The organism is Bacteroides sp. ZJ-18 (genome assembly GCF_011038705.2).
Lineage (GTDB): Bacteria > Bacteroidota > Bacteroidia > Bacteroidales > Bacteroidaceae > Bacteroides > Bacteroides hominis.
Map to the genome: position 1 here is coordinate 3,806,322 of NZ_CP072198.1, position 57,671 is coordinate 3,863,992.

Below are 57,671 nucleotides of genomic sequence, written 5' to 3' on the forward strand. Positions count from 1 at the left end.
CCGTTACAGGAGACAAATATATGACATTTTTTTAAGTAGCACTAATTTTTGTTTAAAAATTTGCGATTTATTATTTATCGGGATAATGCTCTTCCACCTTGCCACTATGCTTCAAGACTTTAGCATCTATGAAAAAGACAATTTCCTCGGCAATATTCGTTATATGGTCGCCAGAACGCTCCAGCTTACGGAATACCCCTACCAGATTCAGGCAAGACAGCGTGCTTTCGGGATGCTCTCTGATATAATCAGCCAATATCGCTGTAGCTTCGGCATTAATCTCGTCCAATAAATTATCTTTAGCGAATACGGAAGTTGCCAGTTCGAGACTTTCTTCGTTCAGCGCACGTTTGGCCACCTCGAGCATAGAAAGCACCTGTCTCTGCATCTCTTCCAGACGAAGGCGTTTCAGTAAGTCTCCATCCAGAATAGGCTCCTCACTTTTCAGCACAAAACGTGCGATTCCCTCGGCAAAGTCGCCCAAACGTTCCAGATTCGTATTGATTTTCAACATAGCCAACACAAAGCGAAGATCGATAGCGACCGGATTATACAAGGCAATCACATCCTCCACATCACTGTCTATCTTCAACTCAAAAGCATTCACTCTGCGCTCACGGACAATTACCTGCTGAGCCAGTTCCTTATCCAGTGTCAGTACAGCCTCTCCTGCTCTATCCAGCTGATTGTAAACCAATGTCCACATCTCGTCTATTTCCTTTTTCAGCAGAACAAGTTCTGATTCTATAAACTTCACCATACTCTATGTATTAAATTAATCATTAAGCAAATATACAATATAAAACCATGTTTCGACGATCTGCGCCGAAAAATCACAGGTTACCCGAATCGTCCGGTAATATAATTCTGGGTGGCTTCTTTCTCCGGATTCGTAAAGATCTTCTTTGTATCGCCAAACTCCACCATCTGCCCCATATAGAAAAATGCCGTCTTATCACTGACACGGGCGGCCTGCTGCATGTTGTGCGTCACAATCACAATGGTATACCGTTCTTTCAGTTCATGAATCAATTCTTCCACCTTTGCCGTCGAAATAGGGTCGAGTGCCGAAGCCGGCTCGTCCATCAGCAGCACCGAAGGAGATACAGCCATCGCACGGGCGATACAAAGGCGTTGCTGTTGTCCGCCGGATAAAGCATAAGCCGATTCCTTCAGTTTGTCCTTCACTTCATCCCAAAGGGCGGCACCCTTCAGGGTCTCCTCCACCCGCTGCCGGATAAAAGCATTATCTTTCACTCCGTTCACCCTCAATCCGTAAGCTACATTCTCAAAAATGCTTTTCGGAAAAGGGTTAGGACGCTGGAACACCATGCCTACGTTTTTACGAAGTTCGTCTACCTGCACTCCTTTGTCATAGATATTTTCACCATCTATACGGATTTCCCCCGTCAGGCGAATGGCAGGGATCAAATCGTTCATACGATTGAAAAGACGCAGAAAAGTAGATTTTCCACATCCGGAAGGACCTATAAACGCGACTACAGATTTTTCTTCAATCTGCATACTGATTCCCTTCAGTGCATGGAAGTCACCATACCAGAAATTCACGTCACGCGCATCAATTTTCACTGTTGTATCCATATTTTTTGTTGTACTCCGTCACTAATTCATTTTTACTTTCTTTTCAAAATACTTCCGTAAAGCATTGGCCAGCAGGTTCACCAGGAGTATGATCGCAATCAATACCAAAGCCGTCCCGTAAGCCAAAGGCAACTGTGCCTCCATATCCGTGCCACTGGTCGATATCACATACAAATGATAGGGCAGCGCCATACACTGGTCTAAAATGCTTGTCGGCAACTGCGGAAGAAAATATGCCGCACACGTGAACAGGATCGGGGCCGTTTCTCCCGACACACGTCCCAAGGCAAGGATCAGTCCGGTTATGATATTCGGCATCCCCATAGGCAGAATCACGTGCCAGATGGTCTGTAACTTGGTAGCTCCCAATGCACGGCTTCCCTCACGCATGCTGTCCGGTATCGCCTTCAGCGCCTCTTCCGTGGTACGGATCACCAAAGGTACACAAAGCAGGCCCAATGTCAATGAACCGGCCAGAATACTATCTCCGAAGTCCATATAATTAACGAACAAAGCCATACCAAAGAGACCGAAAACAATCGACGGAATGCCGCTCAGGTTATTGGTCATCACACGGATAAACCTCACCAGTTTTCCTTTCGGCGCATACTCGTTCATGTAAATTCCACTCATCACTCCCACCGGAAATGCAAAGAGCGCACTGCCTGTCATCAGATAGAATGTGCCCACGATAGCCGGCCAGATACCTCCTCCCGTCATCCCGTCGGTAGGTGCCGATGTAAGGAAATCCCAACTGATGACACCGATACCCTTGTAAATGATGAACCCTAAAATCGCAAACAGAATCAGCACAATGCATAAACTCAGCAACCGGAATATGCCGAAAGCGATGCCCTGCGAACGCCTTTTAGCTTTTGTATTATTCAGTATTTCCATATTACTTACTACGTTTTACGCCCTTAGATGAAATATACTCCACGCTAAAGTTGATGATTAATGTAATGAAGAACAGCACGACTCCTAAAAGGAAAAGAGCCTGATAGTGTGGTCCCCCTGCCGGTGCCTCTCCAAGTTCGGCCGCAATGGTGGCGGGGATCGTACGCAAAGGTTCGAGAATCGTAGTCGGAATCACGGCCGCATTTCCGGTTACCATCAGAACAGCCATCGTCTCGCCGATGGCACGTCCGATGCCGAGCACCACCCCCGAAGTAATGCCTGAAATAGAATAAGGGATCACCACTTTATAAATGGTCTGCCACTGTGAAGCCCCGAGTGCCAGACTCGCTTCACGCATCGCACGGGGACAATTACGCATCGCGTCTTCAGTCACCGTTATAATCGTGGGCAATGCCATGATGGCAAGCACTATACTTCCGGCGAGTCCACTCTCACCTACCGGCAAATCGAATACCTTCTGAATCAGAGGCACAATCACGATCAACCCGAAAAAACCATATACAACCGAAGGAATACCACTCAACAACTCGATGACCGGCTTCAGCCAACCGCGCACTTTCGGGTTGGCGACCTCGGACATATAGATCGACACCGACAGCCCGAACGGCAAAGCAATCAATATGGCAAACAGGCTCACCCAAAGCGTACCGGTAATCAGCGGCAGAAAGCCGAACAGGGGTGCCGGTGTTGCCGTGGGAAACCATTCCGCTCCGGCAAACACATCTTTCACGGAAATGGTATTATCCTTTATAAAATGCACCGCATCCGGCTGAGTTACAAACTTCTGAGGAATAAAAGCTACGATCCCGGGCGTCTTCTGAATCAACTCCATAATCTTTGCCCCGGCATTTTCGTATGCCTCTCCCAGTTCTTCTTCCGAGTAGTAATGCGTGATGTCTTCCAGACGGAACACCCGGATCGGCAGATCTTCACCTCCCAGTTCTTTCCAGTTGGTGATCTCTTCGTCAAAAACATCTTTAATCTGCATCGGTGTCAGTTCACTGACCTTGTTATCTTTGTTCAGTGCCAGCACATACCCTTCTTCGATAACCTTACTGCTGAACAGCCCGAATGCCTCTGTAAAAAGGAAAAGCACAATCAGCAGGATCGTAATACTCGTTACAAATCCGCTACAGGTCAAAATTCCTTCTATAATCCTTTCAAAAACCTTTTTCATACCATCTGATTTTCATGATGCAAAGAAACAGAGTAAGTATTAAGGATGTGTGAATACCGTTTGAAGGAAGTGTTTCAAAGGTGTTACATTTATGTTACAAGGCGGAATATCGAACGTTTTGAAACAAGAATGTAATACACTATTGCTTTATTTGCACATAAAATAAAGTTCACCACAGAGTACACAGAGTACACAGAGAAATTCGTTTTCTCTAAAATACTGTAACAAGAGATTAAAGACCTGTGAGACTCTGTGTACTCCGTGTACTCTGTGGTGAGTCAAAATTCAAAACTCAATCATATGAAAGTTAGAACTATCTTATTCGCCGCCCTCTCCCTCGCAGCACTGAATGCCAATGCCCAACGCATTAAAGGCAGTGACACCGTATTGCCCGTAGCCCAGCAAACAGCCGAACGCTTCATGAACCGGGAACCCGATGCCCGTGTCACCGTCACCGGAGGTGGTACAGGAGTGGGTATCTCCGCCCTGTTGGATAATACCACTGACATCGCCATGGCTTCACGCCCCATTAAGTTCAGCGAAAAGATGAAAGCCAAAGCTGCCAAACGGGACATAGACGAAGTGATCGTTGCCTATGACGCGCTTGCCGTTGTTGTCCACCCGTCCAATCCGGTGAAGCAACTCACCCGCCGGCAACTTGAAGACATCTTCCGCGGCAAGATAACCAACTGGAAACAGGTGGGAGGCGATGACCGCAAAATAGTGGTTTACTCCCGCGAAACCTCTTCCGGTACCTACGAATTCTTTAAGGAGAGCGTCCTCAAAAACAAAAACTATATGAGCAGCAGCCTTTCCATGCCTGCCACCGGAGCCATTATCCAGTCGGTCAGCCAGACCAAAGGTGCCATTGGTTACGTAGGACTCGCCTATGTGTCTCCACGCATCAAAACCCTGTCCGTTTCATATGACGGAGAACACTATGCCGGCCCCACCGTAGAGAACGCCACCAACAAGACATATCCCATTGTCCGCCCCCTCTATTATTATTATGACGTAAAGAACAAAGCACAAATCGCTCCCCTGCTCGAGTTTATTCTTTCTCCCGAGGGACAGGATATTATAAAAAAGAGTGGATATATACCCGTGAAATAAGGTTATACAAAAAAAATATCCTACTTTTGCAGCAACTTATTAGCTACGAGCTTTTATAATAATGACAGATATGACAGATATAAAAAACGAAGAGGCAGGCGAAAAGAAAAGCCTTAATTTCATTGAACAGGCAGTAGAAAATGATTTGAAAGCAGGAAAGAACGGAGGAAGAGTACAAACACGTTTCCCGCCGGAACCCAACGGTTACCTGCACATCGGGCACGCCAAAGCTATTTGCCTCGACTTCGGCATCGCTGCTGCACATGGTGGTGTGTGCAACCTTCGTTTCGACGACACTAACCCGACGAAAGAGGATATGGAATATGTAGAAGCCATACAGGAAGACATCCAATGGTTAGGCTTCCAGTGGGGCAACGTATATTATGCCTCGGATTATTTCCAGCAGTTATGGGACTTTGCCGTCACTCTGATTAAAGAAGGCAAAGCCTACGTAGACGAACAGACCTCAGAACAGATTGCCCAACAAAAAGGGACTCCCACCCAACCCGGTGTCGAGAGTCCGTACCGCAACCGTCCGATCGAAGAGAGCCTTGCCCTGTTCGAAAAGATGAATAGCGACGAAGCCAAGGAAGGCTCCATGGTGCTTCGTGCCAAAATCGACATGGCCAGCCCCAATATGCACTTCCGCGACCCGATCATGTACCGCATTCTGCATGTGGCACACCATCGCACCGGAACCCAATGGAAAGCCTATCCGATGTACGACTTCGCACACGGTCAGAGCGACTATTTCGAAGGAGTCACCCACTCACTCTGTACGCTCGAGTTCGTACCTCACCGCCCTCTTTACGATCTGTTCATCGACTGGTTGAAAGAAGGCAAGGATCTGGACGACAACCGCCCCCGCCAGACAGAGTTCAACAAACTGAACCTCAATTATACCCTGATGAGTAAGCGTAACCTGCTTATCCTCGTCAAAGAAGGCCTGGTCAACGATTGGGACGATCCCCGTATGCCGACCCTCTGCGGATTCCGCCGTCGCGGCTACTCTCCCGAATCCATCCGTAAGTTCATCGACAAAATCGGCTACACCACTTACGACGCCCTCAATGATTTCGCCCTGCTCGAAAGCGCTGTACGCGAAGACCTGAATGCCCGCGCCACGCGTGTATCTGCCGTGCTCAATCCGGTGAAACTGATCATTACCAACTATCCCGAAGGACAAGTTGAGGAACTGGATGCCATTAACAACCCCGAAGATCCCACTGCCGGAAGCCATACCATCGAGTTCAGCCGCGAGCTGTGGATGGAGCGCGAAGACTTCATGGAAGACGCGCCGAAAAAATATTTCCGCATGACTCCGGGACAGGAAGTGCGCCTGAAGAACGCCTACATCGTGAAATGTACAGGCTGCAAGAAAGATGAAAACGGTACGGTGACCGAAGTCTACTGCGAATATGACCCGAATACCAAAAGCGGTATGCCGGATGCCAACCGCAAAGTGAAAGGTACGCTCCATTGGGTCAGCTGCGCACACTGCCTGCCGGCAGAAGTACGCTTGTACGACCGCCTTTGGAAAGTAGAAAACCCGCGTGACGAGATGGCTGCCATCCGTGAGGCGAAAGGTTGTGATGCTCTCGAAGCCATGAAGGAAATGATCAACCCGGACTCACTGACCACTCTGACCCGTTGCTACATAGAAAAATACGTGGCCGACCTGCCCGTACTTTCCTATCTGCAATTCCAACGTATCGGCTATTTCAATGTAGACAAAGATTCTACGCCCGGTCATCTGGTATTCAACCGCACCGTGGGACTGAAAGATACCTGGGGAAAAATCAATAAATAGCTTTTTGGCAAGAGAGTGTGTGTCGAAACTCACCACAGAGGACACAGAGTTCACAGAGGAAAAATTTATTTTCCCCGGAACCGGTTTTTAAATTAAAACTCTGTGTCCTCCGTGTCCTCCGTGGTGAGTTTCGACACACCTTCTCCCGCCGAATCAAATTATTATTAACTGTATAATTGCTAATTAAATTGGGTAGAAAGAACTCCCCGTCCGAAAGAGAGCGGGAATTACATAATATGATCGTGCAATACGAAACATTAAAAGCCAACAACCAATCTCCCTATATGGATGGTGACCAATTGGCCGATATTGCCGATCAATACGCCTCCGAACGCAGGTTCAAGGAAGCCCAGGAAGTCATTTCGTACGGACTCGGACTTCATCCGGGGCATACCGACCTCATGGTAGAACAAGCTTACCTGTTTCTGGATCTCAACCAACCCCGGAAAGCCCGGGAAGTGGCCGACCTTATCACCGACACCTACTCCGCGAACGTAAAACTACTTTTAGCCGAACTGTTGCTGAACGAAGGCAAGCTGGACGATGCCGACCAAATACTCGACAGCATAGAAGAGGAAGAGAAAAACGAACTCGGCATCCTGGTCGATGTTGTCTACCTGTATACCGATTTAGGCTATCCGGAAAAAGGCATACAGTGGCTTACGCGGGGGATAGAACTGTATAAGGACGACGAAGATTTTCTGGCAGCCACCGCCGATTGTTATGGAGCAGCCGGAGCGGCACATATAGAAAAAGCCACCTTCTTCTACAACAAGCTGATCGACAAGAACCCATACAACCCGGCTTACTGGGTGGGGCTGGCCAAATGTCAGTTCGCCACCAAAGATTTTGATAAGGCCGTAGAATCCTGCGACTTCGCTATCGCAGCCGATGAAGAATTCGGCGAAGCCCATATCATCAAAGCACACAGCCTGTTTCACCTTGAAAATATCGAAGGAGCCATCGCAGAGTATCAGAAAGCACTGGAATATAAAACGCTCTCTCCCGAATTCACCTACATGTTCATCGGATTGGCTTATGCCCATCAGGAGAACTGGGCAGAAGCCGCCGAGAGCTACCGCCTGGCCCTTCAGGCAATCGAAGAAAGCGGCAACGGCTCTTCTCCGTTACTGTCCGATATCTATTCAAACAAAGCGGTCTGTGCCTCCCATCTGGGTGACTCGGCAGAAGCCCACCGCCTTTGCCGGCTGGCCAAAGAGCTGGCTCCACAGGATGCAGAGCCCTATCTGCTTGAGGGACGCATTTACATGGAAGAGGGCAACTTCGATCAGGCCCGTGCAGAATGGGCACTGGCTCTCCGTTATGCCCCCGAAGCCGATACATGGATGGAAATCGGTAATTACAGCCTCGAATACCGTATGCTCGAGAATGCCCGTTTTTGCTTCGAGCAAGTATTGGAGGAAGATCCCGAATATCCCAAAGTCTGCGAACAACTGGCTTCTGTATGCCTTGTACTTCAGGACCACGAAGGATTCAAGAAATACAACGAGATGTGTGGCAACTCCATCAATCTCGAATCGCTTCGGAATATGATCCTGGAAATGGGAACGGATGGAGAACAGATGCTCCGTGAACTGGATGATTTCTTAAAAGACGAAAAATAATCAAGTTCACCACAGAGGACACAGAGGGCACAGAGTTTTTATTATCTTAGTTTATTAAGAAAAAAGATTTCTCTGTGTCCTCTGCGTCCTCTGTGGTAAATCAAAAACCAAAACTATATTAAATTCAATCTAAATTAAACAAATGGAATCTGTAGCCTTCATTCAGTGGTGTTTAGACCACCTCAATTACTGGACCATTACACTCTTAATGGCCATTGAAAGTTCTTTTATTCCTTTTCCATCCGAAGTGGTAGTTCCTCCGGCAGCTTACAAAGCAGCAGTCAACGAAGAATTGAACATCTACCTGGTAGTGCTTTTTGCCACCATAGGAGCCAATATCGGCGCTATTATCAATTACTATCTGGCCCGCTGGCTGGGACGTCCCATCGTCTACAAATTCGCCAACAGCCGTTTCGGGCACATGTGCCTGATCGATGAAGCCAAAGTGCAACATGCCGAAGAATACTTTGACAAACACGGAGCACTGTCCACTTTCATCGGCCGTCTGATCCCTGCAGTCCGCCAACTGATTTCCATCCCTGCCGGACTTGCCCGCATGAAATTGCACACCTTCCTTATCTACACCACCTTAGGCGCAGGATTATGGAACACCATCCTTGCCGCCATCGGATACTATCTGTCCACCGTCCCCGGCATTGAAAGCGAAGAGCAACTGCTTGCCAAAGTTACCGAATACAGCCACGAACTGGGCTATTGCTTCATTGCCATCGGAGTCTTCATCGTCGGCTTCCTTATCTACAAAGGAATGAAGAAAAAGAAATAGTGCCTCCACAGCAAGAATCAGCATTCACCACAGAGTAACACAGAGCAATACAGAGTGAACTTAATCTATCGATAACGAATGGTAATGAACTCTAAGAACTTTGTATTACTCTGTATTACTCTGTATCACTCTCTACTCTCTATTACTCTGTATTATTCCGTATTACTCCGTGAGACTCTGTGGTACTCCGTGGTAAAACTCCGCCTTCATCCCTCCCTCAAAAAAAAATCTTTCTTTTTTTCCTCTTCCATGCAGTATCTTTATATTCCCTGCATTTACTTATTGTACGTACACCAAACCAGTTAATCAACAATTCATCAAAAAACAAATCCTAGGCCTTACAGTTGGTTGATGAACGACTGATTTATGTAACAAATTTAATGTTTAAGAAAATGAAAAAAGAATTTAATCTATCCAAGCTTTTTTATGCTTTTGCGATTGCTTTTTCAGTGGTAACCTTGTCTTCTTGTGACAACGATGACAACTCTCCGCTCCCTCCTCCGTCGACCGGTGACGTGGCAGGCGCCTATAACGGAAAAGTACTGATCACCCAAGTTACTCCGCTTGCAGGCAGAGAGAATGCCGGTGAAGGTGAAACTCCCAAGGGACAGGATGTCAATGCGACAGTAAAGAATGATACCGTTTTCTTCGACAAATTGCCGGTTGACGACCTTATCATCTCTATTATCGGTGACAAAGACAAAGCAGAAGCCATTATCAAAGCTATCGGTGATGTGAAATACAAAGTAGGTTACAGGCCGGCTCTCAATACAGAGAAAGACAGTATCTACCTTGCATTCGAACCGAAACCGCTGATCCTCCAGTTGCCCTCTGCTGCAGAAGGTGAAAAGGGTCAGACCGTAACCGTAACCATTTCTTCTCCGGAAAAAGGCAGCTTCGCTTACAAAAACAATCAGTTGAAGATGAAGCTCAATGCCGACGAGATTAAACTGGCAGATGTGGTTGTACCGACTTCTAAAGTACAGTTCGACTTTGATATGACTAAAAAGAAGTAACAATTCCACATGAAAAAGTCCGTGTTCCCACCTCCTTGGAGTGAACACGGACTTTATTTTTTCCTAAATCTTCTCCTACACAGATTACTTCACGGCAGCCAGTGCCTTTTCATAATCAGGTTCCTGAGTAATCTCCGGAACAAGTTCCGTATAAGCCACTTTCCCGTCTTTTCCGATCACCACCACCGCACGTGCCAGCAATCCGGCAAGCGGTCCGTCGGCCATTCTCACTCCATAGCTTTCGTCAAAGTCCGAAAAACGGAAATCGGACAATGGAATCACGTTTTCAATGCCTTCCGTCGTGCAGAAACGTCCCTGAGCGAACGGCAAGTCTTTCGAAATGGCCAATACCACCGTGTCCTTTAATCCCGCTGCCATCTTATTGAATTTACGCACCGAAGTAGCACAGACACCGGTATCCATACTTGGGAAAATATTCAGAACTATATTTTTACCTTTCAAATCTTTTAGTGAGAAAGAAGATAAATCACTTTTCACCAGCTCAAAATCGGGAGCCACCTTTCCAACCTGTATAAATTCGCCAATCAGCTTTACCGGTTGTCCTTTGAAATTTGTTGTTGCCATAATTGTTATCTCTAAGTTTTATTTACTATATTCTAAACAATCGGTACGCTTACTTTGTTCACGTGGGACAATAATCTAAAAATAGAATTGATATGAAAACTTTATTCGACGAGATGGAACACGCAGTCAAAAACTGGTGGTTATCTCTTATCTTAGGTATTCTGTACATCATCGTGGCTCTCTGCCTGCTGTTTGCACCGGGAAGCAGTTACATTGCCCTCAGCGTTATCTTCAGCATCTCCATGCTGATCAGTGGTATTATCGAAATCATCTTTTCCATCAGCAACCGGCGAAGCATCTCGTCCTGGGGATGGTATCTCGCAGGAGGTATTATCGACCTGATCTTAGGTATTTACCTGGTAGCCTACCCATTGCTCAGCATGGAAGTCATACCGTTCATTGTCGCTTTCTGGATGATGTTCCGCGGTTTCTCTGCCACAGGCTATTCCATGGACCTGAAACGTTATGGAACCCGTGAGTGGGGATGGTATATGGGCTTCGGTATCCTTGCCATCATTTGTTCGCTGATCATACTCTGGCAACCGGCCGTGGGTGCACTTTACGTTATATACATGTTGGCATTCACCTTCCTGATCATCGGTTTCTTCCGGGTCATGCTCTCCTTCGAACTGAAAAGCCTTCATAAACGATCATCGACGATGAACGATAAATGATAAACAGTGAATGAACTCATATTCACCACAGATTACACAGATTAACACAGATATTTTAATTTAACTCTCAGTAAAATAAATTATTAATCTGTGAGAATCCGTGTAATCTGTGGTGAATCATGGCTCCCCTAATCGTTCATCATTCACTAATACATCGTTTTCATGAACCGGAACAATGTTGTTCTGGACACCCCCATTTTTTCCGCCAGTTCCGAGTAAGTAGTTCCTTTGTCAAGTTCTCTGGTTAGTACCCGCTTGTTGGCACTCAGCAATTTAATTTTAGGCGTATCCCCCTTTCTTCTGCCTAAAGTCATTCCTTCCTGTTTTCTACGTGCAAGTGCTTCTTTGGTACGCATCGAAATCAGGTTCCTTTCGATTTCCGCCATCAGCCCGAATGCAAATCCCAGCACCTTACTGTTGATGTCGTCCTGAAACACATAGCCTTCTTTGGTGCTATAAAGCACCACCTGCTTCTTGATACAGAAATTCAGGATAGTCATAATTTCGAGCAATGTACGGCTCAGCCTCGAAATCTCCGTTACAATCAGTGTATCCCCCGGGTGCATCCTTTTCAGTAACTCTGATAATTTCCTGTCTTTTGTGCTTACGCTTCCACTGATAGTCTCTGTGTACCACTTGTCGATCGACAATCCATTTTTCTCTGCAAATCGCAAAATCTCTTCTTTCTGATTAGCTAAAAACTGTTTTTCCGTACTTACTCTCAAATAAGCTATTACCATAATTTCATGTTTTTAATTGATTAATACACCACGAAAGAACGGCTATTCATCCAAATTCGGGACACTTTTTCACTCTCCTTTTTCATCGGACCATTTGGGTATTTATGATACTTTCATTCGTCTATACTTTATGGCTATTGATTTTTTACTAATTTCCTGCAAATTTTCTGCCTTACCGCTCAAAATCTTTTTTATTAGAATTATTGTTGTTGAACACACTAAAAAAAACAAGAAAATGGAAATTGAAAAGTTCATTAAATCTTTAGCCAAGAAGGCTAAGTTAGGTGGTCGTTACAGTACAGCCAACACTTACATTTACACCCTGCACAGTTATCAGAAGTTTGCAGGAAAAGATTCGCTTACTTTTGAAGAGATCACTCCCGAGAGCATCAAGGAGTACGAACAGTATTTGCTTTTGAGTGGGAAAAGGCATAATACGATCTCACTCTATATGCGCATGTTACGCTCCATTTGCAATCAGGCCATCGAGCAAAACCTGGCCTCACTCAATACGCGGGAGTTATTCGAGAATGTTTTCATCGGCAACGAGCCTACCGCCAAACGGGCTATTTCGCCTTCCATCATCTCCCGTCTGCTGGAGGCCGATCTGGGTAAGAACAGTAAGCTCGATTTTGCCCGCGACCTCTTCTTGCTGAGCTTCTATCTGCGTGGCATCCCATTTGTCGACCTGGTGCACCTCCGCAAAACGGACGTGAGAGGGAAAACACTGGTTTACTTCCGTCAGAAAACGGGTCAGCAGCTTACGGTCATCATAGAAAGCTGTGCCAAAGCGATTCTGAGGAAATATGCGGCACTCTGTGCAGACTCCATCTATCTGCTGCCGGTCATCAGCGCAGCCGGTGAAGAAGGGCATAAGCAATACCGGAGTGCGCTGAGGGTGTATAACAAGCGACTCAACCGGATATCTGAAATGCTTAAGCTGAAGACTCCGCTCACTTCTTATGTAGCACGCCATAGCTGGGCCACCACAGCCCTGCAAAAGGGGGTTCCGGTTTCAGTAATCAGTGCCGGCATGGGGCATGCTTCGGAAAAGGTGACATACATTTATCTGGCTTCTTTTGATAATAAAACACTGAGTAATGCGAATAAAAAAGTAATTGCTGCCGTGAGACTAAAGAAGGAAGAAGAAGAGTGATATAAATGGTTCTCTTACTTATTAGGTAATAGAACAGATTTGTTTGTTTTATCGCTGCAAAAGTAGAGATAAAAATTGAAATATCACAAACAAAATGATAATTTCTTTTCTAATAAAGTGGATAATAATCAGTTTAAATATCAGTTTGAAATAATTTATTCATTTAATAGAAAGATTAGTCATAATTCCTGTTTGATGTAATTACTCAAACAGGAGTTACCAAATTGCGATAATTTTACATCGTAGTTATATAAGCTACCCCCTCTTTTATGTTTAGTTAACCTCTCCAAGCCATATTTTATATCTTTTCGTTATTCTGCATTCTATTACCTAATAAGTAAGGGAACAAATTGTAATGCACACAGCAAGATGATAGTGGATCAAGCACTGACAACTATTACATACACTCCTATAGATACATTATGAAACAGGTATTGCGGTTTAATAAAGTTATAAAAAGGATAGTATTCGCCGGAGATTTAACTCTCTTGAATGGTATCTTTCTATCTCTGTACGCACTCTTAGGAAGTAAATTCTTTGCAGATCCATTTACCCACTCACTTCCACAGGTTTTAGTATTACTCAACTTATGCTATCTGGTTAGCAACATGTCATCGGGCGTCATACTGCATCGCCGCGTAGTACGTCCCGAACAAATTGTATGGCGCGCCATACGCAACAGCGCCGGACACGCCCTATTCTTCTCCTGCGCCCTCACCTTTGGAAACTTCGGTATCCTCTCCGCACGTTTCTTCCTGATATTCTATCTCACGTTCACCACGCTGTTAGTCTGCTACCGTCTGTTGTTTCGCAGACTCCTGAAATGCTACCGCAAGCATGGAGGAAACTCCCGCAGCATCATTCTCGTGGGCAGCAACAGCAATATCATCGAACTGTATCATCAAATGACGGACGATGTCACTTCCGGATTTCGTGTCATCGGTTATTTCGACGACCAGCCCGGCAGCCGCTTTCCCGAAAAAGTGAAATACCTGGGACAACCCGGCAAGATTGTGGATTATCTGAAACGGGGAGGAATCGAACAAGTCTATTGCTGCCTGTCATCCGCCCGCAGCGAGGAGATACTCCCCATCATCGATTATTGTGAGAATCACCTGATACGCTTCTTCAGCGTCCCCAACGTACGCAGTTATCTTAAACGCCGGATGTACTTCGAGCTTCTGGGCAACGTGCCCGTACTCTGCATCCGTCAGGAGCCTCTCAGTTTCACCGAAAACCGCTTCAGGAAGCGTACGTTCGATATCGTTTTCTCCCTGCTGTTCCTGTGCACGCTCTTCCCCGTTATCTATATCATCGTCGGACTGACCATCAAAATCACCTCACCGGGCCCCATCTTCTTCAAGCAGAAGCGAAGCGGAGAAGACGGACGCGAGTTCTGGTGCTACAAGTTCCGCTCCATGAAAGTAAACGCACAGAGCGACACCCTGCAAGCCACCTTGCACGATCCGCGTAAAACCCGATTCGGCAACTTCCTGCGTAAAAGCAGCATCGATGAACTGCCGCAGTTCATCAACGTACTGTTGGGCGACATGTCGGTAGTGGGCCCCCGCCCTCACATGCTGAAACATACGGAGCAATACTCACAACTGATCAACAAATACATGGTCCGCCATTTTGTGAAGCCGGGTGTCACCGGCTGGGCGCAAGTCACCGGCTTTCGTGGAGAAACCCACGAGCTGTGGCAAATGGAAGGCCGCGTGCAACGAGACATCTGGTATATAGAGCACTGGACCTTCATGCTCGATTTATATATAATATATAAAACTGTAAGAAATGCGTTAGAAGGAGAAAAAGAAGCTTATTAAAACAAAGGGTTCACCACAGAGGACACAGAGTTCACAGAGGAAGAATTTAAGATCTTTCTATAAACCTGGAAAATAAAAACTCCGTGTCCTCTGTGTCCTCTGTGGTGAACCCCATATAGTAATATTCTAAAATTAAGATAAATGACAAAAAGACTACTTTTTTTTACGTTAACCTGTATCCTGCTGGCTTCCTGCCAGTCCTACAAGAAAGTGCCTTATTTACAAGACTCGGGAGAGGTGCAGCGTGCCGTTGCGGAAGCCAAGCTTTATGATGCACGCATCATGCCGAAGGATCTGCTCACCATCGTCGTGTCCTGCACCGACCCCGAACTGGCTGAACCGTTCAACCTCACCGTAGCGACTCCCATCAGCGCCGCGCAGAGCAGCCTGACCAGCCAGCCGGCACTCCAGCAATACCTGGTAGACAACCGGGGCAATATCGAATTCCCGATACTGGGCACCCTGCACATCGGCGGGCTGACCAAAAGCGAGGCAGAAACACTGATCAAAGGGAAGTTAAGCGACTATATCAAAGAATCGCCCATCGTCACCGTCCGTATGGCCAATTATAAGATCTCTGTCATCGGCGAAGTAAACGCTCCCGGAACTTTCACCATCAGCAACGAAAAGGTCAACCTCTTCGAAGCCCTTGCCATGGCAGGCGACATGACCGTGTACGGATTGCGCGACAACGTCCGCCTGATCCGCGAGGACGCCGACGGACACCAGCACATCATCACGCTGGACATGAACCGGGCAGATATCGTCCAATCGCCCTACTACTACCTGCAACAGAACGACATCCTGTATGTCACACCCAATAAGACCAAGGCAAAAACAGCCGACATCAGCACCAGCACCACCATCTGGTTCTCTGTGGTAGGCACGCTTGTGTCGCTTGCCAGTTTAATCATTACAATCGCCAAATAAAGAAACCCCGAAAATGAAAGAAGACTTATACGACGATCTATACGAAGAGAAAGAAGAGAAAATAGACTTCCACGCCATGCTGTTCCGCTACATCATCCGGTGGCCCTGGTTCGTGGCTTCGATCATCCTCTGCCTTGCGGGAGCATGGTTATACCTCCGGCAGACCACTCCGGTCTACAACATCTCGGCCTCCGTAGTCATCAAGGACGATAAGAAAGGGGGCAACAGTGGAGGAAACCTCACCGCGCTCGAAGGCCTGGGTCTGGTCAGCTCGGTATCGAACATCGACAACGAGATTGAAATACTACGTTCCAAAACGCTGGTCAAGCATGTGGTCAGCGAACTGAACCTATACACCACCTATACAGCCAAAGGCAGTTTCAACGAAATAGAACTTTATAAAAATTCGCCGGTACTGGTGGGACTCACTCCGCAAGAAGCGGACAAGTTAGCAGCGCCGGCCGTGTTCGAACTCACCCTGTCGCCCGGCAACCGGCTCGACGTGAAAGCCACCATCGGAGAGAGCTCCTACAGTAAAAAGTTCTCCAAGCTGCCGGCCCTGCTCACTACTCCCGCAGGCACGTTCACGTTTACGCTTGCCCACGACTCCGTCACCGTCAAAGAACCGCAGACGCTCACCGCCGTTGTCAGCAATCCCCTGTGGACAGCCAAAGGCTATGCGGGAGCACTCAGTGTAGAACCGACGTCCAAAACCACCTCTATCGTCATCGTCTCTTTAAAGAACACCAACAAGCGCCGTGGCGAGGACTTCATCAACCGGCTGATCGAAGTCTACAACCGGAACACCAACAACGACAAGAACGAGGTGGCGGAGAAAACGGAAGAGTTCATCGCCGGACGTATCCGCATCATCAACGACGAGCTGTTCAATACCGAAAAGGAATTGGAAAACTTCAAACGGGATGCCGGACTGACGGACCTGGCAAGCGATGCCCAACTGGCCGTCAGCGAAAACTCCGCCTACGAGAAACAACGGGTGGAGAACGGCACCCAGCTCAACCTGGTACGCTACTTAGCCGAATATATCTCCGCTCCGGACAAGCTCAACACCGTGTTGCCCGTCAACGTCGGCCTGACCGACCAGTCCCTGTCCACCCTTATCAGCCAGTATAACGAAATGGTGCTCCAACGCAACCGCCTGCTGCTCAATTCTTCGGAAACCAACCCGGTGATCGTGAATCTGGATACCAGCATCCGTGCCATGCGCGAAAACATCCTGACCACCATCCACAGCGTTCAGAAAGGTTTGCTGATCACCAAAGCCGACCTCGACCGGCAGGCCAACAAGTTCAACCGCCGCATCAGCAATGCTCCCGCCCAGGAACGCCAGCTTGTCAGTATCTCGCGCCAGCAGGAAATCAAAGCCGGACTCTACCTGATGCTGCTCCAGAAACGGGAAGAAAACTCCATCGCGCTGGCCGCCACTGCCAACAATGCCAAAATCGTAGACGAAGCCATGGCCGACAACGGTCCCGTCTCACCCAAGACAAAGACGGTCTACATGATCGCGCTCCTGATGGGGATAGGCATCCCCGTAGCCGTCATCTACGTCATGGGCCTGCTCCAGTTCCGCATAGAAGGACGGGCGGACGTGGAGAAACTGACTTCCGTCCCTATCATCGGAGACATCCCCCTGGCGGAAGAGGGAGAAGGGAAGCAGGGAAGCATCGCCGTCCGCGAAAACGAAAACGACCTGATGGCGGAAACCTTCCGGGGCATCCGCACCAACCTGCAATTCATGCTGGGCGAAGAGAACAAAGTGGTCCTGGTCACCTCCACCATCAGCGGCGAAGGAAAAACATTCGTAGCCACCAACCTTGCCATCAGCCTCTCGCTGCTCGGCAAGAAAGTAGTCATCGTGGGACTCGACATCCGCAAGCCGGGACTGAACAAAGTATTCTCCCTTTCGCACAAAGAGAAAGGAATCACTCAATACCTGGCCAATCCGCAGCATACCGACCTGCTGTCTATGGTGCAGCCCTCGGAGATATCACCCAACCTGAGTATCCTCCCCGGTGGAACAGTCCCGCCCAACCCCACCGAGCTGCTGGCACGCCAGGCTTTGGTGCAGGCCATCGATATTCTGAAAAGGCACTTCGACTACGTGATACTCGACACCGCCCCCATCGGGCTGGTCACCGACACACAGATCATCGCACGGGTAGCCGACCTCTCCGTTTACGTATGCCGTGCCGACTATACGCATAAAGCCGACTATACCCTGCTCGAGGATCTTCGTCTGGGCAACAAACTTCCGAACCTGTGTACCGTCATCAACGGGCTCGACATGAAAAAACGGAAATACGGTTATTACTATGGATACGGAAAATACGGACGCTACTACGGGTACGGCAAAAAGTACGGCTATGGATATGGTTACGGCCAAAAACACACTTAGACATCTCTATGATTTTATAAAATATGAAGAATTAATTATTTGTTACACTTATGCCATGAAAGCCAAACCGCTACAAAGGTTAATTTAATTAACTATTGTAGCGGTTCAATTTCCATTTTAAAACATCAATGTAATTTTTTATCATCAATCACATTAAAACACGGACACTGCTTTATCCATTCCTCGGGCTCGATCTCCCCATTGGCGTTCAAGTCCGGACTCAGATCCCGGTGGCCACACACACGGCTGCCGGGATACTGTTTTAGCAGAGTCTTCACCAACACCCGCATCGAATGCACCTGCCACTCCGTCCGGGTATCCTTGGGACGTCCCCTCGCATCCAACCCTCCTTCATAACAGATACCGATACTCGTCGCATTGTGCCCTTTGGCATGCGCCCCTATTTTCTCTACCGGACGAGTGGACACAATCCGCCCGTCCTTGCGGATATAGAAGTGATACCCCGGCCCGTTGAAGCCACGCCTGCGATGGCAGACATCCAGATCGAACTCCGTAAAGCACCGGTCTTCCCTCGTTGCGGAGCAATGAATCACGATTAAGTCGATTTTCCTCATACCCCCTCCTTCACTTTTCGACATTCCTCCCGCTGAGAAACATCAGGAACGCGATCACCCATTCCAAGATTCTTTGTAACTTCTTCATCGTTGCTTTGCTATATTAAGTTGTTTTACGTTTTCACCACAGATTTCACCACAGAGTACACAGAGGACACAGAGTTTTTAATTTTCCAAGCTTCTGTTTCACCACTCTGTTTCACCACAGAGTAACACAGAGTTTTAATTCCTCCTCTGTGTCCTCTGCGTCCTCTGTGGTGAAAATCATGCCGTCGGGTCATCCACAATCCCCCCGTCGCCGTCGCCCTTTTGCGCCGCCCGGGTGCTCACCTTGCTGAAGCTGAGTGTCTTCATCGCATCCGCCAGCACAGGCCCCGGACGGAAGTTCACCCTCGCCTTGCTGATATTCGCCGCTTTGAAATCCTCCGGCTTTTCAGCTCCCTTGCTTCTCAGGCCCACCTGAAACGTGCCGATATTGCCCAGCCGTACAATCTCTCCCCTCGACAGCCCGTCTACCATTTCATCCTCCAGCGCCTTCAGCACCGCCACCACATCCGCCGAGTGCACCGTACAGGCCTTTTCCACCCGGGTCGAGATCTCGTCCAGACCCACATCGCCACTCGCCTGTGCCTGGGCATAATACTTGGCGGGATCACCCTTCTTCTGCATGTTCTTGCGCGCTACTACCGAATACGTAACTTCTTTACTCATAATCGTACTTTTTTTTAGAGTTAAACATCTGTTTTTCAATCACATTTCAAAGATACGACAACCTCGATGCGCCAATGACAAGGAAAGAGCGCCGATGACAAAGTTTGACGAAAAAAGAGTATAAAAACACGCTGCATTCCGGGTATTTTTTCGTATATTTACGGCAGATAACAATCAGATAATCAAAGCCATGAACCAAAGAAAAGAAGAAGACACAACCGAAGCCGATTTCATTATCCGCTCGTACACCAAAGCCGAACTTGCACAACTTTACTGCCCGGGCCTCGACCCGGTGCTCGCCCTGCAGAAACTCTACCGCTGGATGCGTAAAAACACTGCCCTGACCCGGGCACTGTCCGAAGTCAATTACAACAAATACCGCCACAGCTTCCTCAAGCGCGAAGTCGGGCTGATAGTGCATTACCTGGGAGAACCTTGAGCTCACCACAGAGGACGCAGAGGACACAGAGTTTTAATTTAAACACCTGTTCCGGGGAAAATAAATTTTTCCTCTGTGAACTCTGTGTCCTCTGTGGTGAAAACCGTGAAAAAGACTTAGACGTTTCCCCCGAAACATCCAAGTCTTTTAGTAGAAACTCTTAAGTCTTTTCAGAAAAGGCTTAAGAGTTTTTTCATACAAATGCAAGCACCTTTCCAGCCTCTTTCTGGGTCCAAAGGTCCAAGGTCCATTCTATGGGATGCCCGCTCCCCAGCTCCGAGTCGTCCTTCGATACGCATCTCCCTCTTTTACAACGAGTTTAAGCTCGACTGTCTTCCTGAAAAGCCGTTTAGCAGTGGTTTTAGGAATCCCCATCTCCACAGCCTTATCCACCACTTGGGTAAAAGTAAAAGTTCCTGAAAGAGACTGCAACACCGGACGCAATCTGAAATAAGGCTTTAAAGGCTTCGGCTTACTCTCGCTTTTCCGCATACAGGTAGACAGCAGCAGGCTATGCTTCAGCAACACATCCGTCATCAACATGGCGGTATGGAAATCTTCGTCAGAACATGTATATTCGGGCATCGCCCAAGCACACTCCCCCTTCCGCAACGCCGTAAGCACACAGGCTATCCGGCTCGCCATCAACCCGTGTCGGAGCACGATCGCACCCGGCGAGTCATCCCGCTCGTTCACCACCTCAGACAAGTGAGAAGCAAACCGCAATGTATGCTCCGCCCATTGCTCCGAAGTAAACGTAACCTCCGTGGGAGACTGAAGCAGGAACTGATGTAACTCGAGCAGGCGGGCACTCAGACGGACAAACACCGCGCGATGATCCTCGCACCCCGCCCGCGGAGCCGCCGAACGCCACTCCCAGGCACTCTGCCCCGTATAGATCAGAAAACGACTGTACAATCCATTTTCCAATGAAGGAATAAAACGCACCAACTGATTGGGAGTGCCGGCCAGACACAAAGCCAGACGCGGATGGCGAGCCACCACCTGACGCCCGTTCACCTTAAAATCAGCCGATACCACTTCGTGCTGAAAAGCAGCCCGGAATACATCATCGTGCTTTCCGCACTCATTCCGGATAGCGCCCGACACCATGTCCAGCTCCGTAGCATTGATGCAGCACCCCAACTTGCCGCTCTCTTCCAAAGCGCTAATGATCAAACTCTTCGACACATTGGGCGAAAGTGTCAGCAATTTACGGGCAGGCTCTTTGGGACGTAGCGAAAAATCCGGCGAACGCTTCTCCGCCTGCGCCTTTTTCTGCTCCAGCTCCCACTCGAAAAACGCTTTATCGTACACCAGACGCACCTCATCATTCTGTTTCTCGTAAAACTTATGAATCTCGGCAGGCAGCATTCCGGCAAGCCCCACCACTCCCTTTCCGCCCCCGGCATGGGCTATCACCATATAGTACAGATGCGGAGAATAATACATTTGATCGTACAAAAGACGTACCTCGGGCAGGCACGCACTGATATTGACAATCATGGCCGCCAGCAACATGTCCCGCTCACGAGGACTTCCCGCCACCTTTACCCCTTCGGCCAGCAAAGCAGGCAGATGATCAAACACCTCGTCGGGAAAATAAGGCGCATCCCGCCGGAATCCTTCACTTTTTCCGAACAAGATATCCTCCAAGTCCTCTTCTTCCTCCTCCTCGGGCATCCCATAGAATGGACCTTGGACCTTTGGACCCAAATCGGTCGCCACAGCGTCCGCCTTTCTGACAGAAGCATACTGATAACCAGAGAATAACGTTTTCTCAATCTCTCCGCTTCCGAAATCAGCCTGCGCATATTTCTCAACCACTGTTTTTTGCAACAGCCGCATTTCTTCCGGCGAAAAACCTTTATACCGGGCATAACGTCCCAACTTCAACATAAACGCATGCCGCCCTCCCGTCGCAAACGGGTTCCGGGCATCAAAATCATTCAGGAAAGCCTGCATAAAGCCATTCCCCGCCTCGGGAGCGACGCCTGCCGGACGAGCTCCGTCCACCGCCTGCGCAGGATACTCCCCTTCCGCCTGCGGCAGTCCGTCCGCCTGCTCCCGCCACGGAAACACCTCTGCAGCGGGATTATAATACGCCTCCGGATCATACGAAGCGTAACACGCCCGCCCCAAATCACGGCACGACATATCGCAAGGATGACCCAACACGCGCTCCAACTCACGGGCGACGACAGGATAAGCCGCCGCATATTGCCCGGCATTCTCCGCATCGATGCACACAATCAGCTTCAGCCCTTCACCCGAGATGCTGACAAAGGCCTCCACCACGTATGGCAATGCCTTGGCCTTCTCCTTCATCCCGGACAGTTTCTCCGGACAGTGGTCAAAGTCGAACAGTGCCAGTCCGCTCAGCCCGCTCACCTGGTTCGCCGCATGTCCGCCCCGGCACTTGCCGGCTACCACCACTGCATTCAGGGCACCCTTCAGCTTCTTGGCTTCCTCGGTCATCCCCGTCTGCATCCACCGCCGATACGACTCGGCAAGCACCTTCCAGCGTGCTCCCCTGAGGTCATTATGAAACTCTTCCAACGAAATCTCTTCCGCCTTCTTTTCCCACACATGGAGGAAAAAGGAAATTGTAAACTCTCTCTTTTTCATTGAGTATTAAATTTTAATGTTTTTAATCCCGATCCACCGCCAAGCGCACAAAGCAAAACCCTTTCCACTCCGCATCCTCTGCAATGAACCATGATGCAAAAGAACAACAAACTTTTTACACTTCCGAATGTTAAAACCGCCGTAAAAGTCCCTTCGGAAAGCTTCCACACCCAACCACACACCACTTTCACCGTCTGCCTCCCGGCTCTTTTTAACACCCGAATTTATTTTCTCACCTCCCGCTTCCGCTCCTGATCCTTCACCGTATTACTCAGGAAGCGGCACAACCGTTTCATCTCCCGCATCTCCTCCCTCGAGAGCGGTTTGGGAAGCTCACGCACCAAAGCAAACACCTGTCCGGACAATTCTCTAAGCAACTCATTCGAGTTCTTTAACTTGTAGTTTTTTTTCCATAATCATTAAATTTGAAATATATGTTAATTATTAAAACTCACAAAAGTACAATCCAAAGATTAAAAATTCATTATTTTTTCTATTTTAATGAACAATTTATTGCATTTAGTAAATTTATATCTATCTTTGCAGCAAAATCAAACGTAAGATTCGGTTTACCCAAGCAGACAACTGTGACAGGTAACCGCGTAGCGTATCCGGGAGCGCCCCTCCCACTTTCTCAAACCATACTCCCCAACCGACATGAAATCCTGGCTTGCCGCCTACGTCCGTCTCTATCACGAAAAGAAAACCCGTGACCGCCTGACGGCAATGGGCATCGAAAGTTTCCTGCCCGTGCAGGAAGAAATCCATCAATGGAGCGACCGCCGCAAAAAGATAGAGCGCGTGGTCATTCCGATGATGATCTTCGTACACGTCGACCCGGCAGAACGGGCCGAAGTGTTGACCCTTTCGTCCGTCAGCCGCTACATGGTGCTGCGCGGACAAAGTACCCCCGCCGTCATCCCCGACGAGCAGATGGAACGTTTCCGCTTCATGCTCGACTACTCCGAAGAAGCCATCGAAGTGTGCTCCTCCCCCCTCGCCCCCGGCGAACAGGTGCGAGTGATCAAAGGTCCGCTTACCGGACTGGAAGGCGAGCTGGTGACCATCAACGGGAAAAGCAAGGTGGCGGTAAGGCTGGATATGCTGGGCTGCGCCCATGTGGATATGCCGGTGGGGTTCGTGGAGAGAGTGGGAAAGATGGAGGCGGTGAGATGAAGGATATTAATAGATAAAAAAACGTCAGACAATGAAAGGAATTGTTTTAGCCGGTGGTTCGGGTACACGCCTCTACCCCATTACTAAGGGAGTCAGCAAACAACTACTGCCTATTTTCGACAAGCCTATGATTTATTATCCTATCTCAGTACTCATGCTATCGGGTATTCGAGAGATACTAATCATTTCCACTCCCATCGATTTACCCGGATTCAAAAGGCTGTTAGGCGATGGCTCGGATTTTGGCGTTCGTTTCGAATACGCAGAACAGCCCTCACCCGACGGCTTGGCACAGGCATTTATCATCGGACAGGAGTTCATTGGAAACGATTCGGTATGCCTGGTACTGGGAGATAACATCTTTCATGGTCCCGGATTTACCCAATTACTAAAAGAAGCAGTGCGCACGGCGGAAGAAGATAAAAAAGCGACTATTTTCGGTTATTGGGTAAGCGATCCCGAACGATACGGAGTCGCTGAATTCGATAAATCGGGCAACGTTCTTCATATAGAGGAAAAGCCTGAAAACCCAAAGTCCAATTATGCAGTAGTAGGACTCTACTTCTATCCCAACAAAGTGGTTAAAGTTGCACAGAACATCCAACCTTCCCCTCGTGGAGAATTAGAGATAACGACCGTTAATCAGCATTTTCTTGATGACAAGGAGTTAAAGATGCAACTTTTAGGGCGTGGGTTTGCCTGGCTGGATACCGGCACACACGACTCCCTATCCGAAGCTTCTACCTTCATCGAAGTAATCGAAAAACGCCAAGGTCTAAAAATAGCCTGCCTTGAAGGGATCGCCTTAAGACAAGGATGGATCACACCGGATAAAATACGCCGACTGGCGGGGCCGATGCTGAAAAACCAATACGGGCAATACTTGCTAAAAGTTATAGACGAATTAGACAAACAGAAATGAATGTAATAAAAACAGGCATCGAAGGATTAGTAATCATTGAGCCCCGGCTTTTTAAAGATGATCGGGGATACTTTTTCGAATCATTTTCCCAGAAAGAATTTAATGAAAAGGTGGCTCCTGTGACTTTTGTACAGGACAACGAGTCCCAATCCTGCTATGGAGTCATTCGGGGACTACATTTCCAGAAACCACCCTACACACAAAGTAAATTGGTGCGTGTCATTAAAGGTTGCGTACTGGATGTAGCGGTGGACATCCGCCAAGGCTCCCCTACTTTCGGGCAGCATGTAGCAGTAGAATTGACCGGTGAGAATCATCTTCAGTTTTTTATTCCGAAGGGATTTGCACACGGCTTTGCAGTATTAAGTGAAGAAGCCGTGTTCCAATATAAATGTGATGAGTTTTATCATCCGGAAAGCGAAGGAGCCGTAGCGTGGGATGATCCGGATTTAGGAATCGATTGGAGAATTCCAAGAGGAGAAGTAGCGCTGAGCGAAAAGGATAAAATGCATAAAAGACTGAAAGAACAGATTCATATGGAAATGTTCAGTCCGATTTTTTAATGAAATCTTAGCTCCATGTTTTTATCATTTATTTTGCTACTGCTATGTATAATAGCACAACACCAACGCAGCAACCGCCGCCTTTGTGAAAAGCGTAATTTAACGGATTTGGTCAAATTGATCGCAGCCATTGCAGTTGTCGTATGCCACCTGTTTACATTCTACATGCATAATCCCGCATGGGCAGCAGAAAGTCAATTTGGAAGCCTTTCCGTTTCTATCTTCTTCTTTCTGTCAGGCTATGGATTAATGTGCAGTTATAGTCTCAAAGGCAAGAAGTACCTCGAAGGATTTTGCATACACCGAATAAGTAAAATTATAATCCCTTTACTGACAGCGTATATTATATATATACCAATATTAAGATTAATTAACCATAGGGGGGGGGTAATAGAAGCGATTCAAAGATTATTTTCCTCCAATCCGCTCCTACCATATAGCTGGTACGTCACGGAAATCACTCTCTTATATTTACTTTTCTATATAGTGATGCGTTTCATTCCCAGATATAAACTGCCGGCATTGAGCCTTGCCATAGTTTTCATGTTAGCGGGAATGCTATTGGCCGGCCTGCCACATTGGTGGATAAACGCATCTCCCTGTTTTATTATAGGCCTCTGGTATTATAAATATGAACGTCCCATAATGAACCAAATGAATAAAGTTAAAAAATGGCATTTCATCACTTTGATGCTTCTGTTTCTCTGTACATATCGTCTCGACATTGTTCAAGACAATATTCAGATGCTATCACGATGGCGCTATACGTACGCTTCGTTCTACCTCGTAAATATCTTGTTCATTTTATTAGCCTTGTATATACTCCAAGGTATGAATCAATTCATAAATTTCAGAATCAAGCGAAACAGCTATTACGAAATCTACCTACTGCAAGGTATCATATTTTTGTTGCTTGGCACAGTGGTAGAGAACAGACTGATTTTCTTCATCGTGGCTGTTGCTACCACGATTATATCTTCATTGGGAATGAACTGGGTTAACCAGAAGATAATAGCTTTAATAAATATCCGGAGAAAGTGAATGCTTACGTTTCTGAACATAGATACGTATGATAAATGGTAATATGGAAGAAAACAATAAGAGAATATTTAAGAATACAGCATATTTATATGTGAGGCAATTAGTGATAATGGGACTTAGCTTCTTTACAACACGAATTGTGTTAGAGAAGCTGGGCGCCGATGACTTTGGCGTGAATAATGTCGTGGCGGGATTCGTTTCCATGTTCACATTGGTTAATTCCATTCTTCAAGCCAGTACCTCACGTTTCTTGTCTCTAAATCTTGGTAAAAAGGATGACGTACTGATAAAAAGGACATTTTCCACAGCCTTTTATATGCACTTGATGATAGCGGTGGCTGTAGTGGTCTTGTTGGAATCGTTTGGCATATGGTTCTTGAATACTAAACTGAATATTCCGACAGACCGCATGTTTGCCGCCAATGTAGTATTTCAACTCTCGGTCTTTTCTGTTTTCATAGGTATTACTCAAACTCCTTATACGGCAATACTTACATCTCATGAGCATTTTAATATGTATGCTTATATGTCGGTATTTGATGTGGTAGCAAAACTTGCTGTTCTTTTCTTTTTAATCTATATACCATTCGACAAACTTATCGTTTATGCTTCACTTCAGACTATGGTGAGTCTAATAGTTGCAATGACATACCGTATCTATTGTTTACGTAAGTTTAAAGAAACACACCTTTCCAAACTGTTTGATAAAAAACTGTGTAAGGAGATGACTGTGTTCTCAGGATGGGGAGTAGTTGGTAATCTTGCCGTTACATTAAATAGTCAAGGATTAAATATATTGATAAACATATTCTTCACTACTGTTGTCAATGCCGCCTTAGGCCTTGCGGCTCGTGTAAACTTCACGATTCTCACTTTTGTCGGAGGATTTATGACTGCGGCCCAGCCGCAACTTGTGAAGTATTACGGTGCCAATGACATGAAGAATTTCCATCAACTGATTTTTAATGTGTCGCAATATTCACTTTTCATGTTGGCGATTATTGGTGTCCCCGTATTGATGGAAATAGACTATGTGCTTGACCTATGGCTCACAGAAGTACCGGAATATACATCTGCATTCATTAAAATTACAATATTCAATAGCATTATTTCTTATTCCAACCGTTTCGTGGATCAAGGATTGGTGGCAAGCAACCATATGAAGCAACTTAATCTGTATTCTTCTACATTGTACTTGGTAGAATTACCACTGATGTACGCAGCCCTGAAACTGGGAGCTTCTCCCGTATTTGTTTATGCCATATCTTGCTTTACGGTACTTGTTTGCCTATTTATCAATGTAAAGATGCTTTCTAAATTTACGGGGTTCCCCGGATGCCAATATATAAAAACCGTATTTTTAAAAACGTTAGTCTTAATTTTAATAGCCTGTGTGCCTCCATACCTGATATGTATGACCATGCCTGACGGCTTACTCCGATTCTTGATTGTTTGTTCAGTTTCTGTATTAAGTACCATGACGGTTCTTATGCGGTTCGCCTTGAGCGAAGAGGCCCGATATATGGTAATGGGAAAAATAAGAAAGATGCTGCACATAAAGAAACCCAGCCAACGGGAAATCAACCAGCGACATCGATATGATTATCCTGCAGAGAATAATGGTTGGAATAAGGTCGGCAATAAGCCTGTATATGGCAATCAAGAAACAGAATCCGTATTTGACCCTTTTGTAATGAAACATCATGGAAAGTTCCTGATGATAGTATCTGAACGCAAACACCACGGGCTTGACCTGCTCGAATCATCAAATGGTACTGATTGGCAGAATAGAGGTTCTATTATGAAAAGAGTGCCGGAAACTTGGGAGTGCCTGATTAACCGTGCATCAGTTGTGATAGTAGATGGCATCTGGCATCTTTGGTACACAGGACAGTCTCCGGAAATAAGTAGAATAGGACATGCAATAAGTACAGATGGTATTCATTACCAGCGTTCCTCTCGTCCTTGTGTTGAAGCGACTCTCCCACAAGAGGGAGTATCCGTCATGAATCCCTGTGTGCTATGGAATGAGGATAGAAAAATATTCCAAATGTGGTATGCGGCAGGTGAGAATTATGAGCCGGATGCACTTTTCTATGCCGAGTCCGAGAATGGCGAACACTGGACAAAGCATGAACAGCCGGTGCTCTCTAAGGATGAAACGCATGAATGGGAGAAATATAAAGTTGGCGGTTGTGATGTCAAAAGGCAAAAGGATGGTACATATATCACATATTACATTGGTTATCAAAATTTGGATGTGACACGCATCTGCTATGCGGTTTCTGATGACGGTGTTCATTGGGCACGGCCTAACCATAATATATGTATTTCTCCGTCGCAGGATAGTTGGGATTCAGACGCGACCTACAAGCCTGCAGTTGTTGAAAAAGACGGGACTCTCTATATGTGGTATAATGGACGCAAAGGAGTAGAAGAATACATCGGACTGGCAACAAAAAAAAACGGAACGAAATAAACATAGCGACATGTCTAACCCATTAGTGAAAACAATTTAAAGCTTACAATCCAGAACAAGTGACGAGTGCCTACTGGCACTTACCTGAAAGGGGTATACCTTGTTTGGAGCACTTACTAACCAATTATGACTCTTGCAATCTTTCTGCTTATAATAGTAGCAATCATACTATTCAAACCATCAATGTGTTTTCAATTTGACAAAGATCAAACCATACGGCTGAAAGGCATCCTAGCTGTCTTGATTGTCATGTATCATACAATGAGGGGGATTATTATAGTTGAAAATTGGGGGTATGTCATAGTAAGTATGTTCATGTTTGTTACCGGGTATGGACTAATGGCATCATATGCCAATAAAGGTGAAGTATACTTGCAGACTTATTTCCGCCACAGATTTTTAAAGCTACTTCCTCCGTTAGTTTTGGCCACTACAGGTTTTATGATTATTGAGTATTTGGCTGGACATGGCTCATTTATGCATTGGTTTAATTACTTCAAGCAAACAGGTATACCACCTATTGGTGCAACATGGTATGTCTATTGCATCATATTCTTTTATCTGTTCTTTTACATTTCCATGAAAATCGGAAAAGCCAAAACTACAAAGATAGCCCTATTAACCACCTTGTACATCCTATTTGTTGTCTTTATCAAATATATTGCAAGATGGGATGATTTCTGGTGGTGCTCCTCCTTTTCATTTTTGGTCGGTGTAATGTATGAGACAGCCGAGAAGCATTTACTTCAGAAATTATCCGGCATCAATAGCCAAAGAATATATTCGGCTGTTCTCCTTGGAGTATTGGTTTTGCTTGTTTATTTGCATCATACATACGGTAATGCCCAATCACTATATATATTTGTCAATATTTTGCCTATCGCCCTTGTTATCACAATATACAATTTTGGAATCCCCCCAAGTAGGATCTTTACATTTTTAGGGAGCATTTCATACGAGATTTTCATTGTCCATGATGTGTTTATCTCTTTTTTATATACATTTGCCGTACCTACTGGAATTCTAAAATTCTGTATTGTGATAGTATTATCTATTCCATCAGCATATATCCTAAATAAATTCTGCAGCCATTTATTAAAAAAGATATGACTCATTATGATTATCTAATAGTAGGTTCCGGTCTATTCGGAGCAACATTCGCTTATCGTGCCAAGCAAGAAGGCAAAAAATGTCTCGTAATAGACAAACGACCTCAGTCAGGGGGAAACGTTTATTGTGAAAAGATAGAAGGTATCAATGTCCATAAATATGGCGCCCACATCTTTCATACCTCTAATAAGATGGTTTGGGATTTTGTAAACTCCATCGTCGAGTTCAATCGCTATACAAACTGTCCGGTTGCCAACTATAAGGGTAAACTCTATAATCTGCCTTTTAACATGAATACATTCTATCAAATGTGGGGTGTGATGACTCCGGAAGAGGCAAAGGCCAAGATTGAGGAGCAGAAGAAAGAAGCGATAGAAGTTCTTGGCGGGAAAGAGCCGCAAAACCTCGAAGAACAAGCTCTTACCTTAGTTGGCAAAGATATCTTTGAAAAATTGATTAAGGAATACACCGAAAAACAGTGGGGACGCAAGTGCACGGAACTCCCTGCTTTTATCATAAAAAGGCTGCCTGTACGCATGGCCTTCGATAACAATTATTTCAATGACAAGTATCAAGGAATTCCTGTTGGTGGATATAACAAGTTGATTGAAGGGCTGCTTGATGGCATTGAATGTAGAACCAGTATTGATTTCTTCAATTCCGAGTACAAGGATTGGCGGAAATATGCCGATAAACTTGTATATACAGGAGCGATAGATGAATATTTTGGTTATTCTTTGGGTAAACTTGACTGGAGAACAGTTTATTTTAAAACTCGTATAGAAGACAGTCCCAACTATCAAGGAAATGCTGTAGTAAATTATACGTCTCACAATGAGCCTTTCACACGTATTATTGAACACAAACATTTCGAGATCTTTGGACAAGAGGTATACGATTATCCAAAGACCGTAATTTCTGAGGAGTATTCTACAGAATATAAGGATGGCATGGAACCATACTACCCTGTGAATGATGAACGTAATAATGACTTGGCAGAGCAATACCGTAAACTTGCCGAAAAGGAGGAGAATGTTATCTTCGGCGGCCGATTAGGACAGTATAAATATTATGACATGTCACCGATTGTAGAGCTAGTTCTGAAATTGAAAAACATATAGGCATAATGAAGAAAGTATTGATTTGGGATGATTTCCCGATGAGTAATATAGGTGGTCCGATGGGGTATTGTTATAATATCCATGAATACCTCAAAGATCATCCAACAAAGCAGATAACGTTTTTGTCCGACTTGTTGCCGGAAAGGGAAAGAGGTACATGGGGCAATCCACCTATGCCTAAGAGTGCCCGTAAATTACAGTTGCATCGCATTCTAAGAGGGCTTCACCTTTATGGCATATATGGGAAAGTCGGAGATGTCAAGAATACTTTGAAGGCATATTTATTTGAGCATTATCGGACAGGATGCAAAATCATTCCCGCGACATTGAATCTGAACGAGTATGATATAATCCATTTCCATTGGACAAAACATCTTGCCATCTTCAAACGGGCACACCCGGAGTATAAAGGTAAGACGATGCTCACCTCGCACTCTCCTTGCCCAATATCGGTCGAAGTATTCTCAGAGGAAAACTGGGCACGAATATTCTGGCCGATAGAATTCTCTCGCGAGTGTCATACATATGATGAGGCGGATTATATCATGTTCCCTTGCGAGGGTGCCCGTGAACCATACGAGAAGTATGGTAAGATGAAACGGACTTTTGCCAATAATAATCATAAATTTCACTATAACCCTTCTGCCATTCTTGACTTAAAGGTAGATTCCGGAAAGATACAGAAGTTCTCTGAACTGAGTATTCCTGCCAATGCCTTTGTCATCACTTACTTTGGACGTCATATCAGTGTGAAGGGCTATGATATCCTCAAGCAGGTGGGTCATAGACTTTTGAACAAGTATCCTCATCTTTATTTCCTATGTGCAGGAAAGGGTGAGATCCAACCTTTGAATCATCCGCGATGGATAGAGTTGGGGTTCATTCATAATGCCAATGAGTTGATGTCGCAAAGCAGCCTCTATATCCTCCCTAACCGTGAAACCTACTTCGATCTGGTCACACTCGAAATCTTGCGGGCCGGTATTCCCGTCATTTTGTCAAATACCGGAGGTAACAAATATTTCCACCACTTCTTAAGCGAGGAACTAATGGGCATGGATTTTTTTGACATCAATGATATTGACGATCTAATAGTCAAAGTTGAAAATGTTATCAAGCAGAAATCTGTGGAGCCAGCGAAATATATGGAAAAAAAGGTCGCAAACAGAAATCTGTTTATCAACAACTTTACCATAGATAAGTTTGTGGAACGATATATTAACTTGATTAATAGTTTATAAGAAATATGCACTTACTCTTCGCGACAAATGATGCTTATGTTCCACACGTGGCAACAACATTGGCATCTGTATTTGAGAACAACATGGATATGCAGTTCGTTGTACATGTCATGGCAACGGATATCAGCGATAATAACCACAGAAAACTGAAAAACTTTGTGGAGAAATACCATCATCTGTTGGATGTGAAAATTGTCAATCCTGATGATTTGGAGATTGATTTGACAGTATGTGGCAAATGGGGAATCTTCCCATCTTTGAAACTGTATGCGGCCGACCTTTACCCTGAAGTGAACAAGATGCTCTATGTGGATGCAGACATGATTTGTCTCGGTTCCCTAAAGCCTATTGAGTCTGTAGATATGACTGACTGTTATATCGCAGCACCGACTGATGAGCAGGAGGCAGAAAAGCACAAACAGCGCTTGGACTTGCCGCATGATGCCTTTTATGGCTGTGCAGGCTTGGTATGGTTCAATCTTGACAAATGGCGCAAGGAACATGTTCGCCGGAAATGCTTTGCCTATTTCAACTCCCCCGCCCATCGTGACATTATAAAATGGGGAGAGCAGGATGTTTTGAATAAGGTTTGCCAAGGTTACATCTGCGAACTGCCCATCATATATAATATGTTCAGTTGCTATTGGCTACATCATGGCAGAAACATACCGGAAAGATACCGTGCCAATATAGCTAAGTATAAACAAAATGCAGTGATTATCCACTATATCGATTCCTGCAAACCTTGGTTCAAGGATAACCATTTTCCGCTAAAGAAATACTATTGGAAATATCATCGCTTGACACCTTGGAAATATGAAAGCTACGGCTATTCAAAAGGCTATGAGGGAAAGGTTCGTGCTTTGAAAAGCAGGATCAAACAAATGTTTCATAACCTTGGACTCAAAAAATATGATTATGCCTATGACATTTAACATGAATTCAATGAAAATATAAAAACATGATTAAAAAATTCGTAAGTACTCATTGTATGGCTCTTGACTTATTTTATTAATAGAACTCAATGTAGACTACACACCTTTACAAGCACTATAGCCACACAACGAATACTTACGTGCCTATCGGCACTCACCTGAAAGGCATATACCATTTTTTGGACACTTACGTGCTTACAGAGAATATGATAAAATTTCTAAATATACTGGAAGGATTCAATTATCCTCCTGAAAGTGGTGGTGATCAAGCTGTATATAATGGCATACAACTGCTCAAACACCATCTCGACTATCACATCATAGTGGTTACTGATAATGACAACGCTGTACAGAGATATAAAGCTGATAATCCGGAAGTGGCTATCACCTTCTTTCCTATACGACGAAAAAATCGGATAGAATGTATCCATGCGTTGTGTATGCGTCTTCAACGACTACTATGCCGATGCTCGGGGTACGAAGACATATTGGCTGAATATATGGCTTCGGTTAATGCTGATATACTACGTTATACAAGAATGTATCAATTTATTAATCGGTATATCAAGAATCATGGAATAGAGATTGTGCAAACAGAGTTTACCCGCCCTCTCTATTGGACACAAGGTATCATCGGATCAGCTAAAATAGTGTTTGTACAGCACGAGATACACTATGTAGTAAGAGCTCAACAGATGAATCTACATGAGAACGTATCAGAGAGCGCGCAAATGCTTTATGAGATAGAGAAAAAAAGCGAGATACAGGCTATGAATGGGTGTGATGCCGTGATTACTCTTTCGCATGAGGATAGACATGAGTTACGGAAATCGGGTGTGACGACAAATATATATGCGTCTTTCGCCAAGGTGACGTTACGCGCATCACAGTCGCAGGGGCGTGAGATGTGTTTGACGTTTGTTGGTCCAGAGAAGCATATCCCCAATCGTCAAGGACTAATGTGGTTTTTGGATGAAATATTCGGCGAGTTGCAGCAGAAATTAGAGCACCCCATCGATTTACACATTATTGGAAAATGGAGTACGAAAACCCAAAAAGAATGGTGCGCCAAATATGACCATATTCATTTTGATGGATTTGTTCCCGATCTCACTGCGGCTCTGAGAGGATCGATTCTCATTGTTCCGATACATATCGGTAGTGGTATCCGTATGAAGATACTTGAAGCTGCCAATATTGGCGTTGCTTTTGTGTCTACTTCTGTCGGGTCTCAAGGATTGGGGTTTATTGATGGCGATAATTGTTTTATTGCAGACATAGCTTCAGATTTCATGCAAAAGACCCATAGATTGATTGAGAACGAAGCTTTGCGGCTACGGTTTATTGAGGCAAGTAGACAATATGTGCAGCAAGCATTCTCCGACGAGTCCTTTGTAAAAAGTAGAATGGTTTGCTATAATAACCTGACAAAATCTAATGGCATGATTGAAGATAACGCATAAACATGATGCAACGATTAAAGGATATTACCGTCAGCTACCATTGTATCGACAAAACAAAGAGTTTAAAATTGAATAAAGATAATTAAAGAATAATGATACCCAAAGTTATACATTATTGCTGGTTTGGCAGAAACCCTATACCTGCCGAATATCAGCGATATATCAATAGTTGGAAAAAGTTTCTCCCGGACTACGAAATCAGAGAATGGAACGAGGACAACTATGATGTTCATTGCATCCCTTTCAGCAGCGAGGCTTATGATGTGAAGAAGTTTGCATACGTAAGTGACTATGCCCGGCTAAAAATTCTTTACGAGCATGGAGGCGTTTACTTTGACACGGATGTTGAGGTGATAAAGAGCATGGATGATATCCTTGCCCATGGAGCATGGATGGGTATAGAAAAGCATACCTCCACACCGGAGGCAGACGACATGGTGAATGTGGGCATCGGATTTGCCGTAGAGCCACATCACCCTATCATCAGAGAAGTGATGACTTTTTATGAGAATACCCATTACATTTTTCCTGATGGACACATGGTGCAAATCCCAATTGTTCCTGTCGTAACAAATGTATTGCAAAAGCATGGCATGCACAGCAAAGTAGACAAGCCAACAAATATAGAGGGCATAACCGTCTATCCTTGGGATTATTTCTGTCCCATAGAGTTTATGTCGAATAGACTTGAGATAACGGAAAATACCCGCACCATCCATCATTACTCTGCAACCTGGATGTCCGGGAAAGATAAATTCATGATGTGGAAAGGGTATTTCTTCAGAACCAATATCCTGGGACGCGGAATTAAGGCTGCAATCAGCAGGCTAAAAAGATAAAGTCCCCAATGCGTATAAACATAAGCATTCAAATGAGATCCTCCCAAAAGTACTTATCGCAAACCCAAATAAAAAAGGAATATTGGACAGCTAAACTAAAGCGTATATTGAAATATGGATAAAAGAAAGCTTCTCCACTTATCAATTCTGTGGGTGATTTACGGTTCCTTAATTAATCGATTTATATGGAACAACCAATTGATAGCTATAATACCGGATATTTTACTATGTATTCTTCTCTTTATGGAGAAACCATGCAAAGAAAAAAATAGCCTGCAATTATATGTAGGAAAGGCTGTGATATCCGTCTTTTACAGCATATTGATATTGGGAGTAATTTCTTCACTCATAAGTTTTACCCCCATGACTGCCACAATATGGGGTGCCAGGCAATTCTTCCGTTATGGTTTAATGACCTATATGATTCTACTTTATTTTAGGCCAAGGGATATAATATGGGGACGGAAAGTTTTATATCAGTCTTTTTTATGGAATATGGTTTTTGTGATAGTAGAGTTTGCTTTAGGACAAACAGGCGATGCTATGGGCGGAACATTCAGTGGTAATGGAGAGTTGTCTATCTATCTTACGGTTATCGCCTTTATTGCAGAGATGGAATATTTGCAACATAGATTATCTATTCAAAAGTTCATAGCAGTATGTTGCTTATGCTTTGCAACAAGTATTCTGGCAGAGCTTAAGTTACTTTATATACTGTTACCACTTACGCTATATGGAGGTTATGTACTATTAAATAAATTCAACATTAAACATGTGATTATTTTAGTAATAGCATACTTTTCAATGATCCCGGTCATGAAGTTTGCGCTCTTACTTTATTATGACGAAAACTATGTAGAGTCGGTTTTTGATAAGGAGGAAATGGACAAGTATCTCGAAAACGATTATGGGCTTCAATCCGGCACTTACCGATTGTTAAGCTTCAACCGGAACACTTGTATAGAACGGAGCTCCGTTATTCTTTCACAAGAATCTAAAACTTTCTTAATTGGAAATGGCATAGGCTCATTAACACAATCACAACTGTTCAAAACACCTTTGGCTGATATGTATTTTCCCACTTTCTATTTTTTCTTTACTTTTTCATATATTCTATTAGAATTAGGATGGTTAGGATTTATACTCTTCCTCCTATTTTATGCCCTTATAGCTTATCGTTTTTATAGATACTACCAAAACACAAAAGACAGTATTATCAAATACTGGTCATCAATTGGTATTTTCATGGCATGTGTATCTTATATTTTTATGTGGTATAATCCTGTTCCCTATGTAGCCTACTACTTTCCATTCATTCTTTTCAGCTTATGTTTTGTCGGAATAAAATTCCGTAAACAAAAGCTTTCCATGAACAAATATATAAATAAAAATGACTCCCAAAGTATCTGTCATCGTCCCCGTGTATAACGTCGAGCGATACCTTGACCGTTGCATACAATCTCTTTTAAATCAAACATTAAAAGAAATAGAAATAATTCTTGTTGATGATGAATCACCGGATAAGTGTCCACAAATATGCGATAGATATGCCCAACAAGATTCTCGTATCAAAATTATACATAAAAAGAACGAAGGATTGGGAATGGCACGCAACAGCGGCATAGAAATAGCATCAGGTGAATACGTGACTTTCTGTGATTCTGATGACTTTGTGGAGTCTGAAACCTATGCATGTGTATATAACTGCTGTAAATCTCAAGATTTAGATATGTGCTGTTTCCAACACCAACGTGTAACACAAGAAGGCATTATTCTTCCCAATAAACATAAAGTAACCGAGGAATTTTTCGAAGGAGCTAATGTGAAGAACTTCTTAATGGGAATAATAGGTAAAGATGCAACCAATAAACATAGTAAAACTTATGGTATGAGTTCCTGCATGGCTGTTTTTCGGAGAAGTATCTACATAGACAGTGGAGTACGTTATCCGAGCGAACGATTAATCGCCTCAGAAGACCTCGTTTTTTTACTTTATATTTTACCTCATGTTCAAAAAATAAAGATTCTGCCCAATATATTCTATAACTACACGATAAACCCCTCTTCTATTTCGCAGAATTACTCAGCACAGAAACATACTCGACTCATCAATTTGCTGCATGAAGTAAAAAAATATTGTGATGAAAACTTTGAGTATAATGATTATAAGAACCACTATTTCACTCAGCTTTTACGCATTTTCAAGATAATCTTAAAACATATTTCTCTAAGCAATGAATCCTTCATACAGAAAATGGTTCATCTAAGTAGTGAAACAAAACATCCATTACTGCAGCCCTTTTATCAAGATCCCATTTCTCAGAAATATGGATGGTATGACAATCTTTATATCTTCGCAATGAAACATCATCTTTCTTTGTTTTTTATTATTTTATATCATTTTAAACGATGAATAATCTACCCAATATAAACTATACTGTTTATCATGACCTATGTACAGGGTGTGGTATATGTAAAAGTGCATGTCCTTCACATGCTATTAAAATAACCACAAAAAATGGTTGTTTCCACCCATCTATCAATGACCAAATTTGTAAAAACGATAAAGGCTGCCATCGTTGCTACGACGTTTGCCCCGGTATTGGGATCAACCTTGTTAAAATAGCCCAAATAAATTTTAAGGGCACAAACAATGATGCATTAGCAGGACATTATCTAAAATGTTTCTCAGGACATAGCAATGATTACTCTATACGCTATCATAGTGCCTCAGGAGGTATGGTTAGTCAATTTCTAATTTACCTTTTAGAAAACAACCATATAGACGGGGCAGTAGTTACTGCTTTTGATAAAAAAGCTCCATTGATGGTAAAATCTTATATTGCTACTACACCCCAAGACATTTTAGAAGCTAAAAGTAGCAAATATTCTCCAGTATCACTACATGGCATCATAGAAAAGATAAAGCAAGCAGCAGGAAGCAGGTATGTAATTGTGGGCTTACCATGTCATATAGAAGGATTTAGAAAATACGAGGCACTGGATAAACATTATAAAGAAAAAATAGCCGGATATTTTGCTATCTATTGTTCGTCAGGACGCAGCTTTTATCTGACAGAATATATCTTTAAAGAAAGAGGGATCAATCGAAATGCCTTAACGTACTTCGCTTATCGAGATAATGGGTGCTTGGGTAATATGGTTGCAAGGGGAGAAGGCATTCAGCATGAAGAGAGATTTCAAAACTATTATCATCCGCTTCGAAGCTTTTTTGTGCCAAATCGATGTACTATGTGCATCGATCATTATGGAGAGTTAGCCGATGTTTGTTTCGGAGACATACATATTGCTCCTTATATAACAGACAAGATAGGCGTGAACTCGATAATTGTACGTAATCCTAAAATGCTACAATGGTTATTAGAGGCCCAAAAGGCAGGTTCAATTACTTTAGACGAAATATCTGTAGAGACTGTGAATAAAAGTCAGGTAATGGCAAGAATAAAAAAAGAAAGAAATTCCACATTTATTCGGATAAATAAGATTTTAGGATTTAAGACACCTCAATATGATATTGATTTAAAAAGCAGTAATCAAACCAAATGGTTAATATCATACATCCATACCTGCATTCAACAATTTATCGGTCGAAATAAAAAACTATGGTTTCTTATACCTTTGCTAAAGAAAAAAGCGCCTAAAGAATAATTAAAAACAGCATTGAATATTATGAGTAAAAAGAAAATTGGTGGTGTGATTGTCAGTGACCTGAATCACACCAATTATGGATCATGTTTACAAGCTTATGCTACTATGAAAATCGTACAGGCTTTAGGTTACGACTTAACTTTTATCAAGTATATAAAACAACGTAATGTATGGGATTGGTTGAAAATAGCCCCGGGCCTAATGCTGAGTGGAGGTTTTGAACTATTAGCCCAAAAAAAGAAGTTTAAAGATGATTGTAAAAGATATCCGGATTACATGTCTAATCAGCAAATACGCCTCAATGCAACTAACGCTTTTAAAAAACAAGAATTTGTCCCTTTTTTTAAGGAATATAAAGGGTATAAATCCCTTTGTGAAGGCTCTAAACTATTCGATGCTGTATTTGTAGGAAGCGACCAAGTGTGGCGCCCCTTTGGCTTTTATAGTAACTATTGGAATCTGAATTTTGTGGACGACCGTGTACCTAAATTTTCTTATGCTTCAAGCTATGGTGTTTCTTCCATTCCATCAATACAACATAAAGGAACTAAACGATATTTAGAAAGAATGGACATGGTTTCAGTTCGCGAAACGAAAGGGAAAGAAATTGTCGAACAATATTCGAATCAAAAAGCACAAGTGGTGAGTGATCCAACAATGCTTTTAACTTGTAAGGAATGGTTGGAATTTGCTTCACATTCGCATAAAGAAACACCAACAGAGCCTTATATTTTTTGTTATTTTTTAGGTTCTAGGGAAGATATCCGCAAAGAAGCAGCAAAACTATCAATGCATACAGGTTTTAAAATTGTAATTATGCGCCACATGGATGAGTATGTACCTGCCGATGAAACCATTGGTGATTATGCACCATACGATATCAATGCATGGGATTTTGTTAAATTATTGAGTAATGCAGCCTATGTGTGCACAGATTCATTTCATGGAACAATTTTTTCTATCTTGACACATCGAAAATTCACCACTTTTTATCGAGTAAATCCTAAAAGAGGAAACTCTACTCATAGTCGCATTGACAGTCTCTTAACCTTGTTTCAACTTACAGATAGAAAATTCAATGGAGACATATTGGCAATTAAGAATGAAATAGATTATGCAAAAGTTGATAATGCACTAAATACATATCGGCAAAAGTCTTTAGATTTTTTTAAAAAGGCTTTAGCACTCTCTAACACACAAACGATTATATCACGACCTTGATTTCCAAACTATGATTTTTAATTCATTCCAATTTCTTTGGTTATTTCCGCTGATTTTTGGAGGATATTATGCCATTAGCTATTTACAGGGGAAAAAGGAACAGGGTAAGGAAAGCAATGTGCTGTTGCTCCTGGTTTCATACGCCTTGTATATGCAATATGTACCTTGGTGTGCATTCGTATTATTATGGGTAACTTTGGTTACCTATTCCATGGCACTATGCGTCACAGTTTCAAACAAAAGTAAAAAATTAATTTGCTGGCTGGGGACGATATCAGGTATCGCCCCATTGGTTATCTTCAAGTACTATAACTTTATTATTGATAATGTAAACGATATGTTAGGACATGGGAACCTACCGGGATTAAACTGGGCCATTCCTATCGGCATCTCTTTCTTTAGCTTTCAGGCTATAGGCTATTTGGTGGATGTATATAGGCAGCGGATACCTGCAGAGCGGAATTTCTTGGATTATGCTCTGTTCGTAAGTTTCTTCCCCCAGATTATGTCCGGTCCTATCAGCCGGGCTTCCGACTTACTACCTCAGATAAAGAGTAAGCGTACATTTGATGAAACCAAGGCCGTGCAAGGCTTAAAGTGGCTACTGTGGGGAATGTTTCTAAAGACAGTAATGGCAGACAGGCTGGGATTGTATGTTGACAGCGTGTATGATAACTTTCAATATCAGTCCGGGGGGGCTTGTTTGGTTGCCTCGTTTATGTACACGATGCAGATTTATGGTGACTTTGCAGGTTATTCACTAATGGCTATAGGTGTAGGCAGACTGATGGGCTTTGACTTGGTGAACAACTTCAATCGCCCTTACTTTGCTGCAAGTATTACGGAATTCTGGAAACGATGGCATATATCCTTGACTCGTTGGCTCACTACCTATATTTACATAGAATTGGGTGGAAATCGTTGTTCCAAACTTCGCCAGTATTGGAATATTATGGTAACATTCTTGGTCAGTGGAGTATGGCATGGAGCAAATTGGACCTTTATTCTTTGGGGGCTGATGCACGGCTTATTACAATGCGCAGAAAAGATATTGGGTATTGACCCTAAGGGGAAATATGCCAATCTTCCTTTGTACCGAAAATTGAAACCTGTCCGAATATTGGTTACATTCCTCTTAGTAAATATCGCATGGATTCTGTTTCGTTTACCTTCATTAGACGTTGCAAAGATTGTATTTGGCAAAATCCTTACATGGGAAGGTTCCGGATTATTTTTACCATCCAACTCCACATTGGGCTTTATGCTGATTTCCCTCACGATTGTGATAAGCAAAGAAATTTGTGAAGAATATTTCCCAGGAATCCAGTTATTCTATAATCGGAGTGTGATTGTGAGATGGTTTTCTTATTTAATGGTTATTGGCCTCATCATGCTTTGTGGTGTGTTTGATTCTTCCCAGTTTATTTACGTAAAATTTTGATCGCATAAAAAATGAAAAGATTTTTGCTAAGATTAGTTTTGCTACTTGCCTTGGTTGCCGGTCTCGATGCCTTATGCGGTTTCTTTTTTCAAAGATTAACAAAATCAGCGATAGGGGGTGATACTGCACGCAATGAATATATTGCCAACAAGGTGACGGCTCCGGTATTGATTTTTGGTTCCAGCCGAGCCATTCACCATTATGACCCAAGAATATTCAAAGACAGCCTTGAAGTGGATTGTTACAATTGTGGGCAAAACGGCATGGGCATTGTCCTCTTTTATGGCAGATACAAGATGATAACACAAAGATATATCCCAAAGTTAATCATCTATGATGCACTTGCAGGATTTGATATAGAAGAGAATGACAACTATGGTTATCTGACATGGTTGAAGCCTTATTATCAGAATGCCGGAATTGATAGTATCTTTTGGCAAATTGAACCGAAAGAACGTTATAAAATGTTTTCGATGATGTACCGTTATAACGACAAGATATTACAAATGCTTACTGACAATGTAAAAAACATCAGAGTGGATTACGATGGTTATCGCCCCGGTGAAGGTATCATGAATTATGAGGTGAGGGAAGAGAAAGAACCTTCGAATGTAAAAGTAGATAGCACAAAAATGTATTTCATGGAAAGGTTTATCCAAAATTGCAAGCATAACGGGACTCGGCTTGTGTTTACCTTCTCCCCATTCTATGGCGGCAACAAGCATCTGCATCAGACTTATGCGGCCATCTATGAATTGGCGGAAAAATATAAGATTCAAGTTATCTCACATTACAATGATGAAGATTTGATTCATCGTAAAGATCTGTTCTCGGACTCGTACCACATGAACCATGCAGGTGCAGAGATTTATTCGAAAAGGTTGGCACATGAAATAAAGGGTATGTTTAATTTTATACAATAACATCAAATGGCTTTTCAGCAACGTAAATCGAACATAGAGTTATTACGCATTGTAGCTATGGCTATGATTGTAGTGTATCATGTCATTATACATGGAATTGCCCCTACGGGAATACTCCCCAAAACAATTCCGCCAATGCTATGTGCGCCTGTAATATTCGGAGTAAACCTATTTGTCCTCATCTCCGGTTATTTTGGCATTAAGCTATCTTGGCGATCGTTTCTCTCACTAATGTGGATTATAGCCTTCTATAAACTGTTTCACCTATGTGCCGATACTTTCTTCCTAAAAATAGAACATCCCATATTTGAATGGATAGCAAAACCATTCAGCGGTCCAATATCAGGAGGAGGATGGTTTATTGACATTTATGTATTACTCATGCTCTCCTCACCCCTATTGAATAAATTGTTATCTGTGCTTAATCGGCATGACTACCGGATCGGATTGGGAATATTACTGCTTTTTGATGTTGGTTATGGCTTTTTATTTCATAAACATTTTGACGCTTCCGGATACAGTCTTTTACATTTCATATTACTCTATTATATTGGAAATGGGCTACAAAAAATATCACAAAAGAGCTCTATTGCATCACATAGAAGGAGGTATTTAATCATTTTGTGTATCACATTAACACTTTCCATTCTTTTGCAAGGGACTCAATGGGGAGTAAGATTAGCCACATCTTACTCTTCACCTCTCGTTTTAGTTGGAACTGTCTGTCTTTTTATGTTTTTTGCCAATCTCTCTATCAGCTATAACTCCATCATAAACTGGGTAGCGAGTTCCATGTTACCTGTTTATCTTATACATGAAGGGGGAAACGTATCTCATTGGTATTATTCACAAATAGGTACGTGGATTAAAGAGTTATCGATAAATGAATTTATTATTCATACAATTCTCCTTATAATAATTCTTTTCATTTTTGCCATACTCATAGACCAACCTCGCAAATGGATATGGAAATTACTGCTAACTAAAATCGGTTCAACATAGTCTATAAAAAAGTATGAAAACATTATATATCGGTACACCCTATAACCACGATTTATGGAAAGAAGGGAAAAATCCGTCTCACTGGCTCTATGGAGCATGCGAAATGGAAGAGGACGGGCATGAAGTGATTTGGGAACAGGAGCAATACAATTTATTCAATGACTTGAGTTTAATCAAACGGCATAAGCCTGATATAGTATTCATCCCCAATTTGAATCTGCAGGCACATAAATTGTTATTGTTGCTGGCAGCTTTCAATGGAATACAAATTCCGATTTTCGCTTATCTGCATCATACGCCAAACGGTGGTAACGGATTCAAGAGGATGCTTTACCGATTGTTGTTAAAAGGAGTGAGACACTTATTCTTCTTGTCAGAACTGACGATGCAAGAAAGCATTGAAGGCAAATATATACAGAAAGGGAAATGTTCTGTACCCGGATGGGGAGCGGATATGAATTTCTTCGCCAAAGTACCCGTGACAGATAATGGATATTTTGTAAGTACGGGGAAAGAGCAGCGCGATTTTGATATGTTGATTGAGGCGTTTCGACGCACCGGTGTCCCACTAAAAATCATTACCTGCAAAAGTCATGCGGGCAATAACTTTGAGAACCTCCCGGAACGATGCGAAAACATTCCTAATATTGAGGTAATAATCACCGAAAACAGCGGCAATGCCTATCCAATGATGGTACAAGCTATGGCTGATGCCAAAGCATTGGTTTGCCCATTACGTCAGGATAAACTGAACTACTGCGTAGGGCTGTCCACAATTGCCGATGCTGAGGGATTGCAAAAGCCACTAATTATAACCCGTAACCCTTATCATTCGAAAGAGCGTATCCGGCCATTTCATGCAGTAAAGACATTGGAAGATTGGATAGAAGCTATTAACGAAATACGAACATCAACCAAGGGAATGCTTGATCACCAATATAACATGCAAAGATGTTATAAAAAAATGAGGACTATCATGTTTAAAAAATAAGCTACATATACCGGAAAAGGAAGATTGTCTGAAAAAGATTTACCCAATTCAACACATTGATGAAACAAAGAAATATTAGTATAGATATACTGAAATGTATAGCAGCACTGTTAATTACCAATTCGCACATGGGGAGTGAATTTTACGTATGAAACAATAATGTTTTATAAATAGAAAAAAGAATATGACTAAAGTTCTAGTAATAGCTACCTCCCATAAAACCAGAGGAGGTATCACCTCTGTCGTAAAAGCACACGAAACAGGAGAACAATGGAAAAAGTTCCATTGCAAATGGATTGAAACACATAGAGATGGAAATAGCATAAGAAAATTATGGTATTTCATAAAAAGTTTCTTCAAATATTTATATTTCCTACCTTTCTATGATTTAGTACATATACATACCAGTGAACCTCCCTCCGCGCTACGCAAATGCCTTTTCGTGTGGTTGGCAAAAGTGTGGAAAAAAAAAGTAATAGTGCATTTCCATGCCTTCTCACCAGAAACAACAGTCCACGGAAAATATAAATGGGTATATCGCTACCTATTCAATAAAGCGGATGCAATAATAGTATTGTCTGAGATGTGGAAAGGATATGTATATCAAGCTTTTCAATTAGGAAATAAAATACAGGTGATTTATAATCCATGTACCACTGAAATATCTAATATAAAGTATAAGAAAAAAAAATATATACTTTATGCTGGAACCATAAATGCGCGAAAAGGATATGCAGATATGATAAAAGCTTTTGCACAAATATTTTCTCACCATCCAGATTGGCAACTTGTATTTGCCGGTAATGGAGAAATTGAGAAAGGATTATCATTGGCTAAAGAGCTTGGCATTGAAAAACAGACAATCTTCTTAGATTGGGTAAATGGAAAAGCCAAAGATAAAATCTTTAAAGAAGCTACTATCTTCTGCTTACCTAGTTATGCAGAAGGTTTTCCCATGGCTATATTAGACGCTTGGGCATATGGGCTCCCAGTCATTACAACCCCTGTGGGAGGAATACCAGATATTGCAATAGACGGCATCAACTTACTAATGTTTACTCCCGGTGATATTAACAAGTTAGCTAAACAAATGGAAAAACTGATTTATGATAAAGAATTAAGGGACAAAATATCACAAGAATCAACCCAATTAGCAAATACAGTATTTAATATAAAAAACATAAATAAGGAAATTGAAAATCTTTACAACTCATTCATCAAATAGGTACTCTTTGTATAGTTCTTGACTTGAATCATCTATCGCTCTATCCGAAAATCATAGCAGAAGTTAATAAAATAATCGTATTTTTGCCATACTATTACATAAAAACGATATAGTTGATACTAATGTCTATATAACCCGAATGCAAGTGTACAACTTGTTTGGAAAAGAAAACATTGATTAGAAACCAAGGCAAGATGTCAACATCTTGGGAGGGATCAATGACAGTGGCAAATCGACATTGCTAAAATATGGATATTCACTACTGCACAATGGTTTTCTGGATGCAGAACAAACAGAAATGGCAGAAGGGATAGAAATTGAATTCTTGAACGGATATAAACTGAATTGGAAAAAAGAAAAAAAGAGTCTGCCGAATATGTACGGGAAGAAGGATATGAATATTATGGCAACCTGAAAGAAATAGATAATGAAGGAAAAATAACGATTCAAAAATTATAAAAACGATTTATGATATCAATCCGAATATGCAAATCATCTTGTCGACTCACGCACCAAGCATGGTGGAAGGCTGGTTTGACCATATGAAGGAGATGGAACAAATTACAAAAGGATATTTCCTCCAACAGCCTAAAGATGCTCAAAAACATCTTTTTTACATCGAATAGTTTTCTCTTTACAAGAAAAAGCATACCTTTGCAAAGAAATTCTTACCACATCATTCGAAAGCCTGTTCTTCGTGACAGGTAACAGCGTAGCGTACTTATAATCACCCATTCCTTTTTCACAAAACATGTTGAAGCTTAAAACAGTTTCACTCCTGAAGCACAGGAGTGACTTATCGGTATTGCCTAAGGGTAAATTATTGATAAACACGATTAATGCCCATTCATATAATACGGCGCTGAAAGATGCTGAATTTGCAGAAGCTTTGCTCAAAGGCGGAGCACTGATTCCGGACGGGGCAAGCATGGTGCTGGCTTTCAGGTGGCTCCGGAAAGAGAGCATAGAACGTACCGCCGGATGGGATCTTTTTGAATATGAAATGGGACGGTTGAACCGGAAAGGAGGCATCTGCTACTTTCTGGGAAGCAACGGGAATACACTTAAGCTGATTAAAGAAAAAGCTAAAACCATATATCCGAATATTCAGATCAAGACTTACTCTCCTCCCTACAAACCGGAGTTTACACAAGAAGAAAACCAAATGATGATAGATGCCGTAAATGCGGTAAAGCCAGACTTATTATGGATAGGCATGACGGCTCCCAAACAAGAGAAATGGGCATATACGCATCTGGATGAACTGGAGGTGAACGGACACATAGGAACCATTGGAGCGGTATTCGACTTCTTTGCGGGTACGGTGGAACGTGCTCCGGTCTGGTGGCAGGAGCACGGGTTGGAATGGCTGTATCGCCTGATCAAAGAGCCTAAACGGATGTGGCGCCGGTATATCATCGGAAATGCCTTGTTCCTATGGAACATCACCAAAGAAAAATTCTCCATATAACATAAATCAATGAGATTAAAAAAAGCAGTATTAACGGTCTGTGTAATGGTGATGGCATCGGGAATCAAGGCACAGTACACCATGGGGACAACGGGGATGATGAACATTCCGACCGCCGAGATGCAGCAGACGGGAACGTTTATGATCGGTGGCAACTACTTGCCCAAAGAACTGAATCCGTTTAAATATAATTCCGGAAACTATTTCGTGAACATCACTTTCTTTTCATTTCTGGAATTGAATTACCGTTGCATCTTGCTGAAAAGTGACTATATGGCTACAAAGCCCAAATTCAATCAGCAGGACAGGTCTTTATCAGTCAGGATACGTCCGCTGAAAGAAGGTAAATATTGGCCGGCAGTAGTCATTGGAAGTAACGACCCGTTCAAAGACAAGGGTACAAATTATTTCGCGTCCGTATACGGAGTGGTTACAAAGAACTTTATGATAGGCGAACATCGACTGGCAGCGACCGCAGGTTACTATCACCCATTGAGTAAAGACAAGTATATCTTACAGGACGGCATATTCGGCGGCCTCAGCTATACTCCCTCCTTTTGCAAACCACTGTCCGTCATGGCCGAGTATGACTCCGACGGATTTAACGTAGGAGCAGCAGCCAAATTATGGAAACATCTCTCACTGAATGTATTTACCCGGGAGTTTAAATGTATTTCTGCCGGAATACGATATGAATGCGTTTTAATCCATTAATCCGTATGAAGAAGAAATTGATAATTATAATCGGCCTGCTCCTCTCCTGCCCTGTCATGATCCATGCGCAAGTGGCCCGTAAACTCAGGGAGCTGGGTCTGGAGAATATCCGCACAGCCGAAGCCGGGGGAACAACCATCGCTGCTTTTGAGGACAATGTATATCGGGGAACTTATCGCGGAATAGGAAAAGCGATTGTCGCCGGAATGGAAGGCATAAGTAACGGAAATCTGGAACTGGTGGCGCTGGACGGAAACGGCATTCCCCAACTGAGTATCTGTCTGCCGGATACATTGATAACCGGTTACAAGGCCGGTAAGATAACGCTGAAAGAGGTATACGAACGAATGGGCCTGAGTTACAGCACCGACCGTCCCATGCGGTTATTGAAGGAAAGCACAGAAGTGATCAACCGCTCGGCATGGAAAGCGGACATCGTCCTGTATCCGGAAGTGTCTTTAGAAAACTCGACTTTTGAAAAATTATATTCATATACGGTGAATCTGTCTCCTGCCGTGGAAATGGCTTTATGGAAAGGAGCAGAAGCAACAGCACAGGTAGTTTTCCCCATCGCAACCAATATGAAAGGGGAATACCGGAAGATACGGCCGGGTGTGATGACACTCTCACAGGAGATAAGGTTCCGTAACAACTTTCTGGGACGTATCGTGATAGGTAACTTTACCAATCACCGGATCGGCGCACAGGCGGAAGTGAAATACCGCACCGGGAACGGACGGGTGGAACTGGGCGCACAGATAGGAACAACCGGATATTCGGCCATCACGGACGAAGGATGGTATATCGGGACAAGGCAACGCATCAACGCGGCCGTGAAAGGTTCGCTCTATGTTCCGCAATTCAATGTCCAATTGGATTTACAGGCCGGAAGGTATCTATACGGCGACTACGGAATAAGAGGTGACTGCACACGCCACTTCGGAGAATATGCTGTGGGAGTATACGCCATGTACGTAGAAGGAGAGGTCAACGGGGGCTTTCATTTTGCCATCCCGTTGCCCGGAAAGAAATGGAACCGGAACCATGCTATAAGAATCAAGCCGGCCGAATTCTTTTCAGCCGAATACAGCATGGTGTCATGGGGTGAGTATGCCGATAAGAAAATGGGATATACCTATCAGACACGTCCGGCAGAGAACCGGAGCAGCGGATACTTCCAACCGGAATATATGCGATACTTCCTGATCAGAAGTATCGAAAAAGAGAGAAATAAAAAGTAATTTTAATATTTTCTTAATGACAAAAATGATTATGAAAAAAAGTGACTTATTTAAGATAGGTGTGTTGCTGGTGGCAACCACCTTGGGAACAACCGGATGCTCTTTCGGCGAAGACGAGAAGAAGCCGGAAATAGTAGTGGACCCTGCCGAGAAAACGATAGAGTACTACATCGCAGGTAAAGTTACGGAAGGAAGCACTGCTCTGCCCGGTGTGGAAGTAAAGGCAGGCGAGGCTACAGCTACCACAGATGCAGAAGGAGCATACAAACTGACGGTAGACAGTAAGAAAGCATATACCGTTACTTTTACAAAGGAGGGATACCTGAGTATAGATAATGCACAGGCCACCATTGCAGACAATGCGGAGAACCGCAGCATGGTGAGCTTAAGCGTAAAACTAAGCAAGCAGAGTCCCGCCAAGGAAATAGATGCCGAAGCGACAGAAGAAATAATTGTAACAGACAAAGGGCACAGTGACATGACAAAGGCGGAAGCAGCCGTAATTGTCCCCCCTGGAGCGATTGAAACAACAACCAACGTAAGCATCACTCCTTATGAAGAGCCTGCAGCCGCCACAACTACCGTGACAACAGGAACTGTGGAAACTCCGGTGGCTATTGCCAATATCGAAGTGGCAACAACAGAGGCTGTAACTCTTGCCAAACCGGTCACGCTGGCAGTGGTGAACAAAGCCTCGGAGAATGCCACATTTGAGGACGTGGAAGTGTACAACCAGAAAGCGGCAACAAGAGCCGGAGAAAGCTGGGACAAAGTGGCTGATGCTGCCTATGACGTGGCATCGAACAGCTATACATTTACATTACCTGCCGGAGCAACACTGTCCGGCAAGTATTCAATGCGTATCAAAAGTAGCAAGACTACCGGTTCTGAGCAAATAGGCGAGACAAACAAAGAGGAGAAAAAGAGTAACGAAGGAAATATGACAGCCATCCCTGAATATAAAATCAACTTTGAGGCAACAGCCGGATGGGAATATACAGTGACTCCGGAAACAGCATTAACCAATGCCGGTGTAAACGCTACGGATGCAAAAGGAATGGCATCTATGATCAACAGTGCCATCGAAGCGCAAGAAGGCACGACAGGCATATACAAAGTGAATCAGGAACTGGTGGCCGGTATCAGCGGTAATCATATTCTTTATTACCTGAACCAGGCCAAATATTGCGAAAAGAAATACACGTTCAAAATCAGTGGCGGAAGAACTGTAACGATTACTCTGAAATTTTATACGGGAATGAAGATAACTTACACGAATGTGGAAGCAAGCCAGCACTCGGGAGGTAAAGTTTAAAATCGATCCTGTAAACACCATTCTTTTAATAAATAACTAAATTATGAAGCTGAATAATATAAAAACAGTATTGCTCTTGGTAGGATTGCTGATGGCATTCGGAAATATGAAAGCACAGGACAATCCGTTCAAACCGGAATGGTTTGTGTCGGGAGGTATAAATGGACTATCGGCTTTAAACGGTTCGGCAAGCAACATGCTGGGCGGTAAAGTATCCGGTGGAGTGTGGCTAAACAAGATTATCGGTCTGCGTGTCAACGCAGAGGCCGGTAATGTGTGGCTGAAAGACGGATACAACGCTGTAACGGCAGGTGCCGGAGCAGACATCATGGTGAGCTTGATGAAGAACTATACAAATGAAGACAGCAAGTTCCGGCTGAATGCGATTTTCGGACTGGGATACAACTACTATTCATTTGATAACGACTTTCCGAATTTATCAAAAACGAATACGATAAGCGGTAATTTCTCTCTGCAGGCTGCCTTCAAACTGAACTCGAAACTAAGTGTCTTTGCAGAACCGGGAATTAAAATCAGCACCAAGTTCTATGATGTGGAAAATAAGGATGATGTGTTTGCCGCCGGCATGATGACCGTAGGCGTAATATACAAATTCTAATAACTCAGAGATTCTCCACAGAATACACTGATTGGCAGCGGTCATTTTTATACCGATAAAAGAAATGATCAACCAGGTAAAAATCGGTACACTCTGTGGAGAATTCAAAAACGGATTGACTAATGAAATTAAGTAAATTCTTATCGAGCAGAACAGGAAAACGTTTCTATAACCTCTGTTATTGTTGGGGAGCCTGTCTTGTAATTCTGGGAGCTGTATTTAAAATAGCTCACATGCCTTATGATAATCTGTTATTGATGATCGGATTATTTACGGAAGTATTCATTTTCTTCATTTCCGGATTTGATGAACCGGCAAGAGAGTACAAATGGGAAAGAGTGTTTCCGTTATTGAATGACAAAAACGCAAACATAAATCCGAACACGGGAGTAGCAGACACGCTGGTGACGGAAAAGTACCTGCAGCAACTGAAAAGATTGGAAAGCAACATCGGAAAACTCAATGAAACATACGAAGCACAGATTAAAGGCATGACCGAACATGCCAGGTCGTTGAACGATATGAATTTGGAAGAGTTGAAAAAAGAAATGGAAAAAATGGCAGCATACATCGAATTGCTTAACAAACAATACAGTCAGATGCTGAATGCCATGAACGTAAAAACAGGGAAATAACAGAAACACATGGCTAAATATACATTACCGCCAAGACAAAAAATGATAAACCTGCTGTATGTGGTGCTGATTGCCATGCTGGCTATCAATATATCATCGGATGTCTTGGAAGGATATGGACTGATGAATAATGATTATCTTCCACAAATAGAGCAGTTGGAAGAATATAACCGGACTTTACTGGAACGAATCAACAACAGCCGGAATGACCAGGCAACCTTATCAGCACAGAGCATAGATGCAACAGCAGGGAAGCTGATGGGCACACTGGAAGGACTGAAAGAAGATATTGCCCGGAAAGCGGACAAAGAAAAATATGAAACGGGAAAGCTGAAGGCTAAAGACGACCTGAATGCTGTGCCGGAAGTATTCCTGTCGGTGACCGGAGGCAAAGGCAAAATGCTCAGGCTCTCACTGGAAGCATTCAAAGCGGAGACGCTGTCACTGATTAAAAATGAATCACACCGGAAACTGGTCGGAACTTATCTGGATACGGAAAGACCGGGCACAGGCATTTCCTGGGAAAAAGAGACGTTCTCCTACCTCCCTGCCATCGGTGGAGTGACATTCATCAACAAAATACAGGAAGAGGTGCTGCTGTGTGTAAACGAAGTATATCGGTCATTGCTGTATGAAGAAGCGGAAGACGGAAAAAACGGGACCTTTGTATTTATCAATGAAGACCAGATGATAGTAAATAGAGACGGAACGGTGGATTTGCCTGTAGTACAAATAACTCCGGCCCTAACCAATATTCTGTACACCAATTACGAAAATCCACTGAATATCCTGACTGCAGGTATTCCTTTCAACGAGGTGACATTCAGCATGACGAATGGAAAAATAATAAAAAGAGGGAATAATTGCCTGGCTATTCCGGATGAAAAGGCACGGACGGCAACAGTAACCGCCACCCAGACAAGGAACGGGGAAACCAAACGACTGGCAGAATATCAATATACCGTGAAAGCGTTACCCGATCCGACACCTTACGTGCTATATAAGGATGAAAGTGGAAAAACGGTTCAATACCGGGGAAATGTGCCTATCAACAAAAAATCAGTATCCAACATGACACAAATAGGTGCTTCAATCAGTGACGGACCGAAAGCCGAATACAAGGTGGTCAGTTTTGAAATAGTACTGATCAAGGGAAACGGCAAGGCGGTGACTTCAATACCTAACAACGGGAACAGGTTCTCGACCGGACAAATGGAACTGATCAGGCAGCTGGATAAAGGAGATAAATTCTACATTACTTCGATCGTAGTAGCAGGTCCGGGGGACAAAAAGAAACAGATTGCATCAATAAATGTTGTATTAATATAATAAAATCATGACAAATAGATTGGGGTTAAAACCAAACAAATGGATACTCCTGGCGACATTACTGCTAATGATTTACAATTCACACGCACAGGAGCAACAAACAGGAAGAGAACAGTTTGAGAAAGGCAACTGGTTTGTATCCGGTGGTCTGGGTGGAGAATGGCTGACCAAGACACCGGGCAATATGTATGTTGGAGGTAAAATCTCTGGAGGTGTGCATCTGACTCCCCTGTCGGGATTCAGAGCGACTGCCGAAATCGGAAAAAACCGGATGGAAAACAATGGAGAAGCCACCCAACTCAGCGCGAATCTGGATTATATGTTAACCCTGATAGGGAACAATGGATTCAACAGGTTTAATCTGTCGGTCATTCTGGGTGCCGGTTTTAATTACTATGATTTAGGAAACGATAACCCGAAATATACAAGAGTAAACACTCTTTCGGGCAACTTCTCGATACAGGCTTCGTACAATGTAAACCGAAAATTCAGTATATTCATAGAACCGGGACTGAAGGTTTTGCCTAAATATTACAGCAAAGAGTTGAACAACAAACTTTATACACAAAGTAACTTAACGGTTGGAGTGGCATATACCTTCAAAGATAAATACAGGAAGAATAGCAAAGAGGGTGATAGAACTCTTTATACGCCGGTTGCAGACCTGATGGAAATAAAAGAAAAAATAGGGATGCTGTGTGAGGAAATGAAGCAAATGAAACAGGAATTGCAGGAACGCCGGAAGATAATGGATGGCCAGAACTTAATGATCGTTCCACAAAAAGATGCGCTCTCCATCGACATCATGTTCGATGAATTCAGTTCATTCGTCAGTGAAGAACAGGGACAGAAGATAGACGGTATAGGTGAATGGATGAAAGATAATGACGCAAGCATTCGGATCATTGCCTTCAGCGATAATCTTACGGATAAGAAAGCGGACCGGGAACTGCGCAGCCGTCGTTCGGAAGCCATCCGAAAGATATTGATAGAGAAACATCACATTGCGCCTGAACGGATCACCGAATCGACTCCGGAAGCAATGGGATATGAAAACAAAACGGGATGCAATGCCATGATTGTATATATCCCCGAAAATAAACAATAATCAACCTATACACCCTGATCACATGACGATTGCTGTTGACTTTGATGGTACTATCGTAGAACACCGTTATCCGAAAATCGGTGAAGAAATTCCATTCGCCACAGAAACCCTGAAGATATTGGCCAAAGAACGTCACAGACTGATTTTATGGACTGTACGCGAAGGTGATTTACTTGAAGAAGCCATTGAATGGTGCCGGCAGCGGGGGGTCTCCTTCTATGCCGTCAATAAAGACTATCCGGAGGAAGAAAAAAATCATCACGGATTCTCCCGCAAACTGAAAGCAGACCTTTTCATTGATGACCGGAACTTGGGAGGTTTACCCGACTGGGGAACCATCTACCAGATGATCCATGAACAAAAACCATACGAACCCGTTCTATCTGACAGACAGAAATCGACCGGTGATTCAAACTGGATAGGGAAACTGTTCGGCAAACGTAACAAATAAAAGGAAAGGACCAACGATGAATAATCATGTAGTAATTATGGCCGGTGGCATAGGAAGCCGCTTCTGGCCGATGAGTACACCGGAATGTCCCAAACAATTCATAGATATATTGGGATGTGGGAAAACACTGCTCCAATTGACAGCCGAAAGATTCGGCAACCTTTGCCCGCAAGAAAACATGTGGGTAGTCACATCTGAAAGGTATAAAGACATTGTTCAGGAACAATTGCCGGGTATACCGGAAAACAACATACTGGCAGAGCCCTGTCCCAGAAATACGGCTCCTTGCATAGCGTATGCCTGCTGGAAAATAAAAAAGAAATATCCGGATGCCAACATTGTGGTCACTCCTTCTGACCAAGTGGTGATTGATACCACCGAGTTTCGCAGAGTAATAGACAAGGCACTCTCGTTTACGGATAAAAGCAGTGCCATCATTACACTCGGAATAAAACCCGGACGTCCGGAAACCGGTTATGGGTATATTGCCGCAGGCGAACCCATAGCAAGGGATAAAGAAATATTCCATGTAGAGTCTTTCAGGGAGAAACCCAATAGGGAGACAGCCGAAAAATATCTGGCGGCAGGTAATTATTTCTGGAATGCAGGGATTTTCGTATGGAATGTGAGAACAATCACAGCTGTCATGCGGGTTTATGCACCGGGCATAGCACAGATCTTCGACCGGATTTATCCCGACTTCTACACAGAACGTGAGGAAGAGACTGTAAAAAGACTATTTCCCACAGCCGAAAGCATTTCAATAGATTATGCGGTGATGGAAAAAGCAGAAGAGATTTATGTACTGCCCGCAAAGTTCGGATGGTCCGACTTGGGAACCTGGGGAGCACTGCAGAGTCTGTTGCCCAAAGACAAAGAAGGCAATGCCACAGTAGGAACAGATGTCCGGATGTACGAAAGCCGGAACTGCATGGTACATACCTCACAAGAGAAACGGGTAGTCATACAAGGCCTGAATGACTATATCGTGGCTGAAAAAGACAATATACTGCTTATATGCCAATTATCGGAAGAGCAACGAATCAAAGACTTTTCAAAAGAATAAATGTTGATCCCTTTCAATATTTATAAGTCCCGGTTTAATGCCGGGCGTAGGGGCGTCCCGATGTGAATCGTGGCAGCTTTTATTTGTTTTGTTTGTGTGTGTTCCTCCGGCCAGGCGTGGTCGGAGGAACATTTTTTTAGGGTAGCTGTTCCCATACACAGGATCCACTTTCACCCAACGGTAAGAATCCCTATAGTACCAGTCCACAGATGGCAAATACTCATGGCCGATTTCACGCTGCAACAGTTCCATTCCAGTATAATACTCATTTTACCCACCCGTTCTTCACTTACGTCAAACTCCACGTCGGTCAACGTAATGCGCCTTTCAAAATGAAGTATCGCGTTTTCAATAGCTGCCCGCAGTTGAGTACGTGCAGTCACATCCATATTGTGATAGACCATATTGTGTACCTCCGAACCGAACTCAGGGCGCATCACCCTCTCTCCCAAACGTGTGGATAAGATAATGTGCAAACTCTGTCGGATATCTTCTTCATCCGACACCATCGCTGTCGGAGACACACCCGTATGGAAAACCGGTGGGAAAGCTCACCCTTTTCCCCAAAAAGAAAGGTCCTTATCCGTATCCATAAAAGCTATCCTCCTATTTGGACAGTCGGACAACCGGCAACAATCGAACCTCCATGGGCAGTCGTATCCCCCATACGGGCAGCAGGTTTTCCACATATCATTACAGTAGCCGATCCTTTGATAATCGAATCAGGAGGTCCTACACACACGCAACTATCACCCATTACGGCAGCAGGCAACTTACCTATCAGTACGGTAGGGGCACCGGGTCCTATAATTGGCCCGCCCACATGCGGAATAGGTGACGGCAATGCAGGAGTCTGCATGGGACAAGAGTGCATATCAGTTAATCTGGCAGCTGGAGGCATAATTTTCTATTTTTAGTATGAAACAATCAATTAATCATCACCATGGCACCTTTGACAGTAGTCTGTCCGGAAGCTGAAAGTTCGGCAGAAGCAGAACCGGTAACTTTCAGGGAGGTCTGTGCTTTGGCAGTCACATTCATCCCTTCAATCGATACATCCTGTGTAGCTTTGACAGCAATTTTCCCCTTTGCATCCAATTGTATATTCCCTTTCGCCGACAGAACAATATCTTTTGCAGAAGTCAGTTTAATACCTTTATCGTCCATCACACATTCATTCCCGTTCTGATCCTTCACTCTAATTCCTTTGGCATCATCGCTTATCACAATCGAGTTCTTGCAAGGTGTGCTGATAGTTATCATTTTTTTCTCATCATCCAGTTCCACCGTCAGTTTCTCGGGAGTGATAATAGCACGCTTATAGTTCTTTTCATCTGCATTGTACGGAGGCGCCTGCTTGCTACTATACATACAACCCAATATGACAGCCTGATTCGGATCGTTATTAATAAATCCCAGTACTACTTCATCGCCAACCGAAGGTACAAAGTAACTTCCCATCCCATTGGAAGCCGCAAATTGAGATAAACGTGCCCATACGGTATCCCGAGAGGAATTCAATAACGGCACTTCCACCTGAATACGGTAGTTTGAATCCGGATCATCAGTAAGTTTTGAAACCTTACCGATGTGCAGTCCTTCAATACCGGGAATCCATCCCGATGCCGGAGG

Annotated in this window: 55 protein-coding genes (1 of these 55 only partly in view); 42 read left to right on the plus strand and 13 right to left on the minus strand. The window is 43.7% G+C overall.

Translation table 11 applies throughout. The features are described 5' to 3' along the window. Nucleotides 1–70: 70 nt before the first annotated feature. The 4 genes from phoU to pstC all read right to left on the minus strand — a co-directional run bounded on the left by phoU (nt 71) and on the right by pstC (nt 3,697). Nucleotides 71–760, minus strand: coding sequence for a phosphate signaling complex protein PhoU (gene phoU, locus G7Y45_RS15350; protein ID WP_005779833.1), 690 nt, complete (start codon nt 758–760; stop codon nt 71–73). 80 nt (nt 761–840) lie between these two features. Then, the gene (pstB, locus tag G7Y45_RS15355) at nt 841–1,602 is read right to left on the minus strand and encodes a phosphate ABC transporter ATP-binding protein PstB (protein WP_005779836.1); all 762 of its coding nucleotides are present in this window, start codon (nt 1,600–1,602) and stop codon (nt 841–843) included. Nucleotides 1,603–1,623: 21 nt separating this feature from the next. Beyond that, a complete protein-coding gene (gene pstA, locus G7Y45_RS15360) occupies nt 1,624–2,499 on the minus strand; it encodes a phosphate ABC transporter permease PstA (RefSeq protein WP_005779838.1) in 876 nt (291 codons plus the stop codon). A gap of 1 nt (nt 2,500) precedes the next feature. Beyond that, complete coding sequence (gene pstC, locus G7Y45_RS15365) at nt 2,501–3,697, minus strand: phosphate ABC transporter permease subunit PstC (protein ID WP_005779841.1); 1,197 nt, start codon at nt 3,695–3,697, stop codon at nt 2,501–2,503. Nucleotides 3,698–3,997: 300 nt separating this feature from the next. Between pstC and G7Y45_RS15370 the strand changes: the two genes are divergently transcribed. The 5 genes from G7Y45_RS15370 to G7Y45_RS15390 all read left to right on the plus strand — a co-directional run bounded on the left by G7Y45_RS15370 (nt 3,998) and on the right by G7Y45_RS15390 (nt 10,045). Then, complete coding sequence (locus tag G7Y45_RS15370; protein ID WP_005779844.1) at nt 3,998–4,810, plus strand: PstS family phosphate ABC transporter substrate-binding protein; 813 nt, start codon at nt 3,998–4,000, stop codon at nt 4,808–4,810. A gap of 70 nt (nt 4,811–4,880) precedes the next feature. Continuing rightward, nucleotides 4,881–6,620 (plus strand): glutamine--tRNA ligase/YqeY domain fusion protein, encoded by a 1,740-nt coding sequence (locus G7Y45_RS15375; RefSeq protein WP_032542792.1) that lies wholly within the window; start codon nt 4,881–4,883, stop codon nt 6,618–6,620. A 188-nt stretch (nt 6,621–6,808) separates the two neighbouring features. Then, the gene (locus G7Y45_RS15380) at nt 6,809–8,245 is read left to right on the plus strand and encodes a lipopolysaccharide assembly protein LapB (protein WP_032530479.1); all 1,437 of its coding nucleotides are present in this window, start codon (nt 6,809–6,811) and stop codon (nt 8,243–8,245) included. A gap of 142 nt (nt 8,246–8,387) precedes the next feature. Next, nucleotides 8,388–9,029, plus strand: coding sequence for a DedA family protein (locus G7Y45_RS15385; protein ID WP_005779849.1), 642 nt, complete (start codon nt 8,388–8,390; stop codon nt 9,027–9,029). A gap of 392 nt (nt 9,030–9,421) precedes the next feature. Continuing rightward, nucleotides 9,422–10,045, plus strand: coding sequence for a DUF4840 domain-containing protein (locus tag G7Y45_RS15390; protein WP_165017742.1), 624 nt, complete (start codon nt 9,422–9,424; stop codon nt 10,043–10,045). Between the two features lie 84 nt (nt 10,046–10,129). Here the strand turns inward: G7Y45_RS15390 and tpx are convergent, their stop codons facing one another. Continuing rightward, nucleotides 10,130–10,630, minus strand: a complete 501-nt coding sequence (gene tpx / locus G7Y45_RS15395; RefSeq protein WP_005779853.1) for a thiol peroxidase — start codon at nt 10,628–10,630, stop codon at nt 10,130–10,132. A gap of 92 nt (nt 10,631–10,722) precedes the next feature. Between tpx and G7Y45_RS15400 the strand changes: the two genes are divergently transcribed. Beyond that, complete coding sequence (locus G7Y45_RS15400) at nt 10,723–11,304, plus strand: HdeD family acid-resistance protein (RefSeq protein WP_005779854.1); 582 nt, start codon at nt 10,723–10,725, stop codon at nt 11,302–11,304. A gap of 146 nt (nt 11,305–11,450) precedes the next feature. Here the strand turns inward: G7Y45_RS15400 and mpi are convergent, their stop codons facing one another. Then, nucleotides 11,451–12,044 (minus strand): serine-type multi-promoter DNA invertase Mpi, encoded by a 594-nt coding sequence (mpi, locus tag G7Y45_RS15405; protein ID WP_005779856.1) that lies wholly within the window; start codon nt 12,042–12,044, stop codon nt 11,451–11,453. 235 nt (nt 12,045–12,279) lie between these two features. Here mpi and G7Y45_RS15410 point away from each other — a divergent pair, with 235 nt between their 5' ends. From G7Y45_RS15410 to G7Y45_RS15425, 4 genes are all read left to right on the plus strand, one after another. Next, on the plus strand, nt 12,280–13,200 hold the full coding sequence (locus G7Y45_RS15410) for a Tsr19 family tyrosine-type DNA invertase (protein ID WP_005806810.1): 921 nt from the start codon (nt 12,280–12,282) through the stop codon (nt 13,198–13,200). A gap of 422 nt (nt 13,201–13,622) precedes the next feature. Continuing rightward, a complete protein-coding gene (locus G7Y45_RS15415; RefSeq protein ID WP_165017736.1) occupies nt 13,623–15,026 on the plus strand; it encodes an undecaprenyl-phosphate glucose phosphotransferase in 1,404 nt (467 codons plus the stop codon). A 141-nt stretch (nt 15,027–15,167) separates the two neighbouring features. Next, a complete protein-coding gene (locus G7Y45_RS15420; RefSeq protein WP_044301522.1) occupies nt 15,168–15,956 on the plus strand; it encodes a polysaccharide biosynthesis/export family protein in 789 nt (262 codons plus the stop codon). Between the two features lie 13 nt (nt 15,957–15,969). Continuing rightward, nucleotides 15,970–18,375: a polysaccharide biosynthesis tyrosine autokinase gene (locus tag G7Y45_RS15425; RefSeq protein ID WP_165017733.1), complete on the plus strand. Its 2,406-nt coding sequence runs from the start codon at nt 15,970–15,972 to the stop codon at nt 18,373–18,375. 125 nt (nt 18,376–18,500) lie between these two features. Here G7Y45_RS15425 and G7Y45_RS15430 read toward each other — a convergent pair whose 3' ends face one another. Together G7Y45_RS15430 and G7Y45_RS15435 are read right to left on the minus strand one after the other, a co-directional pair. Continuing rightward, entirely contained in the window at nt 18,501–18,950 is a 450-nt protein-coding gene (locus G7Y45_RS15430) for an N-acetylmuramoyl-L-alanine amidase (RefSeq protein ID WP_005806817.1), read from the minus strand. A 264-nt stretch (nt 18,951–19,214) separates the two neighbouring features. Next, on the minus strand, nt 19,215–19,661 hold the full coding sequence (locus G7Y45_RS15435; RefSeq protein WP_165017731.1) for an HU family DNA-binding protein: 447 nt from the start codon (nt 19,659–19,661) through the stop codon (nt 19,215–19,217). 190 nt (nt 19,662–19,851) lie between these two features. Between G7Y45_RS15435 and G7Y45_RS15440 the strand changes: the two genes are divergently transcribed. Then, nucleotides 19,852–20,100 carry a DUF4248 domain-containing protein gene (locus tag G7Y45_RS15440; protein ID WP_005779872.1) on the plus strand — a complete coding sequence of 83 codons (249 nt, stop codon included), beginning with the start codon at nt 19,852–19,854 and terminating at the stop codon, nt 20,098–20,100. Nucleotides 20,101–20,352: 252 nt separating this feature from the next. On the opposite strand, the gene G7Y45_RS15445 is transcribed toward G7Y45_RS15440, so the two are convergent. Continuing rightward, nucleotides 20,353–22,728 carry a DUF3987 domain-containing protein gene (locus tag G7Y45_RS15445; RefSeq protein ID WP_165017728.1) on the minus strand — a complete coding sequence of 792 codons (2,376 nt, stop codon included), beginning with the start codon at nt 22,726–22,728 and terminating at the stop codon, nt 20,353–20,355. Between the two features lie 224 nt (nt 22,729–22,952). Then, entirely contained in the window at nt 22,953–23,105 is a 153-nt protein-coding gene (locus tag G7Y45_RS15450) for a hypothetical protein (RefSeq protein WP_164932435.1), read from the minus strand. 280 nt (nt 23,106–23,385) lie between these two features. Here G7Y45_RS15450 and G7Y45_RS15455 point away from each other — a divergent pair, with 280 nt between their 5' ends. The 31 genes from G7Y45_RS15455 to G7Y45_RS15605 all read left to right on the plus strand — a co-directional run bounded on the left by G7Y45_RS15455 (nt 23,386) and on the right by G7Y45_RS15605 (nt 56,039). Then, nucleotides 23,386–23,904 carry a UpxY family transcription antiterminator gene (locus G7Y45_RS15455; RefSeq protein WP_005820710.1) on the plus strand — a complete coding sequence of 173 codons (519 nt, stop codon included), beginning with the start codon at nt 23,386–23,388 and terminating at the stop codon, nt 23,902–23,904. A 31-nt stretch (nt 23,905–23,935) separates the two neighbouring features. Next, a complete protein-coding gene (gene rfbA, locus G7Y45_RS15460) occupies nt 23,936–24,826 on the plus strand; it encodes a glucose-1-phosphate thymidylyltransferase RfbA (RefSeq protein WP_165017725.1) in 891 nt (296 codons plus the stop codon). Then, nucleotides 24,823–25,389 carry a dTDP-4-dehydrorhamnose 3,5-epimerase gene (gene rfbC, locus G7Y45_RS15465; protein WP_165017722.1) on the plus strand — a complete coding sequence of 189 codons (567 nt, stop codon included), beginning with the start codon at nt 24,823–24,825 and terminating at the stop codon, nt 25,387–25,389. The genes rfbA and rfbC overlap by 4 nt, the downstream gene beginning before the upstream one ends. Nucleotides 25,390–25,404: 15 nt before the next feature. Then, nucleotides 25,405–26,430, plus strand: coding sequence for an acyltransferase (locus G7Y45_RS15470; RefSeq protein ID WP_165017719.1), 1,026 nt, complete (start codon nt 25,405–25,407; stop codon nt 26,428–26,430). A gap of 139 nt (nt 26,431–26,569) precedes the next feature. Beyond that, nucleotides 26,570–28,909, plus strand: coding sequence for a hypothetical protein (locus G7Y45_RS15475; protein WP_371729423.1), 2,340 nt, complete (start codon nt 26,570–26,572; stop codon nt 28,907–28,909). A 126-nt stretch (nt 28,910–29,035) separates the two neighbouring features. Then, nucleotides 29,036–30,019, plus strand: a complete 984-nt coding sequence (locus tag G7Y45_RS15480) for an acyltransferase (protein ID WP_234212406.1) — start codon at nt 29,036–29,038, stop codon at nt 30,017–30,019. After that, on the plus strand, nt 30,016–31,140 hold the full coding sequence (gene glf / locus G7Y45_RS15485) for a UDP-galactopyranose mutase (protein ID WP_165017713.1): 1,125 nt from the start codon (nt 30,016–30,018) through the stop codon (nt 31,138–31,140). Before G7Y45_RS15480 ends, glf begins: the two co-directional genes overlap by 4 nt. Nucleotides 31,141–31,145: 5 nt before the next feature. Beyond that, nucleotides 31,146–32,381 carry a glycosyltransferase family 4 protein gene (locus tag G7Y45_RS15490; protein ID WP_165017710.1) on the plus strand — a complete coding sequence of 412 codons (1,236 nt, stop codon included), beginning with the start codon at nt 31,146–31,148 and terminating at the stop codon, nt 32,379–32,381. A 5-nt stretch (nt 32,382–32,386) separates the two neighbouring features. Then, nucleotides 32,387–33,316 carry a glycosyltransferase family 8 protein gene (locus tag G7Y45_RS15495; RefSeq protein WP_165017707.1) on the plus strand — a complete coding sequence of 310 codons (930 nt, stop codon included), beginning with the start codon at nt 32,387–32,389 and terminating at the stop codon, nt 33,314–33,316. A 206-nt stretch (nt 33,317–33,522) separates the two neighbouring features. After that, nucleotides 33,523–34,779 carry a glycosyltransferase gene (locus G7Y45_RS15500; protein ID WP_165017704.1) on the plus strand — a complete coding sequence of 419 codons (1,257 nt, stop codon included), beginning with the start codon at nt 33,523–33,525 and terminating at the stop codon, nt 34,777–34,779. 92 nt (nt 34,780–34,871) lie between these two features. Then, nucleotides 34,872–35,618 (plus strand): glycosyltransferase family 32 protein, encoded by a 747-nt coding sequence (locus G7Y45_RS15505; RefSeq protein ID WP_165017701.1) that lies wholly within the window; start codon nt 34,872–34,874, stop codon nt 35,616–35,618. Nucleotides 35,619–35,732: 114 nt separating this feature from the next. Next, complete coding sequence (locus G7Y45_RS15510; protein WP_165017698.1) at nt 35,733–37,046, plus strand: hypothetical protein; 1,314 nt, start codon at nt 35,733–35,735, stop codon at nt 37,044–37,046. Next, nucleotides 37,009–38,031: a glycosyltransferase family 2 protein gene (locus G7Y45_RS15515; protein WP_165017695.1), complete on the plus strand. Its 1,023-nt coding sequence runs from the start codon at nt 37,009–37,011 to the stop codon at nt 38,029–38,031. Before G7Y45_RS15510 ends, G7Y45_RS15515 begins: the two co-directional genes overlap by 38 nt. Further along, nucleotides 38,028–39,287 carry a Coenzyme F420 hydrogenase/dehydrogenase, beta subunit C-terminal domain gene (locus G7Y45_RS15520; RefSeq protein ID WP_165017692.1) on the plus strand — a complete coding sequence of 420 codons (1,260 nt, stop codon included), beginning with the start codon at nt 38,028–38,030 and terminating at the stop codon, nt 39,285–39,287. The genes G7Y45_RS15515 and G7Y45_RS15520 overlap by 4 nt, the downstream gene beginning before the upstream one ends. A 21-nt stretch (nt 39,288–39,308) precedes the next feature. Then, on the plus strand, nt 39,309–40,508 hold the full coding sequence (locus tag G7Y45_RS15525) for a polysaccharide pyruvyl transferase family protein (RefSeq protein ID WP_165017689.1): 1,200 nt from the start codon (nt 39,309–39,311) through the stop codon (nt 40,506–40,508). 10 nt (nt 40,509–40,518) lie between these two features. Then, nucleotides 40,519–41,949, plus strand: coding sequence for an MBOAT family protein (locus G7Y45_RS15530; RefSeq protein ID WP_165017686.1), 1,431 nt, complete (start codon nt 40,519–40,521; stop codon nt 41,947–41,949). A gap of 11 nt (nt 41,950–41,960) precedes the next feature. Then, the gene (locus G7Y45_RS15535) at nt 41,961–42,872 is read left to right on the plus strand and encodes a hypothetical protein (protein WP_165017683.1); all 912 of its coding nucleotides are present in this window, start codon (nt 41,961–41,963) and stop codon (nt 42,870–42,872) included. Nucleotides 42,873–42,878: 6 nt separating this feature from the next. Further along, the gene (locus tag G7Y45_RS15540) at nt 42,879–43,874 is read left to right on the plus strand and encodes an acyltransferase (RefSeq protein ID WP_165167662.1); all 996 of its coding nucleotides are present in this window, start codon (nt 42,879–42,881) and stop codon (nt 43,872–43,874) included. Between the two features lie 13 nt (nt 43,875–43,887). Next, a complete protein-coding gene (locus tag G7Y45_RS15545) occupies nt 43,888–44,865 on the plus strand; it encodes a glycosyltransferase (RefSeq protein WP_165017677.1) in 978 nt (325 codons plus the stop codon). A 184-nt stretch (nt 44,866–45,049) separates the two neighbouring features. Continuing rightward, nucleotides 45,050–46,090 (plus strand): glycosyltransferase family 4 protein, encoded by a 1,041-nt coding sequence (locus G7Y45_RS15550; protein WP_165017674.1) that lies wholly within the window; start codon nt 45,050–45,052, stop codon nt 46,088–46,090. A gap of 205 nt (nt 46,091–46,295) precedes the next feature. Beyond that, entirely contained in the window at nt 46,296–46,505 is a 210-nt protein-coding gene (locus tag G7Y45_RS15555) for a hypothetical protein (RefSeq protein ID WP_165017672.1), read from the plus strand. 336 nt (nt 46,506–46,841) lie between these two features. After that, nucleotides 46,842–47,561 (plus strand): WecB/TagA/CpsF family glycosyltransferase, encoded by a 720-nt coding sequence (locus G7Y45_RS15560; RefSeq protein ID WP_165017669.1) that lies wholly within the window; start codon nt 46,842–46,844, stop codon nt 47,559–47,561. Nucleotides 47,562–47,570: 9 nt separating this feature from the next. Next, entirely contained in the window at nt 47,571–48,275 is a 705-nt protein-coding gene (locus G7Y45_RS15565; protein WP_032539901.1) for a YjbH domain-containing protein, read from the plus strand. Between the two features lie 5 nt (nt 48,276–48,280). Beyond that, nucleotides 48,281–49,516 (plus strand): hypothetical protein, encoded by a 1,236-nt coding sequence (locus G7Y45_RS15570; protein ID WP_165017666.1) that lies wholly within the window; start codon nt 48,281–48,283, stop codon nt 49,514–49,516. Nucleotides 49,517–49,547: 31 nt separating this feature from the next. Further along, a complete protein-coding gene (locus G7Y45_RS15575) occupies nt 49,548–50,831 on the plus strand; it encodes a carboxypeptidase-like regulatory domain-containing protein (RefSeq protein WP_032536108.1) in 1,284 nt (427 codons plus the stop codon). Between the two features lie 43 nt (nt 50,832–50,874). Continuing rightward, nucleotides 50,875–51,450, plus strand: a complete 576-nt coding sequence (locus G7Y45_RS15580) for a hypothetical protein (protein ID WP_005806877.1) — start codon at nt 50,875–50,877, stop codon at nt 51,448–51,450. Nucleotides 51,451–51,572: 122 nt separating this feature from the next. After that, nucleotides 51,573–52,085 (plus strand): gliding motility protein GldL, encoded by a 513-nt coding sequence (gldL, locus tag G7Y45_RS15585; RefSeq protein WP_032530462.1) that lies wholly within the window; start codon nt 51,573–51,575, stop codon nt 52,083–52,085. A gap of 9 nt (nt 52,086–52,094) precedes the next feature. Then, a complete protein-coding gene (locus G7Y45_RS15590) occupies nt 52,095–53,414 on the plus strand; it encodes a GldM family protein (RefSeq protein WP_165017663.1) in 1,320 nt (439 codons plus the stop codon). Between the two features lie 7 nt (nt 53,415–53,421). Beyond that, the gene (locus G7Y45_RS15595; protein WP_032530460.1) at nt 53,422–54,522 is read left to right on the plus strand and encodes an OmpA family protein; all 1,101 of its coding nucleotides are present in this window, start codon (nt 53,422–53,424) and stop codon (nt 54,520–54,522) included. Between the two features lie 22 nt (nt 54,523–54,544). Next, on the plus strand, nt 54,545–54,973 hold the full coding sequence (locus G7Y45_RS15600) for a BT0820 family HAD-type phosphatase (protein WP_032530459.1): 429 nt from the start codon (nt 54,545–54,547) through the stop codon (nt 54,971–54,973). Between the two features lie 16 nt (nt 54,974–54,989). Then, nucleotides 54,990–56,039, plus strand: a complete 1,050-nt coding sequence (locus G7Y45_RS15605) for a mannose-1-phosphate guanylyltransferase (protein WP_032530458.1) — start codon at nt 54,990–54,992, stop codon at nt 56,037–56,039. Between the two features lie 170 nt (nt 56,040–56,209). On the opposite strand, the gene G7Y45_RS15610 is transcribed toward G7Y45_RS15605, so the two are convergent. From G7Y45_RS15610 to vgrG, 3 genes are all read right to left on the minus strand, one after another. Next, nucleotides 56,210–56,563: a GPW/gp25 family protein gene (locus G7Y45_RS15610; RefSeq protein WP_234070270.1), complete on the minus strand. Its 354-nt coding sequence runs from the start codon at nt 56,561–56,563 to the stop codon at nt 56,210–56,212. A gap of 74 nt (nt 56,564–56,637) precedes the next feature. After that, nucleotides 56,638–56,940, minus strand: coding sequence for a PAAR domain-containing protein (locus G7Y45_RS15615; protein ID WP_165017660.1), 303 nt, complete (start codon nt 56,938–56,940; stop codon nt 56,638–56,640). A 26-nt stretch (nt 56,941–56,966) separates the two neighbouring features. Next, nucleotides 56,967–57,671: the 3' portion of a type VI secretion system tip protein VgrG gene (gene vgrG, locus G7Y45_RS15620; protein ID WP_165017657.1), read on the minus strand. The gene runs 1,092 nt beyond the window's last position; 705 of the gene's 1,797 nt are visible here — the last part of the coding sequence; the start codon falls outside the window, past its right edge; it ends in the stop codon at nt 56,967–56,969.

Coding starts and splice junctions, on each gene's coding strand:
- G7Y45_RS15500 (WP_165017704.1), top strand. CDS start 33,523: ATGATAAAATTTCTAAATATACTGGAAGGATTCAATTATCCTCCTGAA.
- mpi (WP_005779856.1), bottom strand. CDS start 12,044: ATGGTAATAGCTTATTTGAGAGTAAGTACGGAAAAACAGTTTTTAGCT.
- G7Y45_RS15550 (WP_165017674.1), top strand. CDS start 45,050: ATGACTAAAGTTCTAGTAATAGCTACCTCCCATAAAACCAGAGGAGGT.
- glf (WP_165017713.1), top strand. CDS start 30,016: ATGACTCATTATGATTATCTAATAGTAGGTTCCGGTCTATTCGGAGCA.
- G7Y45_RS15430 (WP_005806817.1), bottom strand. CDS start 18,950: ATGAGGAAAATCGACTTAATCGTGATTCATTGCTCCGCAACGAGGGAA.
- pstA (WP_005779838.1), bottom strand. CDS start 2,499: ATGGAAATACTGAATAATACAAAAGCTAAAAGGCGTTCGCAGGGCATC.
- G7Y45_RS15580 (WP_005806877.1), top strand. CDS start 50,875: ATGAAGCTGAATAATATAAAAACAGTATTGCTCTTGGTAGGATTGCTG.
- G7Y45_RS15400 (WP_005779854.1), top strand. CDS start 10,723: ATGAAAACTTTATTCGACGAGATGGAACACGCAGTCAAAAACTGGTGG.
- G7Y45_RS15525 (WP_165017689.1), top strand. CDS start 39,309: ATGAGTAAAAAGAAAATTGGTGGTGTGATTGTCAGTGACCTGAATCAC.
- G7Y45_RS15390 (WP_165017742.1), top strand. CDS start 9,422: ATGAAAAAAGAATTTAATCTATCCAAGCTTTTTTATGCTTTTGCGATT.
- G7Y45_RS15410 (WP_005806810.1), top strand. CDS start 12,280: ATGGAAATTGAAAAGTTCATTAAATCTTTAGCCAAGAAGGCTAAGTTA.
- G7Y45_RS15415 (WP_165017736.1), top strand. CDS start 13,623: ATGAAACAGGTATTGCGGTTTAATAAAGTTATAAAAAGGATAGTATTC.
- tpx (WP_005779853.1), bottom strand. CDS start 10,630: ATGGCAACAACAAATTTCAAAGGACAACCGGTAAAGCTGATTGGCGAA.
- G7Y45_RS15510 (WP_165017698.1), top strand. CDS start 35,733: ATGGATAAAAGAAAGCTTCTCCACTTATCAATTCTGTGGGTGATTTAC.
- G7Y45_RS15560 (WP_165017669.1), top strand. CDS start 46,842: ATGTTGAAGCTTAAAACAGTTTCACTCCTGAAGCACAGGAGTGACTTA.
- G7Y45_RS15385 (WP_005779849.1), top strand. CDS start 8,388: ATGGAATCTGTAGCCTTCATTCAGTGGTGTTTAGACCACCTCAATTAC.
- G7Y45_RS15375 (WP_032542792.1), top strand. CDS start 4,881: ATGACAGATATAAAAAACGAAGAGGCAGGCGAAAAGAAAAGCCTTAAT.
- G7Y45_RS15470 (WP_165017719.1), top strand. CDS start 25,405: ATGTTTTTATCATTTATTTTGCTACTGCTATGTATAATAGCACAACAC.
- rfbC (WP_165017722.1), top strand. CDS start 24,823: ATGAATGTAATAAAAACAGGCATCGAAGGATTAGTAATCATTGAGCCC.
- G7Y45_RS15565 (WP_032539901.1), top strand. CDS start 47,571: ATGAGATTAAAAAAAGCAGTATTAACGGTCTGTGTAATGGTGATGGCA.
- G7Y45_RS15530 (WP_165017686.1), top strand. CDS start 40,519: ATGATTTTTAATTCATTCCAATTTCTTTGGTTATTTCCGCTGATTTTT.
- G7Y45_RS15595 (WP_032530460.1), top strand. CDS start 53,422: ATGACAAATAGATTGGGGTTAAAACCAAACAAATGGATACTCCTGGCG.
- G7Y45_RS15420 (WP_044301522.1), top strand. CDS start 15,168: ATGACAAAAAGACTACTTTTTTTTACGTTAACCTGTATCCTGCTGGCT.
- G7Y45_RS15480 (WP_234212406.1), top strand. CDS start 29,036: ATGACTCTTGCAATCTTTCTGCTTATAATAGTAGCAATCATACTATTC.
- G7Y45_RS15540 (WP_165167662.1), top strand. CDS start 42,879: ATGGCTTTTCAGCAACGTAAATCGAACATAGAGTTATTACGCATTGTA.
- G7Y45_RS15445 (WP_165017728.1), bottom strand. CDS start 22,728: ATGAAAAAGAGAGAGTTTACAATTTCCTTTTTCCTCCATGTGTGGGAA.
- G7Y45_RS15515 (WP_165017695.1), top strand. CDS start 37,009: ATGACTCCCAAAGTATCTGTCATCGTCCCCGTGTATAACGTCGAGCGA.
- G7Y45_RS15440 (WP_005779872.1), top strand. CDS start 19,852: ATGAACCAAAGAAAAGAAGAAGACACAACCGAAGCCGATTTCATTATC.
- G7Y45_RS15545 (WP_165017677.1), top strand. CDS start 43,888: ATGAAAACATTATATATCGGTACACCCTATAACCACGATTTATGGAAA.
- G7Y45_RS15505 (WP_165017701.1), top strand. CDS start 34,872: ATGATACCCAAAGTTATACATTATTGCTGGTTTGGCAGAAACCCTATA.
- pstC (WP_005779841.1), bottom strand. CDS start 3,697: ATGAAAAAGGTTTTTGAAAGGATTATAGAAGGAATTTTGACCTGTAGC.
- G7Y45_RS15615 (WP_165017660.1), bottom strand. CDS start 56,940: ATGCCTCCAGCTGCCAGATTAACTGATATGCACTCTTGTCCCATGCAG.
- phoU (WP_005779833.1), bottom strand. CDS start 760: ATGGTGAAGTTTATAGAATCAGAACTTGTTCTGCTGAAAAAGGAAATA.
- G7Y45_RS15535 (WP_165017683.1), top strand. CDS start 41,961: ATGAAAAGATTTTTGCTAAGATTAGTTTTGCTACTTGCCTTGGTTGCC.
- G7Y45_RS15490 (WP_165017710.1), top strand. CDS start 31,146: ATGAAGAAAGTATTGATTTGGGATGATTTCCCGATGAGTAATATAGGT.
- G7Y45_RS15590 (WP_165017663.1), top strand. CDS start 52,095: ATGGCTAAATATACATTACCGCCAAGACAAAAAATGATAAACCTGCTG.
- G7Y45_RS15455 (WP_005820710.1), top strand. CDS start 23,386: ATGAAATCCTGGCTTGCCGCCTACGTCCGTCTCTATCACGAAAAGAAA.
- G7Y45_RS15370 (WP_005779844.1), top strand. CDS start 3,998: ATGAAAGTTAGAACTATCTTATTCGCCGCCCTCTCCCTCGCAGCACTG.
- rfbA (WP_165017725.1), top strand. CDS start 23,936: ATGAAAGGAATTGTTTTAGCCGGTGGTTCGGGTACACGCCTCTACCCC.
- pstB (WP_005779836.1), bottom strand. CDS start 1,602: ATGGATACAACAGTGAAAATTGATGCGCGTGACGTGAATTTCTGGTAT.
- G7Y45_RS15575 (WP_032536108.1), top strand. CDS start 49,548: ATGAAAAAAAGTGACTTATTTAAGATAGGTGTGTTGCTGGTGGCAACC.
- G7Y45_RS15570 (WP_165017666.1), top strand. CDS start 48,281: ATGAAGAAGAAATTGATAATTATAATCGGCCTGCTCCTCTCCTGCCCT.
- gldL (WP_032530462.1), top strand. CDS start 51,573: ATGAAATTAAGTAAATTCTTATCGAGCAGAACAGGAAAACGTTTCTAT.
- G7Y45_RS15600 (WP_032530459.1), top strand. CDS start 54,545: ATGACGATTGCTGTTGACTTTGATGGTACTATCGTAGAACACCGTTAT.
- G7Y45_RS15495 (WP_165017707.1), top strand. CDS start 32,387: ATGCACTTACTCTTCGCGACAAATGATGCTTATGTTCCACACGTGGCA.
- G7Y45_RS15605 (WP_032530458.1), top strand. CDS start 54,990: ATGAATAATCATGTAGTAATTATGGCCGGTGGCATAGGAAGCCGCTTC.
- G7Y45_RS15425 (WP_165017733.1), top strand. CDS start 15,970: ATGAAAGAAGACTTATACGACGATCTATACGAAGAGAAAGAAGAGAAA.
- G7Y45_RS15435 (WP_165017731.1), bottom strand. CDS start 19,661: ATGAGTAAAGAAGTTACGTATTCGGTAGTAGCGCGCAAGAACATGCAG.
- G7Y45_RS15520 (WP_165017692.1), top strand. CDS start 38,028: ATGAATAATCTACCCAATATAAACTATACTGTTTATCATGACCTATGT.